The sequence below is a fragment of the Streptomyces pilosus genome, assembly GCF_014649835.1.
In the GTDB taxonomy this organism is placed as follows: Bacteria; Actinomycetota; Actinomycetes; order Streptomycetales; family Streptomycetaceae; genus Streptomyces; species Streptomyces pilosus.
The window spans coordinates 513,011-570,681 of record NZ_BMTU01000004.1; the positions used below are offsets into that span (position 1 = coordinate 513,011).

The 57,671-nt window shown below is 72.6% G+C and carries 45 protein-coding genes and 1 riboswitch (1 of these 46 cut by a window edge); of the genes, 14 read left to right on the plus strand and 31 right to left on the minus strand.

Translation table 11 applies throughout. The features are described 5' to 3' along the window. Nucleotides 1-1,273, minus strand: the start of a protein-coding gene (locus IE118_RS13355; protein ID WP_189558026.1) for a bifunctional acetate--CoA ligase family protein/GNAT family N-acetyltransferase. It extends 1,814 nt beyond the left edge of the window; only the first 1,273 of its 3,087 coding nucleotides appear in the window; it begins with the start codon at nt 1,271-1,273; its stop codon lies beyond the left edge, outside the window. Between the two features lie 177 nt (nt 1,274-1,450). Here IE118_RS13355 and IE118_RS13360 point away from each other — a divergent pair, with 177 nt between their 5' ends. Then, a complete protein-coding gene (locus tag IE118_RS13360; protein ID WP_189558027.1) occupies nt 1,451-1,732 on the plus strand; it encodes an HPr family phosphocarrier protein in 282 nt (93 codons plus the stop codon). A 163-nt stretch (nt 1,733-1,895) separates the two neighbouring features. Here IE118_RS13360 and IE118_RS13365 read toward each other — a convergent pair whose 3' ends face one another. The 4 genes from IE118_RS13365 to IE118_RS13380 all read right to left on the minus strand — a co-directional run bounded on the left by IE118_RS13365 (nt 1,896) and on the right by IE118_RS13380 (nt 6,698). Continuing rightward, nucleotides 1,896-2,591, minus strand: coding sequence for a GntR family transcriptional regulator (locus tag IE118_RS13365; protein ID WP_189558028.1), 696 nt, complete (start codon nt 2,589-2,591; stop codon nt 1,896-1,898). 199 nt (nt 2,592-2,790) lie between these two features. Continuing rightward, complete coding sequence (locus IE118_RS13370) at nt 2,791-3,564, minus strand: M23 family metallopeptidase (RefSeq protein WP_189558029.1); 774 nt, start codon at nt 3,562-3,564, stop codon at nt 2,791-2,793. Nucleotides 3,565-3,576: 12 nt separating this feature from the next. Beyond that, nucleotides 3,577-3,741, minus strand: a riboswitch (cyclic di-AMP (ydaO/yuaA leader). 201 nt (nt 3,742-3,942) lie between these two features. Continuing rightward, nucleotides 3,943-5,331, minus strand: coding sequence for a M16 family metallopeptidase (locus tag IE118_RS13375; protein WP_189558030.1), 1,389 nt, complete (start codon nt 5,329-5,331; stop codon nt 3,943-3,945). Further along, complete coding sequence (locus tag IE118_RS13380) at nt 5,328-6,698, minus strand: M16 family metallopeptidase (RefSeq protein WP_189558031.1); 1,371 nt, start codon at nt 6,696-6,698, stop codon at nt 5,328-5,330. Before IE118_RS13380 ends, IE118_RS13375 begins: the two co-directional genes overlap by 4 nt. Nucleotides 6,699-7,100: 402 nt before the next feature. On the opposite strand from IE118_RS13380, the gene IE118_RS13385 reads away from it, so the two are divergent. Further along, complete coding sequence (locus IE118_RS13385) at nt 7,101-9,551, plus strand: DNA gyrase/topoisomerase IV subunit A (RefSeq protein WP_189558032.1); 2,451 nt, start codon at nt 7,101-7,103, stop codon at nt 9,549-9,551. Between the two features lie 59 nt (nt 9,552-9,610). Here the strand turns inward: IE118_RS13385 and IE118_RS13390 are convergent, their stop codons facing one another. Continuing rightward, nucleotides 9,611-10,708: a CobW family GTP-binding protein gene (locus IE118_RS13390; RefSeq protein ID WP_373303184.1), complete on the minus strand. Its 1,098-nt coding sequence runs from the start codon at nt 10,706-10,708 to the stop codon at nt 9,611-9,613. A 319-nt stretch (nt 10,709-11,027) separates the two neighbouring features. Here IE118_RS13390 and IE118_RS13395 point away from each other — a divergent pair, with 319 nt between their 5' ends. The 5 genes from IE118_RS13395 to IE118_RS13415 all read left to right on the plus strand — a co-directional run bounded on the left by IE118_RS13395 (nt 11,028) and on the right by IE118_RS13415 (nt 15,584). Then, nucleotides 11,028-11,531: a DUF6082 family protein gene (locus IE118_RS13395; RefSeq protein ID WP_189558033.1), complete on the plus strand. Its 504-nt coding sequence runs from the start codon at nt 11,028-11,030 to the stop codon at nt 11,529-11,531. Nucleotides 11,532-11,824: 293 nt separating this feature from the next. Then, nucleotides 11,825-12,061 (plus strand): hypothetical protein, encoded by a 237-nt coding sequence (locus tag IE118_RS13400; RefSeq protein WP_189558034.1) that lies wholly within the window; start codon nt 11,825-11,827, stop codon nt 12,059-12,061. Nucleotides 12,062-12,223: 162 nt separating this feature from the next. After that, nucleotides 12,224-13,165: a ferredoxin family protein gene (locus IE118_RS13405; RefSeq protein WP_189558035.1), complete on the plus strand. Its 942-nt coding sequence runs from the start codon at nt 12,224-12,226 to the stop codon at nt 13,163-13,165. 74 nt (nt 13,166-13,239) lie between these two features. Continuing rightward, nucleotides 13,240-14,904, plus strand: a complete 1,665-nt coding sequence (locus tag IE118_RS13410) for a sensor histidine kinase (protein WP_189558036.1) — start codon at nt 13,240-13,242, stop codon at nt 14,902-14,904. After that, nucleotides 14,904-15,584 carry a response regulator gene (locus IE118_RS13415; RefSeq protein ID WP_189558038.1) on the plus strand — a complete coding sequence of 227 codons (681 nt, stop codon included), beginning with the start codon at nt 14,904-14,906 and terminating at the stop codon, nt 15,582-15,584. Before IE118_RS13410 ends, IE118_RS13415 begins: the two co-directional genes overlap by 1 nt. Before the next feature lie 81 nt (nt 15,585-15,665). On the opposite strand, the gene IE118_RS13420 is transcribed toward IE118_RS13415, so the two are convergent. From IE118_RS13420 to IE118_RS13430, 3 genes are all read right to left on the minus strand, one after another. Then, nucleotides 15,666-17,258 carry a monocarboxylic acid transporter gene (locus IE118_RS13420; RefSeq protein ID WP_189558039.1) on the minus strand — a complete coding sequence of 531 codons (1,593 nt, stop codon included), beginning with the start codon at nt 17,256-17,258 and terminating at the stop codon, nt 15,666-15,668. Next, nucleotides 17,255-17,713, minus strand: a complete 459-nt coding sequence (locus IE118_RS13425) for a DUF485 domain-containing protein (protein ID WP_189558040.1) — start codon at nt 17,711-17,713, stop codon at nt 17,255-17,257. Before IE118_RS13425 ends, IE118_RS13420 begins: the two co-directional genes overlap by 4 nt. Nucleotides 17,714-17,810: 97 nt before the next feature. Further along, nucleotides 17,811-19,934 carry a DNA gyrase/topoisomerase IV subunit B gene (locus IE118_RS13430; RefSeq protein WP_189558041.1) on the minus strand — a complete coding sequence of 708 codons (2,124 nt, stop codon included), beginning with the start codon at nt 19,932-19,934 and terminating at the stop codon, nt 17,811-17,813. 440 nt (nt 19,935-20,374) lie between these two features. On the opposite strand from IE118_RS13430, the gene IE118_RS13435 reads away from it, so the two are divergent. After that, entirely contained in the window at nt 20,375-20,602 is a 228-nt protein-coding gene (locus IE118_RS13435; protein WP_189558042.1) for a DUF7455 domain-containing protein, read from the plus strand. Between the two features lie 109 nt (nt 20,603-20,711). Here the strand turns inward: IE118_RS13435 and IE118_RS13440 are convergent, their stop codons facing one another. From IE118_RS13440 to IE118_RS13465, 6 genes are all read right to left on the minus strand, one after another. Further along, complete coding sequence (locus IE118_RS13440; protein WP_189558043.1) at nt 20,712-21,578, minus strand: S1 family peptidase; 867 nt, start codon at nt 21,576-21,578, stop codon at nt 20,712-20,714. A 153-nt stretch (nt 21,579-21,731) separates the two neighbouring features. Beyond that, nucleotides 21,732-23,264 carry an RNA polymerase sigma factor gene (locus IE118_RS13445; protein ID WP_229846792.1) on the minus strand — a complete coding sequence of 511 codons (1,533 nt, stop codon included), beginning with the start codon at nt 23,262-23,264 and terminating at the stop codon, nt 21,732-21,734. Nucleotides 23,265-23,696: 432 nt separating this feature from the next. Further along, nucleotides 23,697-24,584, minus strand: coding sequence for a FadR/GntR family transcriptional regulator (locus IE118_RS13450; protein ID WP_189558044.1), 888 nt, complete (start codon nt 24,582-24,584; stop codon nt 23,697-23,699). Between the two features lie 163 nt (nt 24,585-24,747). After that, nucleotides 24,748-26,649 (minus strand): ABC transporter ATP-binding protein, encoded by a 1,902-nt coding sequence (locus tag IE118_RS13455; RefSeq protein ID WP_189558045.1) that lies wholly within the window; start codon nt 26,647-26,649, stop codon nt 24,748-24,750. Between the two features lie 121 nt (nt 26,650-26,770). Then, entirely contained in the window at nt 26,771-27,529 is a 759-nt protein-coding gene (locus IE118_RS13460; protein WP_189558046.1) for an NUDIX hydrolase, read from the minus strand. Nucleotides 27,530-27,814: 285 nt separating this feature from the next. Then, nucleotides 27,815-29,482, minus strand: a complete 1,668-nt coding sequence (locus IE118_RS13465) for a DUF4192 domain-containing protein (RefSeq protein WP_189558047.1) — start codon at nt 29,480-29,482, stop codon at nt 27,815-27,817. A 163-nt stretch (nt 29,483-29,645) separates the two neighbouring features. On the opposite strand from IE118_RS13465, the gene IE118_RS13470 reads away from it, so the two are divergent. Both IE118_RS13470 and IE118_RS13475 read left to right on the plus strand, forming a co-directional pair. Next, nucleotides 29,646-31,811 (plus strand): RecQ family ATP-dependent DNA helicase, encoded by a 2,166-nt coding sequence (locus IE118_RS13470; protein WP_189558048.1) that lies wholly within the window; start codon nt 29,646-29,648, stop codon nt 31,809-31,811. Nucleotides 31,812-32,023: 212 nt separating this feature from the next. Further along, the gene (locus IE118_RS13475; protein ID WP_189558049.1) at nt 32,024-32,638 is read left to right on the plus strand and encodes a hypothetical protein; all 615 of its coding nucleotides are present in this window, start codon (nt 32,024-32,026) and stop codon (nt 32,636-32,638) included. A 246-nt stretch (nt 32,639-32,884) separates the two neighbouring features. Here the strand turns inward: IE118_RS13475 and IE118_RS13480 are convergent, their stop codons facing one another. The 3 genes from IE118_RS13480 to IE118_RS13490 form a co-directional block, all read right to left on the minus strand. Further along, nucleotides 32,885-33,529, minus strand: a complete 645-nt coding sequence (locus tag IE118_RS13480; protein ID WP_189558050.1) for a hypothetical protein — start codon at nt 33,527-33,529, stop codon at nt 32,885-32,887. 68 nt (nt 33,530-33,597) lie between these two features. Beyond that, nucleotides 33,598-34,299: a ribonuclease HII gene (gene rnhB, locus IE118_RS13485; RefSeq protein WP_189558051.1), complete on the minus strand. Its 702-nt coding sequence runs from the start codon at nt 34,297-34,299 to the stop codon at nt 33,598-33,600. A gap of 81 nt (nt 34,300-34,380) precedes the next feature. Then, nucleotides 34,381-35,004 (minus strand): TetR/AcrR family transcriptional regulator, encoded by a 624-nt coding sequence (locus tag IE118_RS13490; RefSeq protein ID WP_189558052.1) that lies wholly within the window; start codon nt 35,002-35,004, stop codon nt 34,381-34,383. A gap of 185 nt (nt 35,005-35,189) precedes the next feature. Here IE118_RS13490 and IE118_RS13495 point away from each other — a divergent pair, with 185 nt between their 5' ends. Next, a complete protein-coding gene (locus tag IE118_RS13495; protein ID WP_189558053.1) occupies nt 35,190-36,737 on the plus strand; it encodes an MFS transporter in 1,548 nt (515 codons plus the stop codon). A 295-nt stretch (nt 36,738-37,032) separates the two neighbouring features. Here IE118_RS13495 and IE118_RS13500 read toward each other — a convergent pair whose 3' ends face one another. From IE118_RS13500 to IE118_RS13510, 3 genes are all read right to left on the minus strand, one after another. Continuing rightward, nucleotides 37,033-37,941, minus strand: coding sequence for an ADP-ribosylglycohydrolase family protein (locus IE118_RS13500; protein WP_189558054.1), 909 nt, complete (start codon nt 37,939-37,941; stop codon nt 37,033-37,035). Nucleotides 37,942-37,971: 30 nt separating this feature from the next. After that, nucleotides 37,972-38,631, minus strand: a complete 660-nt coding sequence (locus tag IE118_RS13505; RefSeq protein ID WP_189558056.1) for a histidine phosphatase family protein — start codon at nt 38,629-38,631, stop codon at nt 37,972-37,974. 143 nt (nt 38,632-38,774) lie between these two features. Then, nucleotides 38,775-39,380 (minus strand): YdbC family protein, encoded by a 606-nt coding sequence (locus IE118_RS13510; RefSeq protein WP_189558057.1) that lies wholly within the window; start codon nt 39,378-39,380, stop codon nt 38,775-38,777. 157 nt (nt 39,381-39,537) lie between these two features. On the opposite strand from IE118_RS13510, the gene IE118_RS13515 reads away from it, so the two are divergent. Next, nucleotides 39,538-40,071 carry a TerD family protein gene (locus IE118_RS13515; protein ID WP_189558059.1) on the plus strand — a complete coding sequence of 178 codons (534 nt, stop codon included), beginning with the start codon at nt 39,538-39,540 and terminating at the stop codon, nt 40,069-40,071. Nucleotides 40,072-40,191: 120 nt separating this feature from the next. Here the strand turns inward: IE118_RS13515 and IE118_RS13520 are convergent, their stop codons facing one another. The 3 genes from IE118_RS13520 to nrdR all read right to left on the minus strand — a co-directional run bounded on the left by IE118_RS13520 (nt 40,192) and on the right by nrdR (nt 44,084). Then, nucleotides 40,192-40,392, minus strand: a complete 201-nt coding sequence (locus IE118_RS13520) for a hypothetical protein (RefSeq protein ID WP_189558061.1) — start codon at nt 40,390-40,392, stop codon at nt 40,192-40,194. Nucleotides 40,393-40,466: 74 nt separating this feature from the next. After that, on the minus strand, nt 40,467-43,361 hold the full coding sequence (locus tag IE118_RS13525; protein ID WP_189558063.1) for a vitamin B12-dependent ribonucleotide reductase: 2,895 nt from the start codon (nt 43,359-43,361) through the stop codon (nt 40,467-40,469). A 165-nt stretch (nt 43,362-43,526) separates the two neighbouring features. Beyond that, nucleotides 43,527-44,084: a transcriptional regulator NrdR gene (nrdR, locus tag IE118_RS13530; protein WP_189558065.1), complete on the minus strand. Its 558-nt coding sequence runs from the start codon at nt 44,082-44,084 to the stop codon at nt 43,527-43,529. A gap of 518 nt (nt 44,085-44,602) precedes the next feature. On the opposite strand from nrdR, the gene lexA reads away from it, so the two are divergent. Then, a complete protein-coding gene (lexA, locus tag IE118_RS13535; RefSeq protein WP_189558066.1) occupies nt 44,603-45,382 on the plus strand; it encodes a transcriptional repressor LexA in 780 nt (259 codons plus the stop codon). Nucleotides 45,383-45,527: 145 nt separating this feature from the next. Here lexA and IE118_RS13540 read toward each other — a convergent pair whose 3' ends face one another. The 3 genes from IE118_RS13540 to IE118_RS13550 all read right to left on the minus strand — a co-directional run bounded on the left by IE118_RS13540 (nt 45,528) and on the right by IE118_RS13550 (nt 50,082). Next, nucleotides 45,528-47,543, minus strand: a complete 2,016-nt coding sequence (locus tag IE118_RS13540; protein ID WP_189558067.1) for an ATP-dependent DNA helicase — start codon at nt 47,541-47,543, stop codon at nt 45,528-45,530. Between the two features lie 125 nt (nt 47,544-47,668). Further along, on the minus strand, nt 47,669-48,340 hold the full coding sequence (locus IE118_RS13545; protein ID WP_189558172.1) for a GNAT family N-acetyltransferase: 672 nt from the start codon (nt 48,338-48,340) through the stop codon (nt 47,669-47,671). Further along, a complete protein-coding gene (locus IE118_RS13550) occupies nt 48,235-50,082 on the minus strand; it encodes an IucA/IucC family protein (protein WP_189558068.1) in 1,848 nt (615 codons plus the stop codon). The genes IE118_RS13545 and IE118_RS13550 overlap by 106 nt, the downstream gene beginning before the upstream one ends. A gap of 375 nt (nt 50,083-50,457) precedes the next feature. Here IE118_RS13550 and IE118_RS13555 point away from each other — a divergent pair, with 375 nt between their 5' ends. Continuing rightward, nucleotides 50,458-51,678, plus strand: coding sequence for a trypsin-like serine peptidase (locus tag IE118_RS13555; protein ID WP_189558069.1), 1,221 nt, complete (start codon nt 50,458-50,460; stop codon nt 51,676-51,678). A gap of 175 nt (nt 51,679-51,853) precedes the next feature. On the opposite strand, the gene hflX is transcribed toward IE118_RS13555, so the two are convergent. The 4 genes from hflX to IE118_RS13575 form a co-directional block, all read right to left on the minus strand. Continuing rightward, on the minus strand, nt 51,854-53,347 hold the full coding sequence (gene hflX, locus IE118_RS13560; RefSeq protein ID WP_189558070.1) for a GTPase HflX: 1,494 nt from the start codon (nt 53,345-53,347) through the stop codon (nt 51,854-51,856). Between the two features lie 415 nt (nt 53,348-53,762). Further along, nucleotides 53,763-55,931, minus strand: coding sequence for a RelA/SpoT family protein (locus IE118_RS13565; RefSeq protein WP_189558071.1), 2,169 nt, complete (start codon nt 55,929-55,931; stop codon nt 53,763-53,765). 301 nt (nt 55,932-56,232) lie between these two features. Further along, nucleotides 56,233-57,102: a diaminopimelate epimerase gene (dapF, locus tag IE118_RS13570; protein WP_189558073.1), complete on the minus strand. Its 870-nt coding sequence runs from the start codon at nt 57,100-57,102 to the stop codon at nt 56,233-56,235. 63 nt (nt 57,103-57,165) lie between these two features. After that, nucleotides 57,166-57,669 carry a hypothetical protein gene (locus IE118_RS13575; protein WP_189558173.1) on the minus strand — a complete coding sequence of 168 codons (504 nt, stop codon included), beginning with the start codon at nt 57,667-57,669 and terminating at the stop codon, nt 57,166-57,168. Nucleotides 57,670-57,671: the final 2 nt, after the last annotated feature.

The following is a 57,671-nucleotide window of genomic DNA, read 5'->3' on the forward strand; positions in this document are numbered from 1 at the left end:
GGGCGACGTCGGTGTCGGGATCCTCGTACCAGTACTGCAGGACGTCGTTGCCGGAGACGTCGGCCCGGTTGCCCGACGAGACGAAGCTGGAGACGCCCGTGACCCCGGTGACGCCGCCGCCGCGCCGGTGCAGGCGGGAGAGCAGGGCGACGCCGATCGCGCCGGACTGGGCGAACAGCCCGATGCGGCCCGCGCGGGGCGACTCGGGGGCCAGCGAGGCGTTCAGCCGCACGTCCGGTGAGGTGTTGATGACGCCGAACGAGTTCGGGCCGATGATCCGCATCCCGTACGAGCGTGCCTGCCGTACGAGGGCGCGCTGGCGTTCGCGGCCCTCGGGGCCGGACTCGGCGTAGCCGGCGGAGACGACCACGAGCCCCTGCACACCGTGTTCACCGCACTCGGTGACCACCTCGGGCACGTGCTCGGCGGGCACGGCGACGACCGCGAGGTCGACGGGCCCGTCGACGGCGCGGACGGAGCGGTACGCGGGCACCCCGTCGAGCTCCGCGCGGTCCTCCCCGAACGCCTGGTTCACGGCATACAGCCGTCCGGTGAAGCCCGCGTCCCTGATGTTGTCGAGGATGCTGCGGCCCACACCCCCGGGGGCGCGTCCGGCGCCGACGACGGCCACCGAGCCGGGGGCCAGCAGGCGCTGCACCGAGCGCGCCTCGGCCCGCTGCTCCCGCGCGTACTGCACGGCCATGGACCGGTCGGTGGGTTCGAGGCCGAACTCCAGGCGCACGACGCCGTCCTCGAAGCTGCGCTTCTGCGTGTACCCGGCGTCGGTGAACACCTTGATCATCTTGGTGTTGGCGGGCAGCACCTCGGCGGCGAACCGGCGGATGCCGCGCTCCCGCGCGACGGCCCCGATGTGTTCGAGCAGGGCGGAGGCCACGCCCCGGCCCTGGTGGGCGTCCTGCACGAGGAAGGCGACCTCGGCCTCGTCGGCCGGCGCGGACGCGGGCGTCCCGTCGGCGCCGATCCGGTCGTAGCGTACGGTGGCGATGAACTCGCCGCCGACGGTGGCCGCGAGTCCCACCCGGTCCACGAAGTCGTGGTGCGTGAAGCGGTGGACGTCCTTGGCGGACAGGCGCGGGTAGGGCGCGAAGAAGCGGTAGTACTTCGACTCGTCCGACACCTGCTCGTAGAAGCTGACCAGGCGCTCGGCGTCATCGACGGTGATGGGGCGGATGCGCGCGGTGCCGCCGTCGCGCAGCACCACGTCGGCTTCCCAGTGGGCGGGATACTCGTGCCGGTCCGACGAGATCTGCATGGGCCCCAGAGTACGGCTCGCGTGCGACAGGGGCGCGAGGCAGTCTGTGGTGGGCGACAGCCGGGCCGAGGCCGCGGGCCGGCCGTCACCGGGATCGGGCGGGGATGCCGCTCCCGGCACGCTTCACGATGTGGGAAACTGGTCTAGACAACCCTGAACACCGAAGGGCAGCAACACATGGCTGAGCGCCGCGTCAACGTCGGCTGGGCCGAGGGTCTCCACGCCCGCCCCGCCTCCATCTTCGTCCGAGCCGCCACGGCCGCAGGCGTCCCGGTGACGATCGCCAAGGCCGGGGGTGACCCCGTCAACGCGGCCTCCATGCTGGCCGTCCTGGGCCTGGGCGCCCAGGGCGGCGAGGAGATCGTCCTCGCTTCCGACGCCGAAGGGGCGGACGCCGCCCTGGACCGTCTGGCGAGGCTGGTCTCCGAGGGTCTCGAGGAGCTCCCCGAGACCGTCTGACGCCCTCATGGCTGCGGAGACCGCTTTTCCGAAGGGTTTCCACAGCGCACGGAAAGGCCCGTCCGGACCTCCGGGCGGGCCTTTCGCATTTCCTGCATTCCCCTTTCCAGGGCAGCAGGAATAGCCCCCGCGAATAACTCCCTCTTTGTATACGGCACTCGTGTTAAGGGCGCAGACTCGGCATGTTTACGGGATGTTGCGCGTTCCTCACACGCTCCACGCGCCCGGCGCCGGAGCCGAACCTCAGGCGGTGCCCGGCGCTCGCGCGCTCGGTGTGCAGCGCGGTGACGGACCTCGCGCGCTCGCCGTCGCCCCGCGCCACCGCGTCCACGATCGCGCCGTGCTCCGCCCAGTACTCGACCGGGTCCGCGGGCCCCTCGGTGGCGTACATCCACGCGATCTTGTACCGCAGCTGGGTCAGCGTCGACGTCAGCGCCGGGCTGCCGGACGCCTGGGCGAGCGTCTCGTGGAACCAGCCGCTCAGGGACCGCAGATCGTCGCTGTTGCCCTGGCGGGCGCGTTCCTGACCCAGCCGGACGAGGCCGCGCAGCACCTTCAGATGGGCCTCGGTGCGACGCTGGGCGGCCCGGGAGGCACCGAGCGGTTCGAGGAGCGCCCGCATCTCCAGCAGGTCGGCGGCCTCCTGCTCGGTGGGCTCCGCGACGCAGGCGCCCGCGTGCCGGCGGGTGACGACGAAGCCCTCCGCCTCCAGGGTGCGCAGTGCCTCCCGGACGGGGACACGGGAGACGCCGTACCGGCGGGCGAGGACTTCCTCGGTGAGCCGGCCGCCGCGCTCGTGGACACCCGCGACGATGTCGTCCCGGATCGCCGTGCACACCGAGTGCGCGGGAATGCGCATGACCGACCTCCGGCTTAATCCCCGTGAAACGCCGTCACTTGACGCCCGTTCCGTGACTCTATTGCAATCAGCGGGAATTTCCGACGGCGATCCGGAATCCGTGAGTATTTTTTTGCCCGAGCGCCGCCCCGGAAACGCCGAATGCCCCGGCGGGAGCCGGGGCATCGGGGAAACGCGGGAGGCGCGGGGCGCCGGGGTCTCAGAGGTTCACGCCGTGCGCGCGGAGGTAGGCGACGGGGTCGAGGTCGGAGCCGTAGTCGGCGCCGGAGCGGGCCTCGAAGTGCAGGTGCGCGCCCGTGACGTTGCCCGTCGCGCCGGACAGGCCGATCTGCTGGCCGGCGGCCACCTGCTGGCCCACCGAGACGGCGATCGACGACAGGTGGCCGTACTGGGTGTACGTGCCGTCGTTCATCTTGATGACGACCTGGTTGCCGTACGCGCCGCCCCAGCCGGCTTCGACGACGGTGCCGATGCCGACCGACTGGACGGGGGTGCCGCCGGCGGCGTGGAAGTCGACACCGGTGTGGCTGCCGGAGGACCAGACCGCGCCGCCGCTCTTGTAGCCGGTCGACACGTACGAGCCGGGGATCGGGGAGACGAAGGTGTTCAGACGCTTGCGCTCGGCCTCGCGCGCGGCGCGCTCCTGCTCCGCGCGGGCCTGCTCCGCCTCCTCGGCCGCCCGCTCGCGTGCGGCCTGCTCGGCGGCCTTGCGGGCGGCGGCCTCGGCCGCCTCGCGCGCGGCCTCGTGCTGGGCCGCGGCCTGGGCGTCGATGCGGTCGGCGACGGCGTCGCCGAGGGTGACGACGGGGGTGAGGCCGGTCTGCGCGGCGGCCGGTTCGGCGGCGAGCGCGGGAACGGCGAGCGAGCCGACGACGCCGCTGCCGGCGAGCGCCGCGACGCCCGCCGCGCGGGCGGTGCCGCGCTGCATCCTGCTGGGACGACGGTGCTTGCCCGGGGCGCGGGTGAACGCCATGTACAGGCTGTTCCTTTCCTTCCCTCTCGCCTACCGGGTTAGCTGACGGGTTCGGAGCAGGAAGGTCTCCTACGGACCCCCTCGCGACACGCGCGGGCGTCCGATTCACCCCAGGGACTCAGGTGGGTCCCCGGCTCCCCTGGCTCGCGCCGTACGGGGACTCGGCGATGGCTGTCCGGTGCCGCGGGTGCGGCGCACTGCCCGACGAACAGCCCGGATGAAGCTAAGCGGGGCGCCCCGCAATCCCCAAACGAATTCCGGCTTTTGTAGCGCATCCCACAGGGCAGACAGGCAACCTCCGCCCCAATTCGGGCAAAAGAGGGCCCTGGTGACGTGCACGTCACCAGGGCCCCGCGCGTGTGCGCCGCGCGGTGCTCGCTACTCGGCGCTCACCACGGTGACTTCGCCGATCCCGAGGGCCTCCACCGGCGCCTTGATCTGCGACGCGTCACCGACGAGGACCGTCACCAGGCGGTCCACCGGGAAGGCGTTCACGACGGCCGCGGTGGCCTCCACCGTGCCGGTCGCGGCCAACTGCCGGTAGAGGTCGGCCTGGTAGTGGTCCGGCAGGTGCTGCTCGACCTGGTCGGCCAGGGTGCCCGCGACGGCCGCGGCGGTCTCGTACTTCAGCGGCGCCACACCCACGAGGTTCTGCACGGCGACGTCGCGTTCGGCGTCGGTGAGTCCTTCGGCGGCGAGGGTGCGCAGCACCTTCCACAGGTCGTCCAGGGCCGGGCCGGTGTTCGGGGTGTCGACGGAGCCGCTGATGGCCAGCATCGCCGCGCCCGTGCCGTCCGGCGCGGACCTGAGGACCTGCCCGAAGGACCGCACGCCGTAGGTGTAGCCCTTCTCCTCGCGCAGGACGCGGTCCAGGCGGGAGGTGAGGGTGCCGCCGAGGCAGTAGGTGCCGAGCACCTGCGCGGGCCACACCCGGTCGTGCCGGTCCGGGCCGACACGGCCGATCAGCAGCTGCGTCTGGACCGCGCCGGGGCGGTCCACGATCACGACGCGGCCGGTGTCGTCGGCGACCACCGGGGGGACCGGCCGCGGCTCGGCGGAGGAGCCCGTCCAGGCGCCCAGCGTGTCGCCGAGCAGCTGGTCCAGGTCGACGCCGGTGAGGTCACCGACGACCACGGCGGTGGCCGTGGCGGGGCGTACGTGCTTCTCGTGGAAGGCGCGGACGGCCGCGGAGTCGATGCCGGCGACCGTCTCCTCGGTGCCCTGGCGCGGACGCGACATGCGCGAACTCGCCGGGAACAGCTCCTTGGAGAGTTCCTTGGCCGCGCGGCGGGAGGGGTTGGCCAGCTCGTGCGGGATCTCGTCGAGGCGGTTGCGGACCAGCCGCTCGACCTCGCTGTCGGCGAACGCGGGGGCCCTCAGGGCGTCGGCGAGCAGCCCGAGTGCCTTGGGCAGGCGGGAGGCCGGGACCTCCAGGCTGAGGCGGACACCGGGGTGGTCGGCGTGCGCGTCCAGCGTGGCGCCGCAGCGCTCCAGTTCGGCGGCGAACTCCTCGGCGGAGTGCTTGTCGGTGCCCTCGGAGAAGGCCCGCGCCATGATCGTGGCGACGCCGTCGAGGCCGGCCGGCTCCGCCTCCAGGGGGGCGTCGAGCAGCACCTCGACCGCGACGACCTGCTGGCCGGGGCGGTGGCAGCGCAGCACGGTCAGGCCGTTGTCGAGCGAGCCGCGCTCGGGGGCCGGGAAGGCCCAGGGCCTGGCCTCGCCGGCCTGCGGCTGCGGGTGGAAGTCCATCGTGGCGAGCTCGGTCACTTCGCCGCCTCCTCGTTCTCGTCGGTGCCGGCTGCGGCGGCTTCCCCGGTCTCGTCGGCCTCGCCGGCGACGGGCTCGTAGACGAGCACCGCGCGGTTGTCGGGGCGCAGCCGGCTCTTGGCGACCTCCTGCACCTCCTGCGGCGTCACCTCCAGGACGCGCCGGACGGCGGTGAGGGCGAGCTGCGGGTCGCCGAACAGGACGGCGTACCGGCACAGTTCGTCGGCGCGGCCCGCGACCGTGCCGAGCCGGTCGAGCCACTCGCGCTCCAGCTGGGCCTGCGCGCGCTCCATCTCCTCGGCCGTGGGGCCCTGCTCGGCGAACCGGGCGAGCTCCTCGTCGATGGCGGCCTCGATGACGGGCACCTCGACGTCGCCGGACGTCTTCACGTCCAGCCAGCCCAGGGACGGCGCCCCGGCCAGCCGCAGCAGGCCGAAACCGGCGGCCACGGCCGTGCGGTCACGGCGTACGAGACGGTTGTACAGGCGCGAGGACTCGCCGCCGCCGAGGACGGTGAGCGCCACGTCGACGGCGTCGCACGCGCGCGTGCCGTCCTCCGGCAGCCGGTAGGCGGCCATCAGCGCGCGGGCGGGGACCTCCTCCTCCACGACCTCGCGCAGCTGCTCGCCGATGACGTCGGGCAGTGAGCCGTCGCGCGGGACGGGCTTGCCGTCGTGGGAGGGGATGGAGCCGAAGTACTTCTCGATCCACGCGAGCGTCTGCTCCGGGTCGATGTCGCCGACCACGGAGAGTACGGCGTTGTTCGGCGCGTAGTAGGTGCGGAAGAACTGGCGCGCGTCCTCCAGGGTGGCCGCGTCCAGGTCCGCCATCGAGCCGATGGGCGTGTGGTGGTACGGGTGGCCCTCCGGGTAGGCGAGGGCGGTCAGCTTCTCGAAGGCCGTGCCGTAGGGGACGTTGTCGTAGCGCTGGCGGCGCTCGTTCTTGACGACGTCCCGCTGGTTCTCCATGGACTCCTCGTCCAGGGCGGTCAGCAGGGAGCCCATGCGGTCGGCCTCCAGCCAGAGCGCGAGCTCCAGCTGGTGGGCGGGCATGGTCTCGAAGTAGTTGGTGCGCTCGAAGCTGGTGGTGCCGTTGAGGGAGCCGCCGGCGCCCTGGACCAGCTCGAAGTGACCGTTGCCCTTCACCTGGGCGGAGCCCTGGAACATCAGGTGCTCGAAAAGGTGAGCCAGACCGGTGCGTCCCTTGACTTCGTGGCGCGAACCCACGTCGTACCAGAGGCACACCGCGGCGACCGGGGTCAGGTGGTCCTCGGAGAGCACCACGCGCAGGCCGTTGGCCAGGCGGTGTTCGGTCGCTGTCAGGCCGCCGGAGCCTGCCTGGGCTGTGGCCGTGTGACCCATGGGCATGTACGTCCCTTCGATCGCGGAGGCGGTCGTCGAAACCGCCGTTTCTGCCGGTCCTGCCACTGTATGCAAGCGTGCGGACGAACCGGGAAGTTCCCGCGGGGGGCGGCTACGCCGAGAGCGAGAACCCGGCCGGGGGCCGCGGGCGCGGGTACGTCCCGGTGGCTCCGGGGGACCGGGAGGCGCCGCCGCGGGTGCCGGGCGCGCGGGCCTCCCCCGGCCGCCGCGCTTCGCCGGCCGGGAACCCCGCACCGGTCCGGCGGCCGGCGCGGCGTACTCTGCTCGCGCCGCCGCATCCCGCCGAACCGACCGGCCGGACCCGGGTCCTGGTCCCGCCTGTCAGTGCGACGGTCCACAATGGTCCGCGTCAGATCCCGTCCCACGCTCAGCAAGGAGCCGGCAGCGATGGCCCGCCGCAGCACAAAGACCCCGCCGCCCGACGACTCGTACGAGGAGAAGATCCTCGACATCGACGTCGTCGACGAGATGCAGGGCTCCTTCCTCGAGTACGCCTACTCGGTCATCTACTCGCGCGCCCTGCCGGACGCGCGGGACGGCCTGAAGCCGGTGCACCGCCGCATCGTCTACCAGATGAACGAGATGGGCCTGCGGCCCGAGCGCGGCTACGTGAAGTGCGCCCGCGTCGTCGGCGAGGTCATGGGCAAGCTGCACCCGCACGGCGACGCGTCGATCTACGACGCCCTGGTGCGCATGGCCCAGTCGTTCTCGATGCGCGTCCCGCTGGTCGACGGCCACGGCAACTTCGGCTCGCTGGGCAACGACGACCCGCCCGCGGCGATGCGGTACACCGAGTGCCGGATGGCCGAGGCCACCAGTCTGATGACCGAGTCCATCGACGAGGACACGGTCGACTTCGCCCCCAACTACGACGGCCAGGAGCAGGAGCCGGTGGCGCTGCCCGCCGCGTTCCCGAACCTGCTGGTCAACGGCGCGTCGGGGATCGCGGTCGGGATGGCCACCAACATGCCGCCGCACAACCTGCGCGAGGTCGTCGCGGCGGCGCGGCACCTGATCAGGCACCCGGGCGCCGACCTCGACGCGCTGATGAAGCACGTCCCGGGCCCCGACCTGCCCACCGGTGGCCGGATCGTCGGCCTCTCCGGCATCCGCGACGCCTACGAGACGGGCCGCGGCACGTTCAAGATCCGTGCGACGGTCACGGTCGAGGACGTGACGGCCCGGCGCAAGGGCCTGGTCGTCACCGAGCTGCCGTTCGCGGTCGGTCCGGAGAAGGTGATCGCCAAGATCAAGGACCTGGTCGGCTCGAAGAAGCTCCAGGGCATCGCCGACGTCAAGGACCTCACCGACCGCGAGCACGGGCTGCGCCTGGTCATCGAGATCAAGAACGGCTTCGTGCCGGAGGCGGTGCTGGAGCAGCTGTACAAACTGACGCCGATGGAGGAGTCCTTCGGCATCAACAACGTGGCGCTGGTGGACGGCCAGCCGCTCACCCTCGGTCTCAAGGAACTCCTGGAGGTCTATCTCGACCACCGGTTCAACGTCGTCCGCCGGCGTTCGGAGTTCCGCCGCGGCAAGCGCCGTGACCGTCTGCACCTGGTCGAGGGCCTGCTCACGGCGCTGGTGGACATCGACGAGGTCATCCGCCTCATCCGGTCCAGCGACAACTCTGCAGAGGCCAAGCAGCGCCTGATCGAGCGCTTCTCCCTCAGTGACATCCAGACCCAGTACATCCTGGACACGCCGCTGCGCCGGCTCACCAGGTACGACCGGATCGAGCTGGAGGCCGAGAAGGACCGGCTGAACGCGGAGATCGAAGAACTGACCCGGATCCTGGACTCGGACGCCGAACTGCGCAAGCTGGTCTCCGCCGAACTGGCGTCGGTGTCCAAGAAGTTCGGCAATGACCGGCGTACGCTCCTGCTGGAGTCGGCCGGCGCCCCGGCCGCCGCCGTACCGCTCCAGGTCGCGGACGACCCCTGCCGCGTCCTGCTGTCGTCCACGGGCCTGCTCGCCCGCACGGCGAACGACGAGCCGCTCGCCGACAGCGCCAAGCGCGTCAAGCACGACGTGATCCTCTCGGCCGTGCCCGCGACGGCCCGCGGTGAGATCGGCGTCGTCACCTCTTCCGGCCGTCTGCTCCGGCTGAACGTCGTGGACCTGCCGCAGCTCCCCGAGACGATGCCGACGCCGAACCTGTCGGGCGGGGCCCCGCTGGCCGAGTTCGTGTCCCTGGAGGACGACGAGCAGGTGGTGTGCCTGACCACGCTCGACGAGTCCTCCCCGGGCCTGGCGCTCGGTACGGAACAGGGTGTCGTCAAGCGTGTGGTGCCCGACTACCCGGCCAACAAGGAGGAGTTGGAGGTCATCACGCTGAAGGAGGGCGACCGGATCGTCGGCGCGGTCGAGCTGCGCACCGGCGACGAGGACCTGGTCTTCATCAGCGACGACGCGCAACTACTGCGCTACCAGGCGGCGCAGGTCCGCCCGCAGGGACGCCCCGCGGGCGGCATGGCGGGCATCAAGCTCACCGCGGGTGCGAAGGTCATCAGCTTCACGGCGGTCGATCCGGCGGCGGACGCGGTGGTGTTCACGGTCGCGGGTTCCCGCGGCACGCTGGACGACTCCGTCCAGACGACGGCCAAGCTCACGCCGTTCGACCAGTACCCCCGCAAGGGGCGGGCCACCGGCGGCGTCCGCTGCCAGCGGTTCCTGAAGGGCGAGGACTGCCTGTCCCTGGCCTGGGCGGGCCCGGCACCGGCTCGTGCCGCGCAGAAGAACGGCACCGCGGTGGACCTCCCGGAGCCCGACCCGCGCCGTGACGGTTCGGGCGTGTCCCTGGCGAAGACGGTGTCGGTGGTGGCGGGCCCCGTCTAGACGGCCCGTCCACGGCCCGTCCGGGCACCCAGTCCAGGCACCCCGCCCAGGCGCCCCGCCTAGGCGGCCGGGTCCTCCGCGGCCCCCTGGACGTAGCGCAGGACGCCCCACATGCCCTGCTCGTCGGCGTGTGGGGCGCCGTCGCTCACGCAGGCCTCCAGCTCCGCGCCGAGGGCGGCGGTGTCGAGGTCGGTGCCGATGAGCACGAGCTGTGTCAGCCGCTCCGCCCCGGCCGGCCAGGGCTCGGGGTAGAACCGCAGGAACCGCCCCACGGCGTGCACGGCGTACCGGTTGCCGGCGTCGTACGGCCCGAAGTCGACGTACCCCTTGATCCGGTACAGCCCCTCGGGCCGGCTGTCCAGGAAGCGGACCAGCCGCCGCGGGTCCAGCGGGCGCCCGGACGCGAAGGAAACGCTGTCGTACCCGGCGTGCAGGTGCCCGGCGTGCTCGTCGCGGTCGTCGTGCTCGCCGTGCTCGCCGTGGTCGTCGCGGTCGTCGTGTTCGCCGTGGTGCAGGTCGTCGAAGGACAGCTGCCCGACGCGCTCCTCGGCCGGCCGGCAGTCGAAGAGGAACTCGGGGTCGACGCGGCCGTGCGTGGCGGGCACCACGGCCGCGCGGTCGACCAGCGACCGGACGAGCCCCAGCACCCTCCCGGCGTCCGGGGCGCGGTCGACCTTGTTGACCACCACCAGGTCGGCGAGGGCGAGGTGCCGGTCGATCTCGGGGTGCCGGGCCCGGGTGTCGTCGAACTCGGCGGCGTCCACCACCTCGACGAGCCCTCCGTAGACGATCCCCGGATGCTCGCTCGCCAGCACCATGCGCACGAGCTCCTGCGGTTCGGCGAGCCCGCTGGCCTCGATGACGACGACGTCGATGCGTGCCTCGGGCCGGGCGAGCCGCTCGAGGTAGACGTCCAGCTCACTGCTGTCCACCGCGCAGCACAGGCAGCCGTTGCCCAGCGACACCGTCGAGTCGCCGAGCGCGCCGGCCACGGCCATGGCGTCGATCTCGATCGCTCCGAAGTCGTTGACGACGGCGCCGATGCGGCTTCCGCCGCTGCGGTGCAGGAGGTGGTTGAGCAGGGTGGTCTTCCCCGAGCCGAGGAACCCGGCCAGCACCACGACCGGAATCTGCCGCCCACCGCTCCGCACCACCACACGACCCCTCTCACCTCTGGGCGCACCCCGGCTCACGTCCGCGCGTGTACCCGGGAACCGACTGACGCACCAGGATATGCGCCCTCCGAACGGCTCCGAAGTGAACGATTGTTAGCAGCGCGGGCGGGGCAGATGTCGGGCAAGGCGCCGGTTCGTGCGACCCTCGATTCCTCCCGTGCGCCTCTTCTCCGCCTTCCCGCCGATCAGAGCCGCTCGGCACCCTGGAAGGCGGCAAGCGCCGCCCACCGCTCGCCGGTTCCCTCCAGTCGACCCGCATCCCGACGACCGGCGGACGGCGGCCCGATCGGGGGTATTTGACATGGCCACACAGAACTTTGGCTTCCGGGAGCGCGGCTCCGCCGCCTGGTCACACCTCGCGAGCACCCTGGCGAAGCGGAGTCTGAGGCAGCGCAGACGAGCGGCGCTCGCCGAACAGCACCGGCTGCACTTCGACCTCCTGTGCAGGGCCATGGTCGACCCGGCGCTGGCCGCCGTACTGGACACCTACGAGACGGACGTGCCCCCGGAGAGGCAGCGCCAGTACCTCTTCGCCAACGCCCTGTACGTCAACGCGATGTACTTCCACCGGATCGGGGCGTTGTCGCTCGCCGAGCTCTACGGTCATGTGCGGGTGATGTCCCGCAACGCGATCTTCCGCGAGTACTGGGCCGCCACGCGGCACCACCGGGACAGCCTGCCCGCCTCCTCCGAGGAGGCCGCGCTGGGAGCCATGATGAGCACCCTCGTCGACGAGATGAGCGCGCTTCTCGAGGACTCGGACGACCTGGAGGAGTGGTGGGTGGTCGGGGAGACTCCGCAGTGACGCCGGGGAGACGCCGGACGAGTGATCACCCGTCTCCACCGCCGCGCAGGTGAGACGCGAAGCGTCCGAAACCTGTAGCCTTCCCCGTGCGCCCGCGGGAGGAACATGCCGTCACGGGTGGCGACTTCATCGCGTGGGGCTGCCTCCCTAACCAGCGGTCAGCGGCCTTTTCATGAGCACAGCGGGCCCGCTCATGAGCTTCGCTGGACGCAAGTTCAGGCCACCAGCTGACACGGCGTCAGACGCACGCGTCGCCCGTCCCTGAATCCACCCAGGAACGGATAGGAACGGACTTGAAGATCGTGCGTCGAATCGGGGCCTCCCCCCGGGAGCGCGGCAGTGCCAGCGGCCAGACCTGCCCCGACATCTTCGAGCTGAGCGACGGGGACTTCGCCGTCATCGGCACGGAGGCCACCGCCGTCCTTGACAGCGAACTGCCCGCGGACGCTGCCCGCGCGGAGGACGAGCGGATCGTCATCATCAGCCGGGAGACCCTGCTGCGTGCCAGGGCGGACATCCCCGAAGTGTGAAAGCCGCTCCACTCAGGGCCCCGTCGCGGCTGCACCACGCACAGGGCCCGGTGGTGCGGAAGTCCGCCGCACGCGTCCGCGCCCGCCGGACACCGGCCTCCGTCAGCGGACACGGACGGCACCACCGGGCACCGCCGAGCAAGTCAGGTTAGGCTCACCTCTGTGAGTAGCACGTGCTCGAGCGTCTCCCGCAAGCTCGACGAGCCGGTCGCGGGGACCGCGGCGACCGCGAGGACCTGGCTGCTGCTGGAGCAGCCCGGGCCCTGGGGTGCCGAGGCGCTCACGTCGAGTCATCTCGATCCCGCGCTGGGCAGGGCCCTGCGGGCCGCCGCGAAGGGCACCGGGGTGCGGATCGCGCTGGTACGCCGGGCCGGACGGCACGCGGACAGCGGGGTCCCCGCCCTGCGCCGGGTGTACGTGGCCCACACGGTGCCGGGAAAGGTGTGGCTGCACACCGCCACCGTCACCGACCCCGGCCGGCTGCTCGGTCTCGACTTCGCCGCACTGGGCCGGGGCGAGCCCGGGAGCTTCGACGCGGTGCTCGACGGAGCGGTCCACGAGGGTGACCCGCTCGCCCTGGTGTGCACCAACGGCAAGCGCGACCGCTGCTGCGCCCTGCTCGGACGGCCGCTCGCGGCCGAGCTCGCCGCCTCCGGGGTCGACGGCGTCTGGGAGGTCACCCATCTGGGCGGTCACCGCTTCTCCCCCACCGTGCTCGTGCTGCCGTACGGCTACGCGTACGGCAGGGCCGAGGCACACGCCGTCAAGGAGGTGCTGCACGGCGCCCAGGAGGGCCGGATCGTCGTGGACGGGTGCCGGGGCCTCTCCGCGTGGGAGCGGCCGGGGCAGGCGGCCGAGCTGGCCGTCCGGCGCGCGGTGGGCGAGTACGCCGCCGGGGCCCTGAGCGTCGTGACGACGGAGGGCGCCGCGCCCCGCTGGGCCGTGACCGTCGCGCACGCGGACGGGCGTCGCTGGCGGGTCGAGGTCGCGCAGGGCGCGTCCCTGCCGCCGCGGCCGGAGAGCTGCGGCTCCGCGCTCGGCTCGCCCGCGCGGATGGACGTCGCGGACGTCCGCGAGGTGACCGCGGCGGCCCCGGCGGGCTGACGGCACCGGAAGGTCCGGGAGATCCCCGCCACACCCCGGCGGCACCCCGCGGCCACCCGCGTACGGTCGGGGGCATGAGTACCACTCCCCCCGGACGCCGTCTGCGCCTCGGTCTGCCGCGGCGGGCGTTCTCGCAGGTGCTGCTGATGCAGCTGGCGATCGCCGCGGGTGTCGCGGTGCTCGCCACCGGGCTGTTCCTGGCGCCCCTCGGCGACCAGCTGGACGACCAGGCGATGCGCCGGGCGCTCGCGATCGCGCAGACCACCGCCCAGCAGCCGCAGATCGCGGCCGGCGTGCGGGAGACCGAGCCGTCGCCGGACGGGCCGGTGCAGCAGGAGGCGGAACGGATCCGCGAGGCGACCGGCGCCGAGTACGTCGTGGTGCTGGACGTGCGGGGGGTGCGCTGGTCGCACACCGATCCGCAGCGGATCGGCGGCCTGGTGTCGACCGACCCGGGCGAGGCGCTGGCCGGACACGACGTGATGGAGATCGACGACGGCACCCTGGGGCGCTCCGCGCGGGGCAAGGTGCCGTTGCGCGACGGCGACGGCGAGATCGTCGGCGCGGTCTCCGTCGGCATCGCCTACGACAGCGTGCGGGCCCGGCTGATCCACGCCATCCCGGGCCTGTTCGCCTACGCGGGCGGCGCCCTGGCCGTGGGCGCGCTCGCGGCCTGGCTGATCTCCCGCCGGGTCCAGCGGCAGACCCGTGACCTGGCCTTCTCCGACATCGCGGCGCTGCTGGCGGAGCGCGAGGCCATGCTGCACGGCATCCGGGAGGGTGTCGTCGCCCTGGACGCCGACGGCCGCGTCCGGCTGCTGAACGACGAGGCGCAGCGTCTGCTGGGGGTCGGTGAGGAGGCCGTCGGCCGCTCCCCCGACGAGGCACTCGGGACGGGACGCACCGCCGACGTGCTGGCCGGACGGGTGGCCGGCACCGATCTGCTCACCGTCCGCGGCCGGCGGGTGCTGGTCGCCAACCGGATGCCGACCGACGACGGCGGGGCCGTGGCCACGCTGCGCGACCGCACGGAGCTGGACCGGCTCGGCCGGGAGCTGGACTCCACGCGCGGTCTGATCGACGCGCTGCGCGCCCAGGACCACGAGCACGCCAACCGCATGCACACCCTGCTGGGACTGCTGGAGCTGGAAATGTACGACGACGCGGTGGAGTTCGTCGGGGAGGTCGTCGGCGACCACCGGGCCACCTCCGAACAGGTGACCGAGAAGATTCGCGACCCGCTCCTCGCGGCGCTCCTGGTGGGCAAGGCGACGGTCGCGGCCGAGCGCCAGGTGGCCCTGTGGATCACGGACGGGACCCGGCTGCCGGACCGGCTGATCGACCCCCGGGGCCTGGTCACGGTCGTCGGCAACCTGGTAGACAACGCCCTGGACGCCGTCGCCGGGACACCGCGGGCGCGCGTCGAGGTCGAACTGCGCGCGGAGGGACGCACGGCGGTGCTCGTGGTGCGCGACACCGGGCCCGGCGTCCCGCCGGAGCAGCGGGAGCTGGTCTTCACGGAGGGCTGGTCCACGAAGGAGCCGCCGGCCCACCGCGAACGGGGCATCGGGCTGTCACTCGTGCGCACGCTCGCCGAACGGCAGGGCGGCAGCGCGCGCGTCGGGGAGGCGAGCGGAGGCGGCGCGGAGTTCACCGTCGTCCTGCCCGAGGCCCTGACCGAGCCGGGCGCGGAACCCGCGCTCACGGGGGCCCGCGAGGCCACCGGGGAGGAGGCGTGATGATCGAGGTCCTGGTGGTGGACGACGACGTCCGGGTCGCTCGGGTCAACGCCGCCTACGTCGAGCGGGTGCCCGGCTTCCGGGTCGCCGCGCAGGCGCACAGCGCGGCCGAGGCCCTCGCCCGGCTGGAGGCGCTGCCCCGGCCGGATCTCGTCCTGATGGACCACTACCTGCCCGACGAGACGGGACTCCAGGTGGTCCGGGAGATGCGGCGACGCGGCCACCAGACCGACGTGATCATGGTGACGGCGGCCCGTGACGTGGCCACCGTGCAGGCGGCGATGCGCCAGGGTGCCCTGCAGTACCTGGTCAAGCCGTTCGCCTTCGCCGGGCTGCGCACCAGGCTGGAGGCGTACGCGGACCTGCGCCGTACGCTCGACGGCGGCGGTGAGGCCGAGCAGGCCGAGGTGGACCGCATCTTCGGCACGCTGTCGGTGTCGTCCGAGCCCCAGTTGCCGAAGGGGCACTCCCCCACCACCGCGGAACTGGTGCGGCAGTCCCTGATCGACGCCGACGGGCCGCTGTCGGCCCAGGAGATCGCCGAACGCACGGGGGTGAGCCGGCAGACCGCCCAGCGCTACCTGAAGCTCCTGGAGCGCACCGGACGGGCCACGCTGACGCTGAAGTACGGGGACGCGGGCCGCCCGGAACACCGTTACGTGTGGGCGACCCGCGCCTGAGGGCACGGCCCGTGGGGGCGGGGGAAGGAACCGTGCCCCCCTTCCCTACGGATGCCGGCGCCCTTTCGTCTCCGGCGCCGCCTACACCGCCCCCGCGCCGGTGAGCGCACGCACCTCGGTCTCGGCGTGCCGGGCCTCGTCGGGAACCTCGGCCGAGGTGACGGTGCCGAGCCAGCCCGCGAGGAAGCCCAGCGGGATGGAGACCAGGCCCGGGTTCTGCAGCGGGAAGAGCTGGAAGTCGACGCCGGGGAACAGGGAGTCGGGGCTGCCGGACACCACGGGCGACAGCAGCACCAGCACCACGGCCGGGACCAGACCTCCGTACACGGACCACACGGCACCGCGGGTGGTGAAACCGCGCCAGAACAGCGAGTAGAGCAGCACCGGCAGATTGGCCGAGGCGGCCACCGCGAAGGCCAGGCCCACGAGGAAGGCCACGTTGAGGTCGCGGGCCAGGAGTCCGAGGGCGATGGCGAGCAGCCCGATGCCGGCCGCGGCGACCCGGGCCACCGCGACCTCGCTGCGCGGCTTCCCGCCCCGGCGCCGCAGGGAGGCGTAGAGGTCGTGGGCGACGGACGCGGACGAGGCGAGGGTGATGCCGGCGACCACGGCGAGGATGGTGGCGAAGGCGATCGCGGCGACGACCGCGAACAGGACCGTGCCGCCGGTGGTGCCGGCGCCGCCGCCCAGGTCGAGTGCGAGCAGGGGCACCGCCGTGTTCCCGGACGCGTGGGAGGCGCGGACGGCGTCCGGTCCGATGAGGGCGGCGGCGCCGAAGCCGAGCACGATCGTCATCAGGTAGAAGCCGCCGATCAGTCCGATCGCCCACACCACCGAACGCCGCGCCGCCCGTGCCGTGGGCACCGTGTAGAAGCGGGACAGGATGTGCGGCAGCCCGGCCGTGCCGAGCACCAGGGCCAGGCCCAGGCTGATGAAGTCGAACCGCGCCGTCCAGTCGGCGCCGTAGGCGAGCCCGGGTGCGAGGAACGCGTCGCCGTGGCCGCTGCGTTCGGCCGCCGTGTGCAGCAGGAGGTTGAGGTCGCCGTGGAACCGCAGCAGGACCAGGACGGTCAGCGCGACGGTGCCGACGAGCAGCAGGACCGCCTTGACGATCTGGATCCAGGTGGTGGCCCGCATGCCTCCCAGCGACACGTAGATCACCATGAGGACGCCGACGCCGACCACCGTCCACGCCTGCGCGGCCCCGCCGGTGCCGCCGAGCAGCAGCGCGACCAGACTGCCCGCGCCGACCATCTGCGCCACCAGGTACAGCACGGACACGGTGACCGAGGAGGTGCCCGCCGCGATCCGCACCGGCCGTTCGCGCATGCGGGCCGCGACCACGTCGGCGAGGGTGAACCGGCCGCAGTTGCGGACCAGTTCCGCGACCAGGAACAGCACCACCAGCCACGCCACGAGGAAGCCCACCGAGTAGAGCATGCCGTCGTAACCGACGAGGCAGATGAGCCCGGAGATGCCGAGGAAGGAGGCCGCCGACATGTAGTCGCCCGCGAGGGCGAAACCGTTCTCCATGGGGGAGAACAGCCGTCCGCCCGCGTAGAACTCCTCGGCCGAGCCCTGCCGGTGGCGGCTCACCCAGGTCGTGATGCCCAGGGTGACCGCGACGAACAGGGCGAAGAGCAGCAGCGCCGTCGTCCGGTGGTCGACCGTCATGACGGACCGCCCCGGCCCCGCGCCAGCTCCTGGGCGCCCCAGCGCAGTTCCAGCGCGGCGCGGTCCCTGCGCAGCCGCGCGTGCCGCACGTAGGCCCAGGTGAGCAGGAAGGTGCTGAGGAACTGGCCGAGTCCCGCCAGCAGTCCGACGTTCACCGCGCCCGCGACGGGCCGGGCCAGCAGGTCGGGCGAGGTCGTGGCGGTCACCACGTACGCCACGTACCAGGTGAAGAAGACGAACACCGCCGGGACCACGAAGCGCCGGTACCGGCGGCGCACCTCCTGGAAGGCGGCACTGCGCTGTACTTCGAGGTAGACGTCGGCGGCCGCCGCGGTGGTGTCCCGCTCACGTCGCGCCGGCGGGACCCCCGCGCCGGCCGACTCGCCCCAGCCCGAGGCCAGGGCGTCGTACCAGGGATCGTCGTAGGCGACGTCCCCCGAGTTGCTTGGCTGCATGCCCAAGGATGGACAGAACGGGAAGATCCCCGACTCTTCTTCCCGTTCTGTTTCACCCCATCAGGTGACTGGACCGTGCACGTGCCCGGGGGAGCCGCTACGCGTCGATGCGGGAGCGGTCCAGCGTCGCCGCGGAGCTGGAGATGAACTCCTTGCGCGGCGCCACGTCGTTGCCCATGAGGAGGTCGAAGACCTGCTCGGCCGCCTCCAGGTCGGTGAGGTTGATCCGGCGCAGGGTGCGGTGGCGCGGGTCCATGGTGGTCTCGGCCAGCTGGTCGGCGTCCATCTCGCCGAGGCCCTTGTAGCGCTGGATGGAGTCCTTGTAGCGGATGTTCTTGCTCTGGAACTCCATGAGCGTGTCGCGCAGTTCCCGGTCCGAGTACGTGTAGACGTACTTGTCCTGGCCCTTCTTGGGCTGGATCAGCTCGATGCGGTGCAGCGGCGGCACCGCGGCGAAGACCCGGCCGGCCTCGACCATGGGCCGCATGTAGCGGTGGAAGAGGGTCAGGAGCAGCGTGCGGATGTGGGAACCGTCGACATCGGCGTCGGTCATCATGATGATCTTGCCGTAGCGGGCGGCGTCGATGTCGAAGGTCCGGCCCGAGCCTGCTCCTATGACCTGGATGATCGCCCCGCACTCGGCGTTCTTCAGCATGTCCGTCACGGAGGACTTCTGGACGTTGAGGATCTTGCCGCGGATCGGCAGCAGCGCCTGGAACTCCGAGTTGCGGGCGAGCTTCGCGGTGCCGAGCGCGGAGTCCCCCTCGACGATGAACAGTTCGCTGCGGTCGACGTCGTCGCTGCGGCAGTCGGCGAGCTTGGCGGGCAGCGACGAGGACTCCAGCGCCGTCTTGCGGCGCTGCGCGTCCTTGTGCTGGCGGGCCGCGATACGGGTCCGGGCGGCGGCGACGGCCTTCTCCATGACGACGCGGGCCTGCTGGGCGGCGTCGCGCCTGGTGGAGGTCAGGAACGCCTTGAGTTCCCTCGCGATCACGGTGTTCACGATGCGGCGGGCCGCCGAGGTGCCGAGGACCTCCTTGGTCTGGCCCTCGAACTGCGGCTCGGCCAGGCGGACCGTGACCACCGCGGTGAGGCCTTCGAGGGCGTCGTCCTTGACGATGTCGTCCTCGGCCACGCGCAGCATCTTCTTCGCGCGCAGCACCTCGTTCATCGTCCTGGCGACGGCCTGCTCGAAGCCGGCGACGTGGGTGCCGCCCTTGGGGGTGGCGATGATGTTGACGAAGGACCTGAGCGTGGTGTCGTAGCCGGTTCCCCAGCGCATCGCGACGTCGACGCCGAGCTCGCGCGTGACCTCGGTGGGCGTCATCTGGCCGCGCTCGTCGAGGACGGGGACGGTCTCCTTGAAGGTGCCCTGCCCGGTGAAGCGGAGGGTGTCGCAGACGGGCCGGTCGGAGGCGAGGAACTCGCAGAACTCGCTGATGCCGCCGTCGAAGCGGAAGGATTCCTCGCCCTTGCTGCCGCCCTCGCCGAGTCCGTACTCGTCGCGGACCACGATGGTCAGGCCGGGCACCAGGAACGCGGTCTGGCGGGCGCGCTGGTGCAGCGTCTCCAGGGCGAGCTTGGCGTCCTTGAGGAAGATCTGGCGGTCGGCCCAGTAGCGCACGCGTGTGCCGCTGCGGGTCTTGGGGATCTTCTTCGTCTTGCGCAGCCCGCTGCCGGGCTCGAACTTCGCGTCCGGGCCCACCGCGGAGAAGACGCCGGGGACACCGCGCCGGAAGCTGATCGCGTGGGTGTGCCCGCCGCGGTCCACCTCCACGTCGAGCCGCGCGGAGAGGGCGTTGACGACGGAGGCGCCGACACCGTGCAGACCGCCGGAGGCGGCGTACGAGCCGCCTCCGAACTTGCCGCCGGCGTGCAGCTTGGTCATCACGACCTCGACCCCGGAGAGGCCGGTCTTGGGCTCGACGTCGACCGGGATGCCCCGGCCGTTGTCCCGGACCTCGACCGAGCCGTCGTCGTGGAGGATCACCTCGATGTGGTCGCAGTACTCCCCGAGGGCCTCGTCGACGGAGTTGTCGATGATCTCCCAGAGGCAGTGCATCAGACCACGGCTGTCGGTGGATCCGATGTACATACCGGGGCGCTTCCGCACGGCCTCGAGCCCCTCGAGGACGAGCAGGTGCCGCGCGGTGTAGTTGGAACCGTCCCGGTCTGCTCCTGCCAGCAGCGCTGTGGACGGCACGGACGTCTCGGCGGTCACGCGGTTCGCTCCTCGCTGAATTTCAGATGGGGCCCTCGTGGGTAAGGGCGCGGCCTGAGTCACCGGTGAGAGGGTACCGAGGCCTGGTAGAGCGGCTGTAACGCCACCCTCGTCTCGGTCCCACCCTAGTCGAGGGTCGCATGCTTGTTCGATCCCTCGATGGAGTGAAGCACACATCACGTTCCCTTCGAGGCATGAACCATTTAGGCTCCGGGCACGTCCTCATGAACACCGGCAAGCCAGCCGGGAGGGCCGACCACCGATACGAACGCGAATCCGTACGACACAGAGACACGCACTACGGCACATTCGCCGCCAACCGGCAGCAGCCGGCCGCCTCGGAAAAGATTTTTCGAGGAAAAGCCACGAGCGGGAACGTTTTGGGGCTGGTTGGATGTTGACCCTGGTACGACAGCTCGTCGAGCTAGAGAAGAGGCGACGTGACTACTGTTCTGACCCCCGCGAGCCCACTGACGGCCGCCGATCGCTGCGACCGCTGCGGCGCCCAGGCATACCTGCGCGTCGTCCTGCTGAGCGGCGGAGAACTGCTCTTCTGCGCCCACCACGGCCGCAAGTTCGAGCCGGAACTCAAGAAGATCGCCGCCGAGATACAGGACGAGACGGAGCGGCTGACCGCTCCGGCGAGCACTCCCGACGAAGAGCGCTGACACCTCGCGTCCGACGACGAGCTAACTGGCACAGGCCGGCGAACGGGCGACCGCCTCCGCTACGGAGGACGGTCGCCCGTCTCGCGTTCCCGGCGGTGCCCAGGGCCGCTCAGAGCCCGTCGGACGCCCCTGCTGCCGCCTTCCGGCCCTGTGGCCACCCGAGGGCACGCAGGACCTCTGAGACGCGCGTGTAGACCCCCGGGCTGCCCGCCCAGCCGCAGCCGGCCCCCCAGGACACGAGCCCTATCAGCCGCCCCTCGGCGACCAGCGGCCCGCCGCTGTCCCCCTGGCAGGCGTCGCGGCCCCCGGCCACCTCTCCCGCGCACAGCATCGTCTCGGCGCGGTAGGTGCCCTCGGCACCGCCCGGATATGCCCGCTCGCACTGCGCGTCCGGCTGTACCCGCACGCGGGCCGCGTGCAGACGGCCGGCGTAGGCGCCGGACCCCGTGGTGTCCCCCCAGCCGTAGACCGTGGCCGGTGTACCGGCGCGGTAGGCCGGGTCCCCCGCCCCGGCCATGGCTATGACCGAGCCCGGCGGCAGCGGCTCGGCCAGGCTGAGCACGGCGAAGTCGCCGGAATTGGTGGCGCCGTCGTAGCCGGGGTTCACCCAGGCGTCGCGTACGGCGATCTCCTGACCGCTCTCCGCGAGCAGCTCCGTACGCCCCGAGATCACTCTGAGGTCGGGCACCCGCTCCGGCGGCGCCCCCAGCACCTCCTGGTCCATGCAGTGGGCCGCGGTGAGCACGGTGGTCCGGCCGACCGCCACTCCCCCGCAGAACTGCCCCGCTCGCGTACCTCCGAACCGGTCACGGCTGGACAGTGCCACCGTCCACGGACTCGCCGAGACGTCGACAGGGTAGCCGCCGACGACGATGCTGTCGGCGGCCGCCGGGACGGCCGAGGCCAGCGGTATGACGGTCCCCACGGCCGCGAGGGCCAGCGGCCGGGCCAGGGCCCGAGCAAGACGACGTCGCATACGCGCTCCTCACACTGGGGTGATCCTGAAGCACCCAGAGTGATCGACCGTGCTGAGGCGCGCACCCGCGCGGCAGCGCCGAGGCCCGGCTCCCGTCTCGGGAGCCGGGCCTCGGCGGACGTGCGCGACGGCGGTGTGCCGTGGCGGCCGGGACTAGTCGAGGTAGTCGCGCAGCACCTGGGAGCGCGAGGGGTGCCGCAGCTTCGACATCGTCTTGGACTCGATCTGGCGGATGCGCTCACGGGTGACCCCGTACACCTTGCCGATCTCGTCGAGGGTCTTCGGCTGACCGTCGGTGAGACCGAAGCGCATGGAGACGACGCCCGCCTCGCGCTCGGACAGGGTGTCGAGGACCGAGTGGAGCTGCTCCTGCAGCAGCGTGAAGCTGACCGCGTCGGCCGGCACGACCGCCTCGGAGTCCTCGATGAGGTCACCGAACTCGCTGTCGCCGTCCTCGCCCAGCGGGGTGTGCAGGGAGATGGGCTCGCGGCCGTACTTCTGGACCTCGATGACCTTCTCGGGGGTCATGTCGAGCTCCTTGGCCAGCTCCTCCGGGGTGGGCTCGCGGCCCAGGTCCTGGAGCATCTGGCGCTGCACGCGCGCGAGCTTGTTGATGACCTCGACCATGTGCACCGGGATGCGGATGGTGCGGGCCTGGTCGGCCATCGCGCGGGTGATCGCCTGGCGGATCCACCAGGTCGCGTACGTGGAGAACTTGTAGCCCTTGGTGTAGTCGAACTTCTCCACCGCGCGGATCAGACCCAGGTTGCCCTCCTGGATGAGGTCCAGGAAGAGCATGCCGCGGCCGGTGTAGCGCTTGGCCAGGGAGACCACCAGACGGAGGTTGGCCTCCAGCAGGTGGTTCTTGGCGCGGCGGCCGTCCTCGGCGATGATCTCCAGCTCGCGCTTGAGCTTCGGGGCGAGCTTGTCGGCGTTCGCCAGCTTGTCCTCGGCGAACAGACCCGCCTCGATGCGCTTGGCGAGCTCGACCTCCTGCTCGGCGTTGAGCAGGGGGACCTTGCCGATCTGCTTGAGGTAGTCCTTGACCGGGTCGGCGGTGGCGCCGGCGGCGGCGACCTGCTGGGCCGGCGCGTCGTCCTCGTCCTCGTCGGAGAGGACGAAACCGGCGTTCTCGGTGCCCTCGGGCTCGTCCGCCGCCTTGGTCTCCTCGATGACCTCGTCGTCGGCCGGCGCGTCGTCGTCCTTCTTCGCCGTGGTCTTCTTCGCGGCCGTCTTCTTGGCCGTGGTCTTCTTGGCGGCCGTCTTCTTGGCCGTGGTCTTCTTGGCGGCCGCCTTCCTGGCGGGCGCCTCCTCCTCCGCCTCGGCGGGGTCGGCGGCGGGCGCCGCCGGCGTGGCGGAGGCGGTGGTCTTGCGGGTGGTCGCCGTCTTGGCCGCGACCGTCTTGGTGGCGGTGCGCTTGGCGGGACTCTTCGCTGCGACGCTCTTGCGGGTGCGCTTGGGCTCTGCGGCACTGACCATCAGCGTCACACCCTCTTCCTCGAGGATCTGGTTGAGGCTGCGCAGTACGTTCTTCCACTGAGTGGCCGGAATCTGGTCAGCTTCGAAGGCCCGACGCACGTCATCGCCGGCGATCTGCCCCTCAGCCTTTCCCCGCTCAATGAGAGCCATGACAGAGACGGACTCGGCGATCTCCGGCGGGAGCGTACGGGATGTGCTGGCCGACACGAACAACCTCTCGGAACGTTGATAAACGGCTTCCGGCCCCGTCCACAGTGGACAGGGGCCGACCGCCGGCTTGGGGATGGGCCGACGGCGCGGGCGGGGGCCGGGAAGATGCACAGCGCCATGTCTGGCGTCCGTATTCCCTCCGCGGCTGTCACCTCTTAGGTCATCGCGTTCCCCCCGGGAGCGTTACGCCCAATCCGCGTGGCCCGAGTCACACCCCGTACGCGATCAAAAAGCAGCACACAAGGACAAATGTGTTCACCCGGGGGCGAGGGGGTCGTCTCGTCGGGTCCGCGCCCGCCCTTCTCTGCGTCGGACCCTGTGGGATCGGTCGACGATCCCACAGGGTCCGGCGGGAGGACGGCTCACCGGTGGGGCGCTCGCCACAGGAGGGGGATGGCAGGCCCGCACCGCGCCGTCCGCGGAACGCGGTCAGTGCTCGCGCGGAGCGGGCACCACGCGTTCCACCTCCGGGTGGACGGTGAGGAGCTGCCGCATGGCCGCCTCGGCAGCGGCGCCGTCGCCGCCGGCGAGGGCGTCGAGGATCCGGGCGTGGTGCGCCAGCGAGGCCTCGGTCGGTCGCTCACAGCCCGTGACCGGGCTGCCCGAGACCTGGAGCGCGGCGGACACGATGCCGGAGAGGTGCTCCAGCATCCGGTTGCCCGCGACCTGGATGAGCAGGGAGTGGAACTCCGCGTCGGCACGGGCGAACGTCAGCCCGTCCCCCTGCCCCAGCGCGTGGCCCATGATCTCCATCATGTCGGACAGGCGCTGCTGGACGTCCTCCCGCCCGTGACCGGCCGCCAGGCGCGCGGCGAGCGGCTCGATCGTCCAGCGCAGCTCGCCGAGCTCACGGCGCTGGTCGTCGCGCTGGGGCCCGAAGGCCCGCCATTCGATGATGTCCGGATCGAGGAGGTTCCAGTCGCTGACGGGGCGCACCCGCGTACCGACGTTGGGCCGGGCGCTGACCAGGCCCTTGGCCTCCAGGACGCGGAGCGATTCGCGGACGACGGTGCGGGAGACCTCGAAGCGCTGGCCGATCTCCTCGGGAACCAGCGGGCGGTCGGCTCCGAGGTCCCCGGAAACGATCATCTGCCCCAGTTGCTGGACGAGTTGGCCGTGCAGCCCACGCCCGCGGCTGCCCGCGGCGCGGCGGCCCACACGGCCGAGCTCCGGGTCCGCGCCGTCCCAGACAGGGGCCCCGGCGCGGTCGGGGGCGGGGGCCTCGCCATACGGGTAGCGGTCGAGTTCGCCCGGGTTCGCGAGGCCGGAGTCGGCGGAGCGGGCGGCGGTCATCATGGTGTGCGCAAGGGTACTCACGCATCCTTTGTCGGCGCCGTTTCCAACTCCCTTGAGGTCTTTGGTGAAAAGCACACGAAAGGGTGATCGCTCACCCCGTCGCACTTGACGCCTTATCGGAAAGAAACGCGCATCCGGTGGGGAGTTGTGAGCAGAGACAGCCCGATGTGTTCTTAGACGGTCGTCATCGGACCCTGCTCCGCAGGCCGGTGAGCAGGTACGCGCAGAGCAGCACGGCCAGCGACAACGTCAGCGCCCCACCCACGGGTTGGGCGACCAGCCGCAGTACCGCGTCGAGGTGGCGCTCGCCGCCGAACGGCCACCGCAGCGGCAGCCCTTCCCGCAACCGCTCGGAGAACGGGGCGGGGGTGCGCCCCGACGGCCGGTCCAGCACCTTGTGCACGAGGGGCACGACGAGGAGGGGCACGGCGACGACCGCGGCGACGCCGGCGGAGGTGGACCGGAAGACGCCCGCGGCCAGTACGCCGGCGCAGGCGCACCCCGTCACCAGGGCGAGCCAACCGGCGCTCAGCGGCAGCCAGTCGGCGGGGATCTCCACCAGCTCGGGTCCGTAGACGAGGTAGAGCAGCTCGGCGTCGCAGCCGACGGTCAGGACCGCCAGCACCACGGCGGTGGCCGAGGCGACGAGGAGTTTCGCGGTCAGCAGCCCCAGTCTGCGGGGCACGGTGCCGCGGTCCGCCGCCAGCGCGGGGTGGCGGAACTCGTCGCCGAAGGACAGGGCGCCGAGCAGTCCCGCGCCGAGGGCGGCGGGCGGCAGCGGCAGCTGAGCCGGCCAGGCGGCCAGCAGCCGCGGCTGCGGGGTGTGCCCGACGCGCGCCAGCAGCACGGCGGTGAGGGCGGACACGACGAGCACGCCGGCCGCGACGAGGAAGCCCGTGCCGACACCGGTGGCACGGCGGATCTCGTAGCGGACGGGGCGCAGCGGCCGGGGTGCGGGACGGACCGAGATGGGAGGCGGCAGCTGCTCCCCGGCGGGGTGCGCCCGGTCGCCGCGAGGAGCGCGGCCGGCCCGCCGCCATCCGCGCCGGGCTTCCTCCCCCGCGTCCTCGGCGCCGGCCTTCTCTTGGAGGTCCCGGTCACCGGGCACGGGCGTGAGGGAGGCGACGGTGGCCCGCCCGCCGGGGGCCGGCCGCCGGTCGTCCGCCGCGGGCCCCGGGCCGTCCCCCGCCCCCTCCGCCGCACCGGCGCCGGGCCCCATGTCGCCCACCTCGTCCGCGAGTCGGTGGACGACGATGCCGTTGCGGAACGCGGTCTCGCCGACCTCCGCGCAGGTACTGCCGTAGACGCACAGGCGGTTGCCGCCCTCCCGCACCACCTCGACGGACCGCTGCGCGGAGCGGGCCTCCTGGGCGAGCAGCACGGACAGGCGCGCGGCGTGCGGGCTGCGGACGGCGACGCGGGGGCGCAGCCGGGTGCGTGAGAACTCCGCGGCCTGCTGGTCGGCGACGACCTTCCCGCCCTCCAAGGTCACCACGTGGTCCGCGGTCCGCGCGGTCTCCTTCGGGTCCGTCGTCGTGCACAGCACGGTGCCCCCGTGGTCCGCGTGCGCCCGGAGCATGCCGTGCAGCCAGCGCCCCTCGCCCGCGGACAGTCCGCGCGCCGGGTCGTCCAGCACGAGCGTGTGCGGGTCCGGCAGCAGCGCGCAGGCGAGCCCCAGGCGGCGGTCCATGCCGCGCGACAGGGTGCCGAGTCGTTCGTCGCGCAGGCTCACCAGCCCCACGGCTTCGAGTACTTCGTCGGCGCGGCGCCCCGGTAGGCCCGAAGCGGCGCAGAGCATGCGCAGATGCCCGCGTACGGTGCGCGCGGGGTGTCCCGGGACGTCGCCCAGCAGTACGCCGACCTCGTGCGCGGGGTGGGGGATGCGGTGCAGGGGGCGGCCTCTGAAGTAGGTGATGCCACGGCCGCGTTGAAGTTCGAGCATGAGCCCGAGCACCGCCGTCTTGCCGGCTCCCGGTGCTCCGAGCAGTGCGGTGACGCGGCCCGCGTGCGCCTCGAAGGAGACGTCGTCGACGGCGGGCGGAAGCTCCCTGCGGGGGCTGCTGGTCAGTCCGATGGCCTGGATCACCCGATGCAAGATAGCGTGCCATATGGGGTTTTTCGGGCATCGCGCGGCTCACCGCGGACGGAGGAGTACGCGCTCACCGGCCCGTTGGCCGATCGCCCCGCGGCGCCGGACGGTTCCGGGGTCAGACCTCGGGGCGCAGCATTGGGGGGTTGAGCAGGGTGGCCCCGCCGGCCCGGAAGAGCTGGGCGGGGCGGCCGCCCTGCCGGGTGGTGGTGCCGCCGGTAGGGACCAGGAAGCCGGGCGTGCCCGTCACCTTGCGGTGGAAGTTGCGCGGATCGAGCGCCACGCCCCAGACCGCCTCGTAAACCCGGCGCAGCTCTCCGACGGTGAACTCCGGCGGGCAGAACGCCGTCGCCAGCGAGGAGTACTCGATCTTGGAGCGGGCGCGCTCCACCCCGTCCGACAGGATCCGGGCGTGGTCGAAGGCGAGCGGCGCCACCGGCTCGCCGTCCCTGCCGTAGTCGTCCTGCCGCAGCAGCTCCTCCACGGGCGCCCAGCGCGCGTTGCTGGCGTCACCGCCGGCCCGGGGTGCGGGCAGGTCGGGAGCCAGGGCGAGGTGCGCCACGCTGACGACGCGCATCCGGGGGTCCCGGCCGGGATCGCCGTAGGTGGCGAGCTGTTCCAGGTGGGCGCCGTTGTCCTGGGCGGGGGCGGCCGGGTCGTGCACGCTCAGTCCGGTCTCCTCGGCCAGCTCGCGGGCGGCCGCCTGCGCCAGGTCCTCGTCGGCCCGCACGAAACCGCCGGGGAGCGCCCAGCGCCCCTGGAACGGCGACTCGCCCCTGCGTACCGCCAGCGCGCACAGGGAGTGCCGGCGCACGGTCAGCACGACCAGGTCCACGGTGACGGCGAAGGGCGGAAAGGCTGACGGGTCGTAGGGCATGCCGCGATCATAGTCGTCTCCCTGACGATAAACACTCCCTTCGCCGGTCGTATCGATGGCTGATCCACTTCGTTCCGGACCGGCTCGCGCCCCCGGCTCGCAGCCGCCCCTCCCCCGCCTCCCCGCTGCCCGGTGCCGGTGGGCGAGCGCAGGTCACAGGGCCGAGGACGCCGCCCGCGTCCGGGCCGGTCCGCGCGGGTCCGGGCAGGGCCGGGCGCGGCCGCCCCTCGTGCGGGGCGGCCGGAGCGGGCGGCCGACGGCGGCCGGGGCGGTCCGTCCCCGGTCTCACTCCCTTGCGTCACTGCCCGGGCGGCCGGTCCGCGCGTCGTCGGATCCCGGTCCGGGCGTGCCCGCGACGCCTCGGCGTGCGCCGCCCGCCGCACCCCGGCCGGGGTGCGTACTCGCCGCCGACGCCCGCGGGCGCGGCAGCCGGGCGCCCGGCCCGCCGCCCTCCGCACGCGTCCGCCGCGGTGACCCGCCGCCCGCTCCGGACACGCGTGCGCGGTGCCGGCGGGGCGGGGGAGGCGTGCCGGGACGGGGCACCGCGGGCGCGGCGGTCAGGGATCCGCGGCCGTCCCCCGGGGCGGGGCCCGCCGGGCGGTCGGCCAGAGGTCCGGGGCCGTCCTCCGCCGGGGGGCCCGCCGGCCGGTCGGTCAGGGGTGCGTGACCGTCCCCCGGGGCCGGGCCCGTCGGTGGCCCGGCGGGCTCCCCGGGCGTCGCCTGCCCGCGGTCCTCCCGTTCGGTGCGCAGGCAGCGGCGGACCGTCTCCGGGTCGAGGCCCTCGTTGCACGCCTGGTGCAGCAGCCGGGCGAAGAGGTAGTCGGGGTCGGCGCCGAGGGCCATGGCGAACGCCTCCCGGGCCTCCAGCTCGTCACCGGTGGACCAGGCGACCCACCCGGCGAGCGTGAGGGGTGCGGCGGCGTGTTCGCCGTACGGTCCGACGCAGCGGCGGGCCAGGGCACGCCACAGGCGCAGGGCGGGTCCCGCCTCGGCGCCCTCCATCCACTCCGCCGCGCGGTCGCGGGTCGTCCGGTCCTGGAGGCCGAGGATCAGCGTGGCCGCCTCGTCGTGCCCGAGCAGGTCGTCGTCGCGCCGGTCCGCCGCAAGGGCGTCGGACGCCGGCGGGGCGCCGGCGAGGCGGGCCATGACCCGCTCGGCCAGGCTCAGCGCCTTGCCGGCCACCTCGGAGCGGCCCGCGGCGTCGAGGATCCGGGGCACCAGCTCCATGCCGGCGTCGTCCAGCGCCTTCTGCTGTGCGAGCACGGTGGAGTTCTGCCGGGGAAGGAACCGGGCGCGCAGTTCGCGCAGCGAACCGCGGATCTGGAGTCCGGCGTACGCCGCGGCGGCGGCCAGCACCGAGGTGCCGGGCAGCCCCATCGGCGTCCCCTCGGCCGGGCAGCAGCCCTCGTCGTCGCAGCAGTACGACCAGAAGCGGCCGCCCGAGACGCACAGGGCCTCCACCACCGGGATGTCCAGGGCACCGCACTCCAGGCGGAGGGCGTGCGCCAGCGGACCCAGTCGTTCCTTGACCCGCCGGCCGGTTTCGCCAGGACCCGGCTCCTGACAGAGGAAGACGACCATCTGTTCCGGCCGGGCGCCCCTGCGCTCGCTGCCCGCCACCAGGCCGTGCGCCAACTGTCGAGCCGCGGAGGGCCAGTCGTCCGCGCCGGCGGGGATGCCGAGCCGGGCACGGCCGCCGAACCGGCCGCGGCCGTCCTTGTCGTGCAGGGCGACGAGCACGATGCTGTCCTCGGGCCGGTGGCCGAGGAGGTAGGGCAGGGCGTCGGCGAGTTCCGCGGGAGTGCGCAGGGTGACCTGCTGCTCGCCGCCGTGGCTGTCGTACGCGGTGCGGGCGAGGTCGTCCGGGAACGGTGTGCGGTCCCGCCCGCACCCGTCGCGCTCGGAGATGTCGCTGTCTTCGGGGGAACCGGTCGTCCCGCTCTCGTTCGTCATGCCTGGACGATCTCGCGAATCCCCGCATTCCGGTTCTCCCTGTGGATAACTCGCATCAGGGACATGCCACTCATGCCCGCTCGGCCCCGCCCGGGCGCGGCCGGCCGCCCGCGTCCACAACGCGACGGGCCGGATGTCGGTGCCGTCCTGTTGTATGGGACCCATGGAGCACACGAACAACGCGGATCTCCGGGCCGACGCCGACGCGGTCCTCGCCCGTCTCGTCGGGGACGCCTCGGGCGAGGCCCGGCTGCGCGAGGACCAGTGGCGGGCCATCGAGGCGCTGGTCGCCGACAAGCGCAGAGCCCTGGTCGTGCAGCGCACCGGATGGGGCAAGTCCGCCGTCTACTTCGTGGCCACCTCGCTGCTGCGGGCGCGAGGCAGCGGCCCCACCGTGATCGTCTCCCCGCTCCTGGCGCTCATGCGCAACCAGGTGGAGGCCGCGGCCCGCGCCGGCATCCGCGCCCGGACCATCAACTCCTCCAACAGCGAGGAGTGGGACGCCATCCAGGAGGAGATCGCCGCGGGCGACGTCGACGTGCTGCTGGTCAGTCCGGAGCGGCTGAACAACCCGGACTTCCGCGACCAGGTCCTGCCACGGCTCTCCGCGGCGACCGGACTCCTCGTGGTCGACGAGGCGCACTGCATCTCGGACTGGGGACACGACTTCCGCCCGGACTACCGCCGGCTGCGCACCATGCTCACCGACCTTCCCGGGGGCGTGCCCGTGCTCGCCACCACCGCCACCGCCAACGCGCGCGTCACCGCCGACGTCGCCGAGCAGCTCGGCACGGGCGGCTCCTCGGACGCGCTGGTGCTGCGCGGCCCGCTGGACCGGGAGAGCCTGAGCCTGAGCGTGCTGTCCCTGCCGGACGCCGCCCACCGGATGGCCTGGCTCGCCGACCACCTGGACGACCTCCCGGGCTCGGGAATCGTCTACACGCTCACCGTGGCCGCCGCCGAGGAGGTGACCGCCTTCCTGCGGCAGCGCGGTCACACCGTCGCCTCGTACACCGGCCGCACGGAGAACGCGGACCGGCAGCAGGCCGAGGAGGACCTGCTGGCCAACAAGGTGAAGGCCCTGGTGGCCACCTCGGCACTCGGGATGGGCTTCGACAAGCCCGACCTGGGCTTCGTGGTCCACCTCGGCTCGCCGTCCTCTCCCATCTCCTACTACCAGCAGGTGGGCCGCGCCGGCCGCGGTGTACGGCACGCCGAGGTGCTGCTCCTCCCCGGGAAGGAGGACGAGGCCATCTGGGACTACTTCGCGTCGCTCGCCTTCCCCTCGGAGGACCTCGTGCGCCGCACGCTCGACGTCCTCGCGGGAGCGGACCGGCCCGTCTCCCTGCCGGCCCTCGAGCCGCTGGTCGAACTGCGCCGCTCGCGGCTGGAGACCATGCTCAAGGTGCTCGACGTGGACGGGGCGGTGAAGCGCGTCAAGGGCGGCTGGACCGCCACCGGGCAGCCGTGGACGTACGACGCGGAGCGCTACGCGTGGGTGGCCCGTCAGCGCAAGGCCGAACAGCAGGCGATGCGCGAGTACGCGGCGACCACGGAATGCCGGATGGAGTTCCTGCAGCGCCAGCTGGACGACGAGGGCGCCAAGCCCTGCGGGCGCTGCGACAACTGCGCGGGCGCCCGCTACACCGCCGACGCGTCCGAGGCGGCGTTGGCGGCGGCCCGTGTGGACCTGGGCCGGGCGGGCGTCGAGGTGGAGCCCCGGCGGATGTGGCCCACCGGGCTCCCGGCGATCGGCATGGACCTCAAGGGCCGCATCCCGGCCGGGGAACAGGCCGCGCAGGGCAGGGCGCTGGGCCGGCTGTCCGACATCGGCTGGGGCAACCGGCTGCGGCCGATGTTCGCGCCGCAGGCGCCGGACGGGCCGGTGCCGGACGACGTCGCCCGGGCCGTGGTCGGGGTGCTGGCCGACTGGGCCAAGGGCCCCGGCGGGTGGGCGGCGGGAGCGGCGGACGCCCGGCCCCGGCCGGTGGGGGTGGTGACCCTCGCCTCGCGCAGCCGGCCCCGGCTGATCCACTCTCTGGGTGCGCGCATCGCGGAGATCGGCCGACTGCCGCTGCTGGGATCGGTGGCGTACACGGACGAGGCGCACCCCGCCTCGCGGAGCAACAGCGCCCAGCGCCTCAAGGCCCTCGACGGAGCGCTCACCGTGCCCGACGACCTGGCGGACGCGCTCGCACGGGCCCAGGGACCGGTCCTTCTCGTCGACGACTACACGGAGACGGGCTGGACCCTCGCGGTCACGGCGCGGCTGCTCCGGCGTGCCGGTGCACAGGCTGTACTGCCGCTGGTGCTGGCCGTACAGGGCTGACGGTTCGGGGCACCCCGCGGGTGGGGATATTAACCGTGGAACACCCGATACCGGTCCCCTGCCCCAATTGCTCGTTGCCGCATCCAAGTTCGACAGGAAGAATTGACGTACGCACCCGCACGGCTCGCCCGCCGATCAGGTAGGGCTCTGTTGCGTGCGCGCTCCCCCAATCCGTCCCCGCCCGCAGTCCGGGCGTAGCCGAAGGGAGGACCGTGACCTTCGGATTCGCTCCGTCCTCGGCGGCATCGCTGTCGACGCCCGCCGCTTCCGCCACCCGTGTGCTCGAGCCTGCGGAGTGGGCCGCCGCGGGAATCCCGCTGCTGCGCAGTCCGCGCGAGGTCGTCAGCGGACTGCACGCCCGGCATCGTCCGGGTCCCGCCACCGCGGTCGTCGCCGTGCTGGATCCGGACGAACGCGTGCGGGCGAGCGCCTCGTTCACCCGCCGCACCACCTCCGCGGACGGCTGGATGCTCCGCAACGTGCTGCTGGCCCAGTTGCGCCGGGTCATCCCGCACGACCTGCGGCGCCGCACCCCGGTGCGCACCGCCGTGCTGCTCTACTGCCGTGAGGGCGACGCGCGTTGGACCGAGGAGGACGGCGCGTGGATGTGGGGGCTGCGGGACGCCTGCACGTTGCACGGGCTGCGCTGCGGGGCCTACATCACGCTGACCCGTGACGGCTGGCAGGTGCTCGGCGAAGGGCGTGGCGGACGCCATCCCAGCGCCGGTTCGGCACCGGAGCCGTTCGCCATGTCCGAGGCACCGCCCCGGATTCCGCGCACCGGCGGTGCCGCCTCGGAGGTGCTGCGCCGCGCGGCGGCCCGCTGACGCGAGGTGCTGCGCCGCGCGGCGGCCCGCCGACGTCGCGCGGGCGCCGTCCGGACGCCCGGAGCCGCGCGAGCGCGCGAGACGGGTGGCGGGACGGCGTGGGCCGGACGACGGGCGGGAGCGCAGGCGGTGTCGGCCGCCCGCACCGGCCGGCCCCGGGCACACCGGGGCGCCGGCCGTGCGAACGCCGCCTGCGCGGCGCTCGCGCCACCGGCCCGGTCTCCGGGCGGCCGCGATGGCGCCGGATCAGGCAGCCGTCCCCAGCATCGAGTTGATCCGCTGCGGGTCACCGCAGACGATCAGCAGGGCGCCGGCGCGGGTGTGCGCCGCCGACAGGGCGGAGACGGCCGCGGACTCCGGACCGCCGTTGACGGCGACCACGACGACCGGCCGCGCTCCCGCACGGCTCGCGATCTCGACGTCCGCGTAGAAGACGTCGTCGCCGGAGTCGTGCTGGGCCCAGTAGGACGCTTCGCCGAAGGACAGTTCGTGGGTGGCCCACGGGTGTTGCTCGCCGGTGGTGATCACCAGGACGTCGCCGGGGGCACGCCCCGAGTCCAGCAGCAGGTCCACCGCTTCCTCGGCGGCGTCGAGCGCCCCCTCGGCGGAGGCCGGGATCAACTGGATCTGCGGGGTGGTCGGGGTGGGTACGGACTCGGCCGCCGGGGCCGGCTTGGCCGCGGGGGCCGGCTTCGCCGTGGGGGCCGGCTTGGCCGCGGGGGCCGCGTCGCGCGGCGCGCGCTGCGCCGGCGGAACGGGCCGTGGCGGACCGGGACGGCCGGGACGCGGCGGAGCCGCGGGGCGGGGACCGGGTACGGGGCGGGGGGTCGACGCGGTGCGGGGACCCTGGGCACTCTCGTGAATCTGAGGCTCCTCGGGAATGAGAGGCATGAGCTGATTTTTATCAAACGTTGGTACGACACGCGCCGCCGGGTGGGCACATGAGTACGAGTGGCAGGTCAGAAGTCGAAGCCGAGCTGACCCTCGATCTCCGGAACGCGCCCGTCGGCCCAGCTGCGGACCTTCTTGAGGTGCCGCCACTGGGGCAGCGCATCAAGATACGCCCACGACAACCGGTGGTACGGAGTGGGGCCCCGGACCTCCAGTGCGGCCCTGTGCACGGGTGACGGATACCCGGCGTTGTCCGCGAAACCGAAGTCTGCATGGTCGGCGCCCAGTTCGGCCATCATTTTGTCGCGCTGAACCTTGGCGATCACGGAGGCGGCCGCGACCGCCACGCACGACTGGTCGCCCTTGATGACGGTGCGGACCCGCCAGGGCGACCCGAGGTAGTCGTGCTTGCCGTCGAGGATCACCGCGTCGGGCCGGACCGGCAGCGCGTCCAGCGCGCGGACCGCCGCCAGCCGCAGCGCAGCGGTCATCCCCAGGTGGTCGATCTCCTCGGGGGAGGCGTGACCCAGCGCGTACGAGGTGACCCAGGTCCGCAGTGTCTGCGCGAGTTCGGTGCGCCGCTTGACGGTGAGGAGCTTGGAGTCGGTGAGCCCCTGCGGGGGCCGGCGGAGTCCGGTGACCGCGGCGCAGACGGTGACGGGGCCGGCCCAGGCACCGCGCCCCACCTCGTCGACACCCGCAATGATCTTCGCCCCGGTCGTGGCGCGGAGAGAGCGCTCGACGGTGTGAGTAGGTGGTTCGTACGGCATCGCGCCCTTAGCGTACGCCGCCCGCGTCGGCGTGCGACACCCCGGTCCCCGGTGAGGACCGGGGTGCGCCCGGCCGACGGGTCAGCCGTCGGCGGGCCGCAGCAGCGGGACCATCAACTGGTCGATCATCTCCTCCAGATCGATGTCGGCCAGTTCGCTGCCGCACATCTTCGACCGGTACATCATCATCGCCGGGACCGCGTCGAAGACGTAGCCGTTGGCCGCGTCCGCGCGCACCTCCCCGCGCTCGATCCCGCGCTCGATCACCTCGCGCAGCATTCTGATGGTCGGTTCCACGACCCCGTCGAAGATGACGGCGTGGAAGCGCTCGGCCTGCGTGCTGTCGCACTCGTAAATGACCGAGCGCACCGCGAACCCGGAGCGGGAGAACATCGCGTCGCGCGCCCGTCGGCACAGGTCGAGCAGGTCCTCGCGCACGCTCCCGTGGTCCGGCACCGCGTCGAACTGCGGCAGCCCGGCCCGCAGGGCGTCGGCGACCAGGTCCTCCTTGGACGGCCAGCGCCGGTAGACGGCGGCCTTGCCGGTCTGGGCGGCGGACGCGACGCCTTCCATCGTCAGGCCGTTCCAGCCGACCGTGCTGAGCTGTTCCAGGGCGGCATCGAGGATCGCGCGTTCCAGTACGGCGCCTCGGCGACGGGAAGCGGCCGTCTGAGCAGGGGACGCCGCCCAGCTCGAAGTAACCATCTGACTCTCTCCAACGAGCAGCGGAAACGGGCATTCGGGGATGAAGAACACGCCGCGCGGCGACTGAGGGGGACACGCCGGACGACAACTCCTTGAGTGAACGCTTGCGTTCACTGTCAGGGACTTCTACCGTGGGCGCAACAGTGAACGCGAGCGTTCACTGAAGCCTTCGTGGGGGACCCATAGTGACAACCTCTCCTTTGATCCATGACCGGAAGCCGGGTGCGGCCCGCCGGGGCGGGCGCCCCGGCATCGCGCTCGCCGTCATCGCGGCCTGCCAGCTCATGGTGGTACTCGACGCGACGATTGTGAACATCGCGCTGCCGCACATCCAGAACGCTCTCGAGTTCAGCACCACCGACCTCACCTGGGTGGTCAGCGCCTACACACTGACGTTCGGCGGTCTGCTCCTGCTGGGCGGCCGTGCGGGCGACATCCTCGGCCGCCGCCGGGTCTTCATGAGCGGCATCCTGCTGTTCACCCTGGCCTCGCTGCTCGGCGGGTTCGCCCAGGAGCCGTGGCAGCTGCTGGCGGCGCGCGTGCTCCAGGGCGTGGGCGGTGCCATCGCCTCGCCCACGTCGCTGGCGCTCATCACCACCACGTTCCCGGAAGGGCCCGAGCGCAATCGGGCCTTCGGCGTCTTCGCCGCGGTCTCCGCGGGCGGCGGCGCCATCGGACTGCTCGCGGGCGGCATGCTCACCGAGTGGCTCGACTGGCGGTGGGTGCTCTTCGTCAACGTGCCGATCGGCCTGCTGATCGCCGTCCTGACGCCGATGTACATCAACGAGTCCGAGCGGCACTCCGGCCGCTTCGACATAGCCGGAGCGGTGACCTCCACCGCCGGTATGGCCTCCCTCGTCTACGGCTTCATCCGCGCCGCGGAGGAGGGCTGGCGCGACGGCCTGACCATCGCCTCCTTCACGGCCGCCGTGGTCCTGCTGGTCGCCTTCGCACTGATCGAGTCCCGGGCCAGGGAACCGATCACCCCGCTGCGCATGTTCACCGACCGCAACCGCGCGGGCACCTACGTGATCATGCTCAGCCTGGCCGCGGCGATGTTCGGCATGTTCTTCTACATCGTCCTCTTCGTGCAGAACGTGCTCGGGTACACCCCGATCGAGGCGGGTCTCGCCTTCCTGCCGGTGACGGTCGTGATCGCGCTCGGAGCGGGCCTCTCGCAGCGGTTCCTGCCCGTGTTCGGCCCCAAGCCGTTCATGCTCGCCGGCTCGGCGCTCGCCGCGACCGGACTGGCCTGGCAGACACTGATCAGCTCCGACAGCTCCTACGTCACGGGCATCCTCGGCCCGATGCTGGTCTTCGGCTTCGGCATGGGCCTGAACTTCGTGACGCTCACCCTCACGGCCGTCTCCGGGGTGGCCCAGCACGAGGCCGGCGCGGCGTCCGGCCTGCTGAACGCCACCCAGCAGGTGGGCGGATCGGTGGGCCTTGCCCTCCTGACCACGGTGTTCGGCACGGCCAGCAGGGACGAGGCGGAGAAGCAGGTGCCGGCCTTCCTCGCCGAGGGGACGGCCGAGCAGAAGGCGGAGTTCGCGCGGACGCAGCAGCTGCCCGCGCCCTGGGGGCACGAGGTGCTCGCGCAGGGCATCTCCACGGCCTTCGTCCCCGCTGCCGCGATGGCGGTACTCGCCGTGGCCACCGCGTGGTTCGTCATCCGGGTCCGCAAGAGCGACCTGGAGGCACTGTCCGGCACGGCCGGACCCGGCATGGGCTGAGCGGCGGTTTCCGCGGGCCGGGCCCGGCGGACCTCCGGCCGGCGTCACGGGGGCCGGCCGGAGAACGCCGGGCCGGCCCGCGGGACACGGCACTCCGGGGTCCGGGGCGAGCCGGACGGCGAGCCACGCCTCCGAGGTCATAGGACCCGCCCCTCTCCGCGACCGACGACACCCGCAACGACCCACCCGCACGGGCCGGATCTCCAGCCTCACCGAGTGGTTGACCGGACAACGACCGGTCGGTCACGGAGGGTTCCCGGGACACACGGAGCGTCCCGGTCCGGTGCTCGGGGACTCAGAAGGCGGCCCGCGTCCACTCCGGCAGCGGCTCGACCCGGCCCGCCCATTCGGCGGGCGGCGCCCCCGCCTTGCCCGCGGCGACCACCCCTCCGACGATCGCGCAGGTCGTGTCGACGTCCCCGCCCACCTGCGCGGTCGTCCAGAAGGCCCGCTCGTAGTCACCGAGGGACCGGGCCGCCGACCAGAGCGCGAAGGGCACCGTGTCGTGGGCCGTGGTACGCCGTCCGCAGCCCAGCACGGCCGCGACGGTCGCCGCGTCGGCGTAGTCGAGCATGTCCCGGCCCCGGCGCAGACCCGCGCCGACGGCACTCCTCGCCGGCACCAGTGCGATCACCCCGTCGAGCAGGGCGTCCGGGGCGGGCGGTCCGCCCGGCGCGGCGGCGAGCGCGGCGGCCGCGGCGACCGCCATGGCGCCGACCACGGCCTCACGGTGCTGGTGGGTGGGGTAGGCGGAGATCTCCGCCTGGTGGGTGGCCTGCTCCGGGTCGTCCGCGTACCAGGCGCCCAGCGGGGCGATCCGCATCGCGGCGCCGTTGCCCCAGGACCCCTGCCCGTCGAAGAGCGCGGCGGACAGCTCACGCCAGTCCCCTCCCTCGCGGACCAGGCGCAGCAGCCGGTTGACCGCGGGACCGTATCCCCGGTCGAAGTCGTGGTGGTCGGCGAAGGAACGCGCCAGGGCGTCCTGGTCGATCCGGTGGTGCGCGGCCAGGACGGCGACCACGGAGCACGCCATCTCGGTGTCGTCGGTCCACTGCCACTCACCCGGGGGCAGCTCCCGGCGCTTGAGCAGCGGGTAGTTCACGGGCACGAAGAACTGGGAGCCGAGCGCGTCCCCCACGGACAGTCCGCGCAGGCTGGCCAGGGCGCGCTCCAGGCGCCCGGCGGAAGAGGAATCAGCGGTCATCGCCCTGCCACTCTATCCGTGCCCCCGTGTCTATCCGGTGATCCCGTACGGTTCCGGTTCGCGCCAGCGTTCGAAGGGCCGGTCGAGGGTGTACTTGCCGTTCTCCCCCAGAACGAGCATCCGCATCTCGGCGTTCCCCGGGTTCGACAGCGACTCGAACTCCGCCACCGACCAGTGGAACCACCGCATGCAGAACAGCCGCATGGCCAGCCCGTGGGTGACGATCAGGACGTTCGGCGGATGGTCCGGGGCCTCGAAGCTGCGGAAGAGGCTTTCGAGGAAACCGCCGACCCGGTCGTAGACGTCGGCTCCGGACTCACCCTGGGCGAAGCGGTAGTAGAAGTGCCCGTACGCGTCCCGGTACGCCTTCTGCAGGCGTACGTCCTCGCGGTCCTGCCAGTTCCCCCAGTCCTGCTCGCGCAGCCGCGGTTCCTCGCGCACGCGTATCTGTGCGGGGTCGAACCGGAAGGCGCTCAGTGTCTGGTGCGTCCGCCGGTACGGGGAGACGTAGACGCTGACGCGCTCCTGGCCGAACAGGGTGCGCAGCCGCTCCCCCGTCTCCTCGGCCTGCCGCCGGCCCCGCTCGGTGAGGGCGAGGGCGTGGTCGGGTTCGCGTTCGTAGACGGAGTCATCGACATTGCCCGTCGACTCGCCGTGCCGGACAAGGACGATGCGCCGTGGTCGTGCCATGCCAAGACCCTAGATCGGGTCACGTCCCCACGGGCAACTCGTGCGGGCCCCGTACGGCGTATGTCACACATGCTCCACACCGTGCACACTCCGGGAGTGACCCGGCCCACCCGCACCGGGGGCGCGCCGTCCGCTTCCCGGGTTCAGACCGTCCAGGCCGCTTCCATGTCGACGACGTCTCCCGCCAGGGCCGCCACGTCGGCCTCCGTCTGCGCGCGCAGGGCGAGCCGCTCGATCCGCTCGGTGCGGTACTTGCCGTGCTCGGCGGCCGAGCGCCACATCGACAGCACCAGGAACTCGTGCCCGGGCGCCTCGCCGAACAGCCCCCGGACCATGCCGGGCGAGCCGGCCATCGCCGGGTTCCAGACCTTCTCCTGCATCAGCACGAAGTGTTCCGCCCGCTCCTCGTGGACCCGGCACAGGGCCACCCGGAGCAGGTCGGCGTCGGTGAAGCGCGGCTCGAATCCGGTCTTCACGTCGAAACGGTGGTCGAAGAGCCTGACCTGGGCGTCCTTGAAGGTGCCCGACTGGGTCGAGGCGAGCCGGTCGTGGGAGCGCGCCATGAAGGAGTCGTAGAAGGCGCGGCTCTCCCAGAAGGAGAAGATGTGCGCCACGTCAGGCCGTCCCCGGCTCCAGCCCCCGCCCTGCCCCCGAAACCCCGGCTCCCCCAGAAGCCCCGCCCACTTCCGCTGCCCCCGCTCGAACCCGCGGCGGTCCACCACGGTGCAGCGAATCCACTTGACCAGCACCGCGCCATCGTAAGGCCCCGGGGCGTGGCGTCGGTCACCCTCGGCGGGACTGCTTCGCGACGCCTGTCGTCGCGCGCATGGCAGGATGGACAACCTGCCACGAACGCCCGGCAGTTGGGGTGAGCCGGGCAGGACGGTCACGGGAAGGGGAAGACTGGTGAACGGCCTCAGCAAGGGCTTCGGAAAGGTCGAGATCGCATTGCGGTGGGACCCGAGTCCGTCGGGTGAACCCTCCACCGACCTGGACCTCGTCGCCGCGCCCTATCCGGCGGGCGACCCCCACGGTGATCCCGCCTACGTGGTGCACTTCGACAGTCGCTCTCCCGACGGCACCATCATCCTCAACCGGGACAGCAAGGACGGTCAGGGCTTCGGCTACGACGAGGTCATGACGCTGGAGCTGCACCGGCTCGACGAGCGGTACGCGCGCGTGGTGGTCGGGGTGGTGATACAGCAGCACCGGACGCGGCGGACCTTCTCCGACGTGGGCAACCCGGGTCTGCGCATCCGCGAGGGGTACACGGTCCTGGCCGAGGACGACTTCGGCGGTGTCCCGGGCGCCACGGCGGCGACGGTCGCGGAGTTCGTCCGCGAAGGGTCGGGCCCGTGGGAGTTCCGCCCCGGTGTCCAGGGCTTCGACGGCGACCCGGTGGACTTCTCCCGCGCGATGGGAACCGCCCGCCGGGCCTGACGGCGCGAAGGCCCGGGCCCGGCGGGCCCGGGCCGGGCGGCCGCATGCCGCGGACCGGGGTGCCGGAGGTCCGGTGCGCCCACCCGCGGCGGGCACACGGACAGCCCGCGGGTCCCCCGCTCACGGCCGCCCGTCGCGGAAGGCGCGCAGATCGAGTTCGGGCGCCATGGAGTCCGCCCGCCACACCATCCGACGGTCCCCGGCCGCGAGGCCCTCCCGGGCCACGCCGCACCGGTCCGCACGGTCGGTGACGGCGAGGCAGGACCCGCGGACCCGGTCCCGACCCGCCTCGGTCGCGGCGTCGCCCTCAGCGGCGGACACGCCGAGGGCGGTGGCGCCGGAAACCGGCCCCACCGCCCTGGCCGGGCGCCGTCACGCCCGGACTGTGACCGGTGTCAGCTGCAGCCGCTCGTCGAGCCGCAGCCCTCGCAGATGTAGCAGGAACCGGCCCGCTGCATCTTCGTACCGCACGAGAAGCACAGCGGGGCGTCCGCCTGGATGCCCAGCTGCATCTCGACCAGCTCGGCGCTGGTGTGGGCCTGCTTCGGGGCGGGCGCGGCCGCCACCGGCTCGGTCTTCGGCGCGGCGACCGCCTTCAGTTCCTGGGCCAGCGGCGCCGACTGGGCCAGGCCCTCGACGTCCAGCTCGTCGTCGGTCGGCTCGTACGAACCGGTCTCCAGGTGACGCTGACGCTCCTCGGCGGAGTGGATGCCGAGCGCGGAGCGCGTCTCGAAGGGCAGGAAGTCCAGCGCCAGGCGGCGGAAGATGTAGTCGACGATCGACTGCGCCATCCGCACGTCCGGGTCATCCGTCATACCGGCCGGCTCGAAGCGCATGTTGGTGAACTTCGAGACGTAGGTCTCCAGCGGCACGCCGTACTGGAGGCCCACGGAGACGGCGATGGAGAAGGCGTCCATCATGCCGGCGAGGGTGGAACCCTGCTTGGACATCTTCAGGAAGACCTCACCGAGACCGTCGTCCGGGTAGGAGTTGGCGGTCATGTAGCCCTCGGCGCCACCGACGGTGAAGGAGGTGGTGATGCCGGGACGGCCCTTGGGGAGGCGCTTGCGGACCGGGCGGTACTCGACCACCTTCTCGACCGCGGCGCGGATCGTCTCCTCGGCCTTCTCGGTGACCTCGGCCTTCTCCTTCTCCTTGGTCTTCGCGGAGAGCGGCTGGCCGACCTTGCAGTTGTCGCGGTAGATCGCGAGCGCCTTGACGCCGAGCTTCCAGGCCTCGAAGTAGATCTCCTCGACCTCCTCGACGGTCGCCGACTCCGGCATGTTGACCGTCTTGGAGATGGCGCCGGAGATCCAGGGCTGGATCGCGGCCATCATGCGGACGTGGCCCATCGGGGAGATGGCGCGCTCGCCCATGGCGCAGTCGAAGACCTCGTAGTGCTCCGGCTTGAGGCCGGGCGCGTCGATCACGTTGCCGTTCTCGGCGATGTGGGCGACGATCGCCTCGATCTGCTCCTCCTGGTAGCCCAGGCGGCGCAGGGCCTGCGGGACGGTGCCGTTGACGATCTGCATGGAGCCGCCGCCGACGAGCTTCTTGAACTTGACCAGCGCCAGGTCCGGCTCGACACCGGTGGTGTCGCAGGACATCGCCAGACCGATGGTGCCGGTCGGGGCGAGCACCGACGCCTGGGCGTTGCGGAAGCCGTTCTTCTCGCCGACGCGGATCACGTCCTGCCAGGCCTCGGTGGCCGCGGCCCACACCGGGGTGTCCAGGTCGTCCATGCGCACGGCCGTGCCGTTGGCGTCGGCGTGCTGCTTCATGACGCGCTGGTGGGCGTCGGCGTTGCGGGCGTAGCCGTCGTAAGGGCCGACGATCGCGGCGAGCTCGGCGGAGCGCCGGTACGCCGTGCCGGTCATCAGGGAGGTGATGGCACCGGCCAGGGAGCGGCCGCCGTCGGAGTCGTAGGCGTGGCCGGTCGCCATCAGCAGGGCGCCGAGGTTGGCGTAGCCGATGCCGAGCTGGCGGAACGCGCGGGTGTTCTCACCGATCTTCTCGGTCGGGAAGTCCGCGAAGCAGATCGAGATGTCCATCGCGGTGATGACCAGCTCGACGACCTTCTGGAAGCGCTCGGCCTCGAAGGACTGGTTGCCCAGGCCGTCGTCCTTGAGGAACTTCATCAGGTTCAGCGAGGCCAGGTTGCAGGACGTGTTGTCCAGGTGCATGTACTCGCTGCACGGGTTCGACGCGGTGATCCGGCCGGACTCGGGGCAGGTGTGCCAGTTGTTGATGACACCGTCGTACTGGATGCCCGGGTCGGCGCAGGCCCACGCGGCTTCGGCGATCTTGCGGAAGAGGACCTTGGCGTCGACCTCCTCGATGACCTCGCCGGTCATCCGGGCGCGCAGGCCGAACTTGCCGCCCTGCTCGACCGCCCGCATGAACTCGTCGTTGACGCGGACCGAGTTGTTGGCGTTCTGGTACTGGACGGAGGCGATGTCGTCGCCGCCCAGGTCCATGTCGAAGCCCGCGTCGCGCAGGACGCGGATCTTCTCCTCCTCCTTGACCTTCGTCTCGACGAAGTCCTCGATGTCCGGGTGGTCGACGTCCAGGACGACCATCTTGGCGGCGCGGCGGGTGGCGCCCCCGGACTTGATCGTGCCGGCGGAGGCGTCGGCTCCGCGCATGAAGGAGACCGGGCCGGAGGCGTTGCCGCCGGAGGAGAGCAGCTCCTTGGAGGAGCGGATGCGGGAGAGGTTCAGGCCGGCGCCGGAGCCGCCCTTGAAGATCATGCCCTCTTCCTTGTACCAGTCGAGGATCGACTCCATGGAGTCGTCGACGGACAGGATGAAGCAGGCGGAGACCTGCTGCGGCTGGGGCGTGCCCACGTTGAACCACACGGGGCTGTTGAAGCTGAAGATCTGGTGCAGGAGGGCGTACGCCAGCTCGTGCTCGAAGATCTCGGCGTCGGCGGGCGAGGCGAAGTACTTGTAGTCCTCACCGGCCTTCCGGTACGTCTTCACGATGCGGTCGATCAGCTGCTTGAGGCCGGTCTCGCGCTGCGGGGTGCCCACGGCACCGCGGAAGTACTTGCTGGTCACGATGTTGACCGCGTTCACCGACCAGAAGTCGGGGAACTCCACGCCGCGCTGCTCGAAGTTGACCGAGCCGTCGCGCCAGTTGGTCATGACGACGTCACGGCGCTCCCAGGCCACCTCGTCGTAGGGGTGGACTCCCGGGGTGGTGTGGATGCGCTCGACCCGCAGCCCCTTGCCGGTCTTGTTGCCCTTGGCGCGGGAACTCCGTGCCGGACCGCTCGCCGTCTCTGTCATGCCGCCTCCCTGGTACGGGCGAAAACGCCCTGAAGTGCCCCGATTGTTCCCGTGGCACGGTGTTCTGTCTGGTGCTGCGGGCACCACTCACCTGCCCGCAACGCGTCCTCTCATCGCCGCCGCCCGGCCGTTCCCGTGACCTCACGCCCGGGACCGGCCCGCCGGTCAGCCGGCGGCGGGAGCGGGCCGGGGAACCTGGGCAGTTCCCGCGGACCCGCTGTCGTCTTCCTGGCTCCCCGGAACGGCCCCGACGCCGTCCCCGTCGCCCTCGGCGGGCCGCTCCGCCCGCCGGAGTTCCGCGATCGCGGCCTCGAAGTCGTCCAGCGAGTCGAACGCCCGGTAGACGGACGCGAACCGCAGGTAGGCGACGAGGTCGAGTTCCTGCAACGGACCGAGTATGGCCAGCCCCACGTCGTGGGTGGTCAGCTCGGCGCTTCCGGTGGCCCGTACCGCCTCCTCGACCCGCTGGCCGAGCTGGGCGAGGGCGTCCTCGGTGACGGGCCGCCCCTGGCAGGCCTTGCGCACACCGTTGATGACCTTGGTGCGGCTGAACGGTTCGGTGACTCCGGACCGTTTGACCACCATGAGCGAACACGTCTCCACGGTGGTGAACCGGCGGGAGCAGTCCGGACACTGGCGGCGCCTGCGGATCGACGTGCCGTCGTCGGTGGTACGGCTGTCGACGACACGGCTGTCGGGGTGCCTGCAGAAGGGGCAGTGCATGAACTCCCAACCCTCCTCACAGCAGACTCGATGACCTCGCGGGCCCTCAGGGGCCTCACGAAGCAGCACCAGCATAGGCGATCGCGGAGGGCTCGAAGACCCGGGGGACCACAACTTCTGGGCCGCTGCCGCAATCCAACCACTAGATGTGGGGATTGGCTCATACATTCACGCTCTGCACGCGTGTCGCGTACGCACCGGAACGGGACGCCGCGCGACGAGGAGATCCCGCGCCTCCGGCGGGGAGGAGGGGTGCGACTCGGCGCGGAAGCGGGGGCCGCTTCCCGCTCGCGGGGGCGCCCGATGGCAGACTGTGGCGGACAACCCGGAAGGTCATCGCCTCGGCGGTGAAGAGTACAACAATAGGCCTGTTTGTCCGGCCGAAGCGTGGCGACCAATACACCTCGACGAGAGATCGTGTACCCCAATTCGCGTTTTTTCACTCGAACGTGTGTTTGGCGCAACCTTTCGAAAGCAACTACCGTTGTGCTGCAGGGAGACCATCGAGAGGGGCCGACGTGACCACCACCGCAGACAGTGCCGCCATCACTGCCCAGGACCGCTCCCAGAGCCGGCTCGAGCCGGTGCACGCGATCAACGAGACCGTGCACCCCGAGGGGCCCAAGCGCTCCCTGCCGGGCCGACCTCCCGGCATCCGGGCGGACAGCTCCGGGCTCACCGACCGCCAGCGCCGGGTGATCGAGGTCATCAGGGACTCGGTGCAGCGACGGGGCTACCCGCCGTCGATGCGCGAGATCGGCCAGGCGGTGGGACTCTCCAGCACCTCCTCGGTGGCCCACCAGCTCATGGCGCTGGAGCGCAAGGGCTTCCTGCGCCGCGACCCGCACCGCCCCCGGGCGTACGAGGTGCGCGGCTCCGACCAGGCCGCCTCCGTGCAGCCCACCGACACCGCCGGCAAGCCGGCCGCCTCCTACGTACCGCTCGTCGGCCGGATCGCCGCCGGTGGCCCGATCCTCGCCGAGGAGTCCGTGGAGGACGTCTTCCCGCTGCCCCGGCAGCTGGTCGGCGACGGTGAGCTGTTCGTGCTGAAGGTCGTGGGCGACTCCATGATCGAGGCCGCGATCTGCGACGGGGACTGGGTCACGGTCCGCCGCCAGCCGGTCGCGGAGAACGGCGACATCGTGGCGGCCATGCTCGACGGCGAGGCGACCGTCAAGCGCTTCAAGCGTGAGGACGGCCATGTGTGGCTGCTGCCGCATAACTCCGCCTACGAGCCGATCCCCGGCGACGACGCGACCATTCTCGGCAAGGTGGTGGCCGTACTGCGCCGCGTCTGAGCTCAGCGCGGGACCGGCCTCGGCCCCGCTCCCTGACCGGACCCCGGAACCCCTGCGCCGGTTCCGGGGTCCTGTGCTGTCCGGACCGCCCTGCGGACGCCACCGGACGGTGGGGCGCCGCCCGTGACCCGGCGCCCCACCACCGTCACTCCGCCCCGGCCCGCTCCTGCTCGCGGGCCTCCTCCTCCTCGGTCTCCGCCCGCACGGCCGCCGCATCGATGGCGGCCAGCGACTTCCTGACCTGATTGCGGTCCGTGGTGTACCAGAAGTCGGGCAGTGAGGCCTTCAGATAACTCCCGTAGCGGGCGGTGGCCAGCCGCTGGTCCAGTACGGCCACCACGCCCCGGTCCCCCGACGCCCGGACGAGACGGCCGGCTCCCTGCGCCATGAGCAGCGCGGCGTGGGTCGCGGCGACCGCCATGAACCCGTTGCCGCCCGCCTCCTCCACGGCCTTCTGGCGGGCGCTCATCAGGGGATCGTCCGGACGCGGGAAGGGGATCTTGTCCATGACCACCAGCTGACAGCTGGGGCCCGGCACGTCGACGCCCTGCCAGAGCGACAGCGTGCCGAACAGACACGTCCGCGGATCGGCCGCGAAGTTCTTGATCAGCTCGCCGAGCGTCTCCTCGCCCTGGAGGAGGATCGGGAACTCCGGGATGCGCGAGCGCAGCTCCTCGGCGGCCAGCTGCGCGGCCCGCATGGAGGAGAACAGGCCCAGGGTGCGGCCACCCGCCGCCTGGATCAGCTCCGTGAGCTCGTCCAGCATGTCGGCGCGGTCCCCGTCACGGGCCGGGCGGGCCAGGTGCTTCGCGACGTACAGGATGCCCTGCCTGGGGTAGTCGAACGGCGAGCCGACGTCCACGCCCTTCCACTGCGGCAGGTCGTCGCCCTCGGTCCCCTCGGGGCCGAGCCCCAGCGACGCGCCCACGCCGTTGAAGTCGCCGCCCAGCTTCAGCGTCGCGGACGTCAGGACGACGGAGCGGTCGGTGAAGAGCTTCTCGCGCAGCAGGCCCGACACGGACATGGGCGCGACCCGCAGCGACGCCCCGAAGCGGTCGTGGCGCTCGTACCAGACGACGTCCCACTCGGAGCCGTTGGTGATCCGCTCCGCCACGTCGTGCACGCCCTCCACGGAGGCCAGTGCCTGCTTGCGGACCGCGTCCTCGTCCTGGACGGACTTGTCGCGGGTGCCGCCGATCGCGGAGATGACGGTCCGGCACGCGTCGCGCAGCGCCATGAGCGCGTAGCCGAGGTCCTCCGGGATCTCCTCCAGGCGGCCCGGCAGGGCCAGCTCCATCAGCCGCTCGAACCCTTCGGCGGCGGTCTGGAGCTGGTCCGCGGCCTTCTCGTCGACCAGCTTCGCCGCGCGCCGCACCGCCCGGTTGACCTGCCCGGGGGTGAGCTCCCCGGTGGCGACACCGGTGACCCGGGAGACCAGCTCGTGGGCCTCGTCGACGATGAGCACCTCGTGCTGCGGGAGCACGGGGGCGCCCTCGATGGCGTCGATCGCCAGCAGGGCGTGGTTGGTGACGACCACCTCGGCGAGCTTGGCGCGCTCCCGGGCGGACTCGGCGAAGCACTCGGCGCCGTACGCGCACTTCGTGGCGCCGAGGCACTCCCGCGACGACACCGACACCTGCGACCAGGCCCGGTCGGACACGCCCGGCGTGAGGTCGTCCCGGTCGCCGGTCTCCGTCTCGTCCGACCAGTCACGCAGGCGCAGCAGGTCCTGGCCCAGTCTGCTGGTGGGGGCCGCCGCCTCGAACTGGTCGAACAGCCCCTCCTCCTCGTCCTGCGGCACGCCCTCGTGCAGCCGGTGCAGGCACAGGTAGTTGGAGCGGCCCTTGAGCATCGCGAACTCCGGGCGGCGGCGCAGCAGCGGATGCAGTGAGTCCACCGTGCGCGGCAGGTCCCGCTCCACGAGCTGGCGCTGCAGGGCCAGGGTGGCCGTCGCCACCACCACACGCTCCCCGTGCGCGAGGGCGGGCACCAGGTAGCCCAGGGACTTGCCGGTGCCGGTGCCGGCCTGGACCAGCAGATGGGTGCCGTCGTCGATCGCCTCGGCGACGGCTTCGGCCATGGTCACCTGGCCGGGACGCTCCGTGCCGCCGACGGCGGCGACGGCGGCGTGCAGGAGTTCGGGGAGTGAGGGCTTCGTCATAGCGCGACCACCCTACGACCCGGCACTGACATTCGTGCGCTCACGGCGAGGGAGGGGGATGTGATCAAGACGGGCTCTCCTGGATCGGGGCGGGAAGGGGCGTGCCGGGCTCGCGCGGGGGAGCGCTACAGCACGTGGCGCAGGGACCGGTCCCTGATCATGAGGGCGGCCCGCTTGGCCGGCAGGTCGGCCTCGGCGGAGAAGCGGAAGCCCGCCTTGAGGAACGCGGCGACGGAGGCGGTGTTGCGCAGGTCGGGCTCCGCGACGACCCGGGACGAGGCGGGCCGGTGGTCGAGGGCGAGGTCGGCGACGGTCCTGAGCAGGACGCCTCCGAGGCCCCGGCCCCGGTCGCCGGCCGGACCGATGAGCACGTGGAGTCCGGTGTCGTGCGGCCGGGCCGGGTAGTGGCGGGCCAGCGGGTCGAGGTCGGCGCGGTAGACCTCCCAGTAGCTCATGGGCGTACCGCCGAGCAGACCCAGGTACGGGACGCTGTGACCGTCTCCGGTGAGCTGGGCCCGGACGTGGTCGGCGGTCAGGGCGGGAGGTCCGGCCAGTTCCCAGAAGGCGGCGACGGCCGGGTCGTTCATCCACCGGGTGAGCAGGGGGAGGTCCCGGCCGGCGCGGACCGGGACGAGCCGGAAGGGACCCGCGGGCGTCGTGGCCGGGCCCCAGCCGGCGGGGTCGCGGACGGTCACGGGTGCAGCGGGTTGGCGATGGTGACGTAGACGGACTGGGTGTCGACCGGGCCGACGAGCTCGTCGAGGCCGTGCAGCCGCGTCAGCAGATTGGCCTTGCAGCGCAGGACGGGTGAGTCCAGCAGGAGCGCGGGCAGCGTGCCGCGGGTGCCGGCCGGTCCGGCGGCCGCCTCGGTGAGGAACCGGCGGAAGGCGGCGAGCAGCAGCCGTTCGTCGGCCAGACGCTGGGAGCCGAGGGCGCCGATCAGTCCGAGGACGTTGTTGACGCCCAGGTAGTAGGCGAAGCGTTCGTCGGTGACCGGGTCGGGGACGAAGGTGTCGCTGTGCCCGCCGATGCCGGGCAGCCGGGCGTCGAGTTCGGCGCGCCGCGACGCGCGGAAGTAGTAGCCCTGGTTGTCCCGGTAGCGGCCGCCCGCGGGCCATCCGTCGGTGTCCAGCAGGACCAGCGTGTTCTGCTGGTGGGCCTCCAGGGCGATGCCGGCCGCCGCGTCCAGCCAGAGCACGGGCCGCACCACCTGTTCGAGGTAGCGCAGGAACCACTCGGCGGCGACGGCCCCGGGCGGGCGCCCCGTCCGGAGGGCGAGGCGGAGGACGATCCCGGCGAGCCGGGACCGCATGGTTCCGCCGGGGCGGGGACGCGGCGAGAGCAGTCCGGCGACGCAGGCGACGTCGTCGCGCGGTCCGAACGGGTTGTGCCGGATCATCAGGTCCAGTCCGGGCACCGGATCGCCGCCGGGGCCCTGCACGGCGAGCCAGGCCGGGTCGCGGACGATGTCGAAGCCGGGGTGCGCGGCCCGCCACTGCCGGGACAGTCCGGTGCGCAGCAGCCGGTGCACCTCGACACCCCGGTGGAGTTCCTTGCGCAGGTTCTCCCGGCGGGAGTTGGTGATGCGCAGGGCCAGCGACAGCTTGAGCATGGCCGGGGCGCCGGTGCGGTGCACGGTCCGCACGGAGGAGGTGGGATGCCAGGGTTCGCCGTGGCCGCCGAGGTCGCGGAGCAGTCCGGCGTCCAGCAGTCCGGCGACGTCCGGGCGGTGGCGGAGCCGGCCCAGTTGCCAGGGGTGGACGGGCAGGGCCGCGTATCCGTCGGGCAGGCGGAGGCCGGGGCCGGCGAGCCGTTCGGTCAGGCGGGGTGCGGCGACGGGGCGCCCGCGCTCGGTCCAGGCGGAGTCGGTGGCCAGCAGCGCGGGGGCGAGGGCGAGCCAGTGCAGCGGGAAGGAGCCGCGCAGTTCGGGCGAGTACCGCTCGGCCTCGGCGTCGGAGAGGCCCTCCCGGCTCTTCGGGGCCGGATGCAGCGGATGCCCGAGGACGAGGGCCTGCTCGGCGGCGAGGAACGGGTCCGGGTGGTCGTCGGGGTTCCGGCGCCGGGCGGTGACGAAGGCGGCGACCCGGCGGACGGAGTCGGCGACGCGCGAGGTGAGGCCGGTGCTGTCGACGTCCGCCGCGCGCGCCGGTTCCGCGCCGGCGGCGTGCTCCCCGGCGAGGAGCGCGGCCAGTGCGACGGCGTCCAGGGGCGGGGCGGAGTCCGGGGCGCCGGCCGGGCGGGGCGATCCGAAGCGGTGCGTGCCGGTCGGGGACCAGTACAGCACCGGGACGAGCAGGGTCGTGCCGCTCGCGGGCAGCGGGATCCGCAGGACGTCACCGTCCGGTGGGGAGAGGGCGGACTCCCGTACCCAGCAGCGCAGGAGGTTCTCGCAGGCCGCCGCCTGGGCCGCCCGGTGGGGGTCGGGCTGTTCCAGCGGGCAGGGTGCGCCGCCCCGGAAGCGGGCGGTGCCGGGCGGTCTGCGGTCCTGGTGCGGGAGCGGTGGGTCGGTGCGGTCGGACGGCGCGGGGGGCGTGTGCATGGGGGTCCTCGTGCGGTGGTGGGGGGCGAGGCGTCGACGGGGGTCGGCGGGCCGGGGGCTCCGGGTGCGGAGTGCGGGCCCCACCGCTACCAACACCGGGCCGCTCACCGGGTTACGGGTCGCCCCGGCTTCCCCGGCCGGGCGGGCCGGCCGACCGGTGGCCCCGCGGCCCCGAACCGGCGGAGCTCCGGACGACCGGCCAGGTCAGGTGGCTTGTAGCCTAACCGTTGCCGTTCCGTCGGACGTCCCCCACAGCGAGCGCATAGTGTGTGATGCCGTTCCCGGCGGCCGTGGGAGCGCCCGCGAACTCCGCGCGGTCCCGGGTGTGAGGACGGCCGCAGCACCATGTTCGTTCATTCCAGGGGGAGTCAGATCATGCGATCCATACGGCCGTCGTCCACCGTTCGCCGAGAGGGGCGGGCCCGGCGCCGAACCTCCCCCGTACTGGCCTCCGTCGCCCTCGTCTCGGCGCTCGCCCTCACCGTCACCGCCTGCGGCTCGGGCGACACCGAGGTGAGCGCCGACGCCTCCGCGACCGCCGCCGCCGACGACGGCAAGCTGAAGATCCCGTCCGACATCAGGGACCGGCTCAAGGAGCACGGGATCGACATCGACAAGTGGCGGGACGGCGCCTGGAAGAACTGGGACAGGGACGACTGGCTGCGTGAGGCGCAGGACTACGTCAATCCCATCATCGAGGACCTGTGGAACCCGGACCGCATGCGGGACGCCGAGGAGCCGGAGCAGGAGGTCGACGAGAGCGACATCTCCGGCGACCAGGGGGTGACCGACCCCACGCCGGAGCCGGTGCGGGCGGAGGCCGTCCCGGCGTCGTACCGGACCAACGCGCCCGAGGCCGGGAAGGTGTTCTTCGACTCCCCCGAGGGCACGATGGTCTGCTCGGCGACGGTGGTGCAGGACCCGGCCAACCCGGGCAAGTCCAACATGGTCTGGACGGCGGGCCACTGTGTGCACGCCGGCAAGAAGGGCGGCTGGTACCGCAACATCGCCTTCGTGCCGTCGTACAACGACGCGGGCAGGTCGGCGCAGGAGCTGGAGGGCGCCTCCGAGGAGGAGGTCGCTCCGTACGGTGTCTGGTGGGGCGACTGGGTGCAGACCTCGGACCAGTGGATCGAGCAGGGCGGCGCCACCGGCGGTGACGGCGCCTCGTACGACTTCGCGGTCATGCATGTGACGCCGGAGCAGGGCGGCGACGGCAAGTCGCTGGAGGAGACGGTCGGTTCGGCGCTCCCGGTGGACTTCGCCGCCCCCGCGGTGCCCGACATGGAGGAGATGACGGCGACCGGCTACCCGGCCGCCGCGCCGTACGACGGGCAGACGCTGTACCGGTGCGCGGACAAGCCCGGCCGGCTGTCGCTCGCCGCGAACGACCCGACGATGTACCGCATCGGGTGCAGCATGACGGCGGGTTCGTCCGGTGGCGGCTGGGTCGCGACCGGTTCGGACGGCAAGCCGGCGCTGGTGTCCAACACCTCCATCGGCCCGGTGACCTCGGGCTGGCTGGCGGGTCCCCGCCTCGGTGAGGAGGCCAAGGGCGTGTTCGACGCGGTCAGCGGGAAGTTCGCCGGTCGGTGACCGCCGGTCAGGTCCGGGGCCGCCGCGCACCCGGACCTGACCCGGACACCGGCGCGCGGCGCGCTGTTCGTCGGTGCCACATGAGCGAGACGTACGGCGGCCGGTGACCCGGGCGCACGCGAAGGCCCTCCCCCCGCGACGAGCGGGGGGAGGGCCTTGGCCGTTACCGGGTGGGTCAGCCGGCCGGAGTGGGAACGAACGGCGCGAGTTCCGCCGCGAGCTCCTCGTGCACCCGGACCTTGAGCAGGGTGCCCTCCGCGGTGTGCTCCTCGGAGATCACCTCGCCCTCGTCGTGGGCGCGGGCGACCAGCTTGCCGTGGGTGTACGGCACGAGCGCCTCGATCTCCACCGAGGGGCGGGGCAGCTCGTTGTCGATGAGGGCGAGCAGTTCCTCGATGCCCCGGCCGGTGCGGGCCGAGACGGCGATGGAGCGCTTCTCCACCCGCAGCAGCCGCTGGAGGACCAGCGGGTCGGCCGCGTCCGCCTTGTTGATCACGACGATCTCGGGCACGCCGGTGGCGCCGACGTCCCTGATCACCTCGCGCACGGCGGCGAGCTGCTCCTCGGGGACCGGGTGCGAACCGTCCACCACGTGCAGGATCAGGTCGGCGTCGCCGACCTCCTCCATCGTGGAGCGGAACGCCTCGACGAGGTGGTGCGGCAGGTGCCGGACGAAGCCGACGGTGTCGGCCAGCGTGTACAGCCGGCCGCTCGGGGTCTCGGCCCGGCGCACGGTCGGGTCGAGGGTGGCGAACAGGGCGTTCTCGACCAGGACGCCCGCGCCGGTGAGACGGTTGAGCAGCGAGGACTTGCCCGCGTTGGTGTAGCCCGCGATGGCCACGGACGGCACCTTGTTGCGCCGGCGTTCCTGGCGCTTGATCTCGCGGCCGGTCTTCATCTCCGCGATCTCACGGCGCATCTTCGCCATCTTCTCGCGGATCCGCCGCCGGTCCGTCTCGATCTTGGTCTCACCGGGGCCGCGGGTGGCGAGGCCGCCGCCCTTGCCGCCGCCCATCTGCCGGGACAGCGACTGACCCCAGCCGCGCAGCCGCGGCAGCATGTACTGCATCTGTGCGAGCGCGACCTGCGCCTTGCCCTCTCGGGACTTGGCGTGCTGGGCGAAGATGTCGAGGATCAGGGCCGTACGGTCGATGACCTTGACCTTGACGACGTCCTCGAGGTGGATGAGCTGGCCGGGGCTGAGCTCACCGTCGCAGATGACGGTGTCCGCGCCCGTGTCGAGCACGACGTCGCGCAGCTGCTCGGCCTTGCCGGAGCCGATGTAGGTCGCGGCGTCGGGCTTGTCGCGGCGCTGGATCACGCCGTCGAGGACGAGGGCGCCGGCCGTCTCGGCGAGGGCAGCGAGCTCCGCCAGGGAGTTCTCCGCGTCCTGCACGGTCCCCGAGGTCCACACCCCGACGAGTACGACGCGCTCCAGGCGGAGCTGCCGGTACTCGACCTCGGTGACGTCCTCGAGCTCGGTGGAGAGGCCGGCGACACGGCGCAGGGCCGCCCGCTCGGAGCGGTCGAACTGGTCGCCGTCCCGGTCCGAGTCGGTCTCGAGGCTCCAGGCGACGTCCTCTTCCATCAGGGCATCGGCCCGAAGACCTTCGGGATGGCTGTGCGCGAAACGCTTGGTGTCCTGGGAAGGGGAAGAAGAGGAGGTCATTGGGTCCTTACGTCGTCGGTGAACCGTGTGCGACGGAACCGGTCCGCGGGACCTTCCGTCACTGTGCACAACGTCCGGGCGGCCCGGGAGATTCCCGTGCCCTCGCTGTGCGGACCCGACGATGGTCGCACGGTACGGCTCGTCTCGTCATCGTGTTATTCCCGGCCCGGCCCGGTCGATGCACGGGCGGCACCGGCCGCCCGCGCGGGGCTCGTCCCGCCGGCGGAGGTCCGCCCTCGCGGGTGGCCGGGGCGGCGGAGGCGAGCAGCGCCGTGGCCGCCCTCCGGCGGCGGGACGCGGCTGCCCGCGGCGTGAGCGGCGTGCCCCACGGCTGCCGGCGTGCGCGGGGAGGACGGTGACGGCGCGCTTCCGGCCCACCCGATCGATCCGTCACACCGCTCGGCCGCCCGGTCCGTCAGGCGCCCGAGGTCTGCGGCTGGGCCCTGCTCACGTCGAACACACCGGCCACGTCACGCATGGCGCGCATCAGGGCGGGGAGGCGGGCGGCGTCCGGCAGCTGGACGGTGTAGGTGTGCCGGACCTGCTGCCGGTCCGGCGGTTCGACGGTCGCGGAGACGATCTCGGCGCCTTCGAGGGCCATGGCCTCGGTGAGGTCCGCGAGCAGATGCGGCCGGACGAAGGATTCCGCGACCAGGGTGACCCGGCACTCGGCGCCCTCTCCCCAGCGGACACCGACCTCGGCCCGTCCCACGTCCTTCATCCGCGCGACCGCGGCGCACTGCGCGCGGTGCACGGTCACCGCTCCGCCGCGCACGGCGAACCCGGTCACCTCGTCGGGCGGTACGGGCGTACAGCAGCCGGCCAGCCGGACGGGCGCGCCGGGCCGGTCGGTCAGGACCTGGGCGGCGGCGGGACGGCCGGGCGCGGCCACCGGGACGTCCGGCGACGGCGGCGGGGCGGGGTCGTCGTCGGAGCGGGCCCGGGAGGAGGCGTCCGGGTGCGCCGCGGCCGCGTCGTCCGGTGCGGGGTGTGCGGTCAGCCACCGCTGGATGGCGATCCGCGCCGCCGGGGTGTGCGCGTGCTCCAGCCACTCCCTGGAGGGCTCGGAGGCCGCGTCCTGGCCCATCAGCAGCTGGACGGTGTCACCGTCCTTCAGCACGGTGCTGAGCGTGGCCAGCCGGCCGTTCACCCGGGCTCCGATGCACGCGTGGGCGTCCTCGCCGTACTGCGCGTAGGCGGCGTCCACGCAGGTCGCCCCCTCGGGCAGGCCCAGCGTGCCCCCGTCGGGACGGAAGACGGTGATCTCGCGGTCCTGGGCGAGGTCCTCGCGCAGGGTGGACCAGAAGGTGTCGGGGTCGGGCGCGGCCCGCTGCCAGTCCAGGAGCCGGGAGAGCCAGCCGGGCCGGGTGGGGTCGACGCGCTCGCCGTCGCTCGCGGACTGCTCCTCCGGGGCGGCGTACGGGTTGCCGAGGGCGACGACTCCCGCCTCGGCGACCTTGTGCATCTGGTGGGTGCGGATGAGGACCTCGACCACCTGGCCGTCCGCTCCGGTCACGGCGGTGTGCAGCGACTGGTACAGGTTGAACTTCGGTACGGCGATGAAGTCCTTGAACTCCGAGACGACGGGCGTCAGGCAGGTGTGCAGCTCCCCGAGGACCCCGTAGCAGTCGGCGTCCTCGTTCACCAGCACCAGCAGGCGGCCGAAGTCGGCGCCGCGCAGAGGTCCGCGTTTCCGGGACACCCGGTGCACGGAGACGAAGTGCCGCGGGCGGATCAGGACGTCGGCGGTGATGTCCGCCTCGCGGAGCACCTTGCGCACGTCGTCGGCGACCTCGGCGAGCGGGTCGTCCGCGCGGGCCGCGTTGCGGACGATCAGGTCACGTGTGTGCGCGTACTCCTCGGGGTGCAGGATCGCGAAGACCAGGTCCTCCAGTTCCGTCTTGAGCGCCTGGACGCCGAGGCGCTCGGCGAGCGGGATGAGGACGTCCCGGGTCACCCGGGCGATGCGTTCCTGCTTCTCGGGGCGCATCACGCCGAGGGTGCGCATGTTGTGCAGCCGGTCGGCGAGTTTGATCGACATCACGCGGACGTCGTTGCCGGTGGCGACGAGCATCTTGCGGAAGGTCTCGGGTTCGGCGGCGGCGCCGTAGTCGACCTTCTCCAGTTTGGTGACGCCGTCGACGAGGTATCGCACCTCCTCGCCGAACTGCTCGCGCACCTGATCCAGCGTCACGTCCGTGTCCTCGACGGTGTCGTGGAGCAGGGACGCGGTCAACGTCGTCGTCTCGGCGCCGAGTTCGGCCAGGATGAGGGTCACGGCGAGCGGGTGCGTGATGTACGGCTCGCCGCTCTTGCGCATCTGCCCCCGGTGCGAGGACTCGGCCAACACGTAGGCGCGGCGCAGGGGGTCGAGGTCGGCGTCGGGGTGGTGGGCGCGGTGGGCGTCGACGACGTGCCCGATGGCGTCGGGGAGCCGGTCCCGCGCGGTGGTGCCGAGCAGCGCGGCGCGGCCGAGGCGGCGCAGGTCGAGCCGGGGGCGGGCCTTCCTGCGTGATCCCGTGGGTGCGACGTGACCAGATGTCGCAGGGCCTGGGGTCGCGGGATTCACGGCCTCCGCGTTCATGGGCACCTCCGGCTGCGTGGACCGGCGGACGGTGTGCCCCAGGGCGGACTCGGGCTCAGGGGACGGGGTTCGTCCCCCGTCCGGGCCGGTGCTTGATGCTACCGAGCCGGACCCCGCCGGGCCGACCGCCTCCGGCCGAGCGTGAAACGGATCACTCCATCGAGCGAAGGGCGGGTGGAGGTCGCTTTCACGCCATCGGGTCGGCGGTTCGCCGTGATCCCGAAGCCGGGAGACCCGCCGGCCCTGCGGTTCCGTTACACCGGGTGGGCCGGGGACTGGAAAACCGAGCCCGCGCCCCGGTTCAGCCGAGCGCGTTCTCCAGCCACTCCGTCTCGATCACGCCCTCGGCGACGATCACCGCGGGTCCGGTCATCTCGATCTCGCCGTCGGGCCGTTCGGTGATCACCAGGGTGCCGCCGGGCACGTCCACGGTGTACGTCACGGGGGTGCCGGTGCGGGCCGGGTCGGCGCCGTCCCTGCGGGCGGCGGCCACGGCGACCGCGCAGGCCCCCGTGCCGCAGGAACGGGTCTCGCCCGCTCCGCGCTCGTGCACCCGCAGCGCCACGTGACGCGGTCCGCGGTCGACGACGAACTCGACGTTCACCCCGTCCGGGTAGGCGGCGGCCGGGCTGTAAGGGGGCGGGGTGAGCAGATCGCCCGCGTGGGCGAGGTCGTCCACGAAGGCGACGGCGTGCGGGTTGCCCATGTTCACGTTCCGGGCGGGCCAGCTGCGCCCGCCGACGCTCACGGTGACGTCACCGGCGGGGAGCAGCGCGCGGCCCATGCCGACGGTGATGTCCCCCTCCTTGGCGATGTGCACGGTCTTCACGCCGCCGCGCGTGGCCACCGCGACGTCTCCCGCGGACACGTGCCCGGCGCGCTCGAGGTAGCGCGCGAACACCCGCACGCCGTTGCCGCACATCTCCGCGATCGAGCCGTCGCCGTTGCGGTAGTCCATGAACCATTCGGCCTCGGCCGCCATCGACCTCGCCTCGGGGTGGGCCGCGGACCGCACCACGTGCAGCAGGCCGTCGCCGCCGATGCCGGCGCGGCGGTCGCACAGGGCGGCGACGGTGGCCGGGGACAGGTCGACGGTGTTGTCGGGGTCCGGGACGATCACGAAGTCGTTCTCGGTGCCGTGCCCCTTGAGGAAGGCGATCCGCGTGCTCATTCCTCGATCGTACGGGGTGCCGGTGACGGCGTGCCGCCGCCGGAGGCCGCAGGCCGGTGCCGGTCAGCGGAGCCGGGCGACCCGCCAGACGGCCAGGGCCACCACGGCGGCGACCATCACGGCGTAGGCGGCCACCACCCGCCAGTCGGACTTGCGTCCGGAGCCCCGGGCCGGCAGACCCGGCCAGGTGTGGCCCACCCTGCGGGCGGCCATCATCCCCCAGCCGGCGGCGCAGGAGCAGATCAGCAGTCCCAGCATGGCGATCACGGCACCGCTGTCGCCGAAGTCGAAGGCGAGCGGGAAGGCGAACATCAGGGAGCCGAGCGCGGCGAGCCCGACGATGGGCGCCAGCTGCCACAGGCGCAGCCTGCGCTGCGGGCGCAGCTCCACCTCGACCTCTTCGCCGGCGGTGAACATCTCCTCCGGGGTGGGGCCGTCGTCGGTCACGCCGCCCTGCGTCTCCTCCGGCCCGTCGGGGCTGAGACGGTCGGCTTCCTGCTCCGGCACACCCTGCTCGGTGGTGAGGTGCTCGGTGCCGTGTGCGGTGTCGCGAGGGCCGGCCTCCATCG

Coding starts and splice junctions, on each gene's coding strand:
- IE118_RS13420 (WP_189558039.1), bottom strand. CDS start 17,258: ATGACGGTCGACCACCGGACGACGGCGCTGCTGCTCTTCGCCCTGTTC.
- IE118_RS13555 (WP_189558069.1), top strand. CDS start 50,458: ATGCGATCCATACGGCCGTCGTCCACCGTTCGCCGAGAGGGGCGGGCC.
- nrdR (WP_189558065.1), bottom strand. CDS start 44,084: ATGCACTGCCCCTTCTGCAGGCACCCCGACAGCCGTGTCGTCGACAGC.
- IE118_RS13370 (WP_189558029.1), bottom strand. CDS start 3,564: ATGGCGTTCACCCGCGCCCCGGGCAAGCACCGTCGTCCCAGCAGGATG.
- IE118_RS13525 (WP_189558063.1), bottom strand. CDS start 43,361: ATGACAGAGACGGCGAGCGGTCCGGCACGGAGTTCCCGCGCCAAGGGC.
- IE118_RS13380 (WP_189558031.1), bottom strand. CDS start 6,698: ATGCCCATGGGTCACACGGCCACAGCCCAGGCAGGCTCCGGCGGCCTG.
- IE118_RS13415 (WP_189558038.1), top strand. CDS start 14,904: ATGATCGAGGTCCTGGTGGTGGACGACGACGTCCGGGTCGCTCGGGTC.
- IE118_RS13410 (WP_189558036.1), top strand. CDS start 13,240: ATGAGTACCACTCCCCCCGGACGCCGTCTGCGCCTCGGTCTGCCGCGG.
- IE118_RS13465 (WP_189558047.1), bottom strand. CDS start 29,482: ATGACGAACGAGAGCGGGACGACCGGTTCCCCCGAAGACAGCGACATC.
- IE118_RS13575 (WP_189558173.1), bottom strand. CDS start 57,669: ATGGAGGCCGGCCCTCGCGACACCGCACACGGCACCGAGCACCTCACC.
- IE118_RS13505 (WP_189558056.1), bottom strand. CDS start 38,631: ATGGCACGACCACGGCGCATCGTCCTTGTCCGGCACGGCGAGTCGACG.
- hflX (WP_189558070.1), bottom strand. CDS start 53,347: ATGACCTCCTCTTCTTCCCCTTCCCAGGACACCAAGCGTTTCGCGCAC.
- IE118_RS13565 (WP_189558071.1), bottom strand. CDS start 55,931: ATGAACGCGGAGGCCGTGAATCCCGCGACCCCAGGCCCTGCGACATCT.
- IE118_RS13460 (WP_189558046.1), bottom strand. CDS start 27,529: ATGCCCTACGACCCGTCAGCCTTTCCGCCCTTCGCCGTCACCGTGGAC.
- IE118_RS13540 (WP_189558067.1), bottom strand. CDS start 47,543: ATGACGAAGCCCTCACTCCCCGAACTCCTGCACGCCGCCGTCGCCGCC.
- IE118_RS13490 (WP_189558052.1), bottom strand. CDS start 35,004: ATGGTTACTTCGAGCTGGGCGGCGTCCCCTGCTCAGACGGCCGCTTCC.
- IE118_RS13480 (WP_189558050.1), bottom strand. CDS start 33,529: ATGCCTCTCATTCCCGAGGAGCCTCAGATTCACGAGAGTGCCCAGGGT.
- IE118_RS13425 (WP_189558040.1), bottom strand. CDS start 17,713: ATGCAGCCAAGCAACTCGGGGGACGTCGCCTACGACGATCCCTGGTAC.
- IE118_RS13500 (WP_189558054.1), bottom strand. CDS start 37,941: ATGACCGCTGATTCCTCTTCCGCCGGGCGCCTGGAGCGCGCCCTGGCC.
- IE118_RS13395 (WP_189558033.1), top strand. CDS start 11,028: ATGGCCACACAGAACTTTGGCTTCCGGGAGCGCGGCTCCGCCGCCTGG.
- IE118_RS13470 (WP_189558048.1), top strand. CDS start 29,646: ATGGAGCACACGAACAACGCGGATCTCCGGGCCGACGCCGACGCGGTC.
- IE118_RS13385 (WP_189558032.1), top strand. CDS start 7,101: ATGGCCCGCCGCAGCACAAAGACCCCGCCGCCCGACGACTCGTACGAG.
- IE118_RS13365 (WP_189558028.1), bottom strand. CDS start 2,591: ATGCGCATTCCCGCGCACTCGGTGTGCACGGCGATCCGGGACGACATC.
- IE118_RS13360 (WP_189558027.1), top strand. CDS start 1,451: ATGGCTGAGCGCCGCGTCAACGTCGGCTGGGCCGAGGGTCTCCACGCC.
- rnhB (WP_189558051.1), bottom strand. CDS start 34,299: ATGCCGTACGAACCACCTACTCACACCGTCGAGCGCTCTCTCCGCGCC.
- IE118_RS13550 (WP_189558068.1), bottom strand. CDS start 50,082: ATGCACACGCCCCCCGCGCCGTCCGACCGCACCGACCCACCGCTCCCG.
- IE118_RS13440 (WP_189558043.1), bottom strand. CDS start 21,578: ATGCGACGTCGTCTTGCTCGGGCCCTGGCCCGGCCGCTGGCCCTCGCG.
- dapF (WP_189558073.1), bottom strand. CDS start 57,102: ATGAGCACGCGGATCGCCTTCCTCAAGGGGCACGGCACCGAGAACGAC.